Genomic DNA, 57671 nt, shown 5'->3' with positions numbered 1-57671 from the left:
TGTAAAGAGATCGATGCGACCTGTACTTTCACCAACCAGGCATTTGATAGCCTGATCCCCAGCCTTAAATTCCGTCGTTTTGACGCGGTGATGGCGGGTATGGACATCACGCCAGAGCGTGAAAAGCAGGTGCTGTTCTCTAAGCCTTACTACGACAACTCTGCCATTTTCATTGCGCAGAAAGGCAAACTGGCTGATGTCAGCGCGTTGAAAGGCAAGCGTGTCGGCGTGCAGAACGGCACTACGCATCAGAAATACCTGTCTGACAAACACAGCGACATCACCGTTGTGCCTTATGACAGCTATCAGAATGCGGTGTTGGATCTGAAAAATGGCCGCATCGATGCGGTATTCGGTGACACGGCGGTGGTAAACGAGTGGCTGAAGCAGAATGCCAATCTCGCCCCACTGGGTGAAAAAGTCACGGATAAAGATTACTTCGGTACCGGTTTGGGTATCGCGGTCCGTCAGGGCAATACCGATCTGCAGGGCAAGTTCAACACCGCACTGGAGAAGATCAAAGCTGACGGCACCTACAAAACCATCTACAACAAATGGTTCCAGCAGTAATTCCTGATGAATGAAATGATCCCACTCGCAAGCGCCGCCGGCATGACCGTCGGCCTTGCTGTTTGTGCACTGATCGCCGGCCTTGTGCTGGCGATGATTTTTGCTGGCTGGGAAACCGTGCGCTGGAAGCCGCTGGCATGGGTTGGTACCGTGCTGGTGACGCTGATTCGCGGCTTGCCTGAAATTCTGGTGGTGCTGTTTATCTATTTCGGCGCGTCGCAGCTATTGCTGACGCTCTCTGACGGCTTCCACATCAACTTCGGCCTGTTCAGCATTCCGGTGCAGGTACAGATTGAAAACTTCGATGTCAGCCCATTCCTGTGCGGCGTAATTGCCTTAGCGATGCTCTATTCCGCCTATGCTTCACAAACACTGCGCGGCGCGTTGAAAGCGGTGCCGGTCGGTCAGTGGGAATCCGGTCAGGCATTAGGCATGAAGAAATCGGTGATTTTCTTCCGCCTGATCATGCCGCAGATGTGGCGTCATGCCCTGCCGGGTCTTGGCAACCAGTGGCTGGTGCTGCTGAAGGATACCGCGCTGGTGTCGTTGATTAGCGTGAATGATTTGATGCAGCAGACCAAAAGCATTGCTACGCGCACGCAGGAACCGTTCACCTGGTATCTGGTGGCGGCGGCTATTTACCTGATAATTACGCTGTTCAGTCAGGCGGTGCTGCGCCGTATTGAATCGCGCACCACGCGTTTCGAGCGAGGGGCCTGACGCATGCTGGAATACTTACCCGAACTGCTCAAAGGGCTGCACACCAGTCTGACCTTGACGGTGGCATCACTGATTGCCGCACTGGTATTGGCGCTACTGTGTACCATCGTGCTCTCCCTGAAAGTCCCGGTGCTGAACTGGCTGGTGAAAGGCTATATCACGGTGTTCACCGGCACGCCGCTGCTGGTGCAAATCTTCCTGATTTATTATGGCCCCGGCCAGTTTCCCAGCATTCAGAACGTGCCGTGGTTATGGCATCTGCTGTCGCAGCCCTGGCTATGTGCGCTGCTCGCGCTGTCGCTTAACAGCGCGGCTTACACCACGCAGTTGTTCTACGGTGCAGTACGCGCCATTCCGTCCGGGCAATGGCAGTCTTGCGCCGCTCTGGGCATGAACCGTAAAGATACCCTGCGCATTTTGCTGCCGTATGCATTTAAACGCGCCCTCTCCTCTTACTCCAATGAAGTCGTATTGGTATTTAAGAGCACCTCGCTGGCGTACACCATTACGCTGATGGAGGTTATGGGGCATGGGCAGATGCTGTATGGACGCACTTACGATGTCACGGTGTATGCGGCGGCTGGCCTGATTTATCTGGTGGTGAACGGTTTACTGACGCTGATGATGCGCCTGATCGAGAAACGGGCACTGGCGTTTGAACAACGGAATTAATTTCAAACGGCGCGCTTCGGTGCGCCTCATTCAAATTTTTAATCATATTTATTGCATATAAATTCATTTACTGGCATCGTGTAACCCGTTCCATCTCTGGCATGGTTTACAGGAGTTATATAATGAAAAAATGGATTGTTGCAGCTGCGCTTGCAACACTGGCAATGAATGCTTATGCGGCGGAAAAAATCCGCTTCGCCTCTTCTGCGACCTATCCCCCGTTTGAATCCCTCGACCACGACAACCAAATCGTTGGCTTCGATATCGATCTGGCGAAAGCGTTATGCCAGCAAATGAAAGCGGATTGCACCTTCAACAATAACGCGTTTGACAGCCTTATCCCCTCGCTGAAATTCCGTCGTTATGATGCGGTCATCTCTGGCATGGATATCACCGCCGAGCGCAGCAAACAGGTCGATTTCACTCAGCCATACTACGCTAACTCCGCGATTGTGATTGCGCACAAAGGTCAGTTCAGTGACTTCAGCCAGCTAAAAGGGAAGCGCGTTGGCGTGGAAAATGGCACCACGCATCAGAAATACCTGCTGGAGAAGCATCCAGAGGTGATCGCCGTAGCCTATGACAGCTACCAGAACGCGATTCTCGATCTGAAAAATGGTCGCCTGAACGGCGTGTTTGGCGATAGCGCGGTCGTGAATCAGTGGCTGAAGGCCAACGACGATCTTAGCGCGGTGGGCGAGCACATCACCGATACCGAATACTTTGGCACCGGATTGGGCATTGCGGTTCGTAAGGGCAATGCAACGCTGCTGAAAGAGATGAATGACGCGCTGGTGGCCCTGAAAGCCGATGGCACCTGGCAGCAAATCAATCAGAAGTGGTTCCCGGAATAAGCATTATGGAGCGGCGTGGCGTGCAACCTGACAGGTTCTGCATGTCCTCAGTTCAGGCGGCGGCTACGCGGCTCCACCCTTCTTAATCAGTAACGTCAGCACTTCAAAGTGTGCAGTGTGCGGGAACATATCAAACAGCTGGACGCGGCTCACCGCATAATCCGCCAGACGCGCAATGTCCTGCGCCATCGTGCTGGGATTACAGCTCGAATAGAGAATGTAGTCCGGCGCCATCTCACTAAGATAAGCACACAGCTCAGCACCAATACCGCGACGTGGCGGATTAACCAATACCAGTTGTGGCACCTGCTCACGCGAGGTGGCGAACTGAGTAGAATCCAGCGCGGCGAAACTTACCTTATCAAGCCCTAACTGTTTTGCAGACTGCTGTGCACAAGCAATCGCTTCCGCACTGATCTCAATACCGGTCAGCTGCATCTCAGGCGTGGCGCAGTGCAAGCCGAAGCCACCCACACCGCAGAACAGATCCCACATACTGGTCACCGGCAGCTCTGCTACCCAATCACGCGCGGTGGCATACAAATCAGCGGCGACCTGCGGGTTGGTCTGAAAGAAACTTTGCGGACGAATGTAAAGTGGCACCTGATTGAAACGCTCGGCCAGCGCCTGATCCGGCGTCAAAGCAATCTCTTCATCCCCTTCCAGAATCGCCATATGCACCGGTTGGATATTGGTGGAAATCACTGTCAGCTGCGGCAACTGCTGCTGCAACCACGGTAAGGCTGCACGCAGTTGCTCCAGCTTGCTGGTGGAACGCAGCACAAAGCGCAGCATCATGCCGCCTTGCGAACTCTCGGTGAGTAACAGGAATTTCAGCTCGCCGCGTTTTCGCGCCACGTTGTAGGGTGTCAATCCAGCGCGGGCAATAAAGGGTTTCAGCACCTCGAATACTGGCGCGAAGCTGGCGGGATACAGCGGGCAATCGCACAGATCAATCGGTTCGCCATCACGTGCCAGCATGCCGAAAATCGGCCGCTCAACGCTGCCGCTCACCACCATTTTGGCTTTATTGCGAAACCCTTGTTGCGCAGACGTCACTGGCGATAAATATTCAGCCACGGGCATCTGTGCCAGCAACTGCTCAAGCAATGATTGCTTATCACTGAGCTGTTGCGGATAGGGTTTTTCCAGCCACTGACATGAACGACAGCGACCGGCATCATAAAGCGCGCAATGCATGGTGAGGCCTGTATTGAAAATCGGGAGAAAAATCGGGGGCAGATTGTATCACCGGGCGCGGAAAAAAGCGCGACTGCTGGCCGGTACAAACAGCAGCAGTAACACCAGCACATCCGGCACTTTCTGCAGCAACGTGTGGTGAATAATTTCCGCGTTGGTCTCTCCGGGAATACTGAAGATCTCGGGGTAGATCCAACCCACTGACGCCATCAGCATATAAGCCAGCACAATCACTTGCGTGACGACATAACCCCAGCGACCGCGATTGTTGCCACGCATCAGGGTAAACGCGCAGCGCAGTTCAAAACAGAAAAATCAGCTGGCTGGCGATAAAAATCAGGGTGGAGTCCCAGGCTTGCGCACTACGATGGACAAAATTGGCGATTTCATCGTACCCCAGCTCATTGGCCAGCATCAGCACGCTGAGACAGCGGGTGGCAATGATAGCAATACCTGCCACCGTTACCGCTGCGGGCGTTGAAGATAACATTGAGGGTTTAAAGGTTTCCGACATCGACCAGGCTCCATAAGAAAAGGCTGGCAACGCCAGCCTTGCTTATAGTGGCAAATGTTACGAGTTTCAGCCACGTTTAGCTTTCTGAATATCGCGTAAACGTTGCTTTTCTTCGTGCGCCATAAAGCGCCAGGCGATAAATCCAACCAATCCGACCACAAACAGAATCAATGAGGCTAACGCATTGATCTCTGGATTGACGCCGCGTCGCACGGTGGCAAAGATCGCCATCGGCAGCGTAGTCGCTCCTGGACCGGTAACGAAGCTGGAAATCACCAGATCGTCCAGCGACAGCGTAAAGGCCAGCAGCCAGCCGGTCACAATCGCTGGCGCGATCATTGGCACGGTAATCACGAAGAACACTTTTAACGGTGTCGCGCCAAGATCCATCGCCGCTTCTTCAATTGAGCGATCCAGCTCGCGCAAGCGGGAGTTGATCACCACCGCCACATACGCGGTACAGAAAGTCACGTGCGCCAGCCAGATGGTGAGCATGCCACGATCGCTCGGCCAGCCAAAGGTGTTACCCATCGCCACAAACAGCAGCAGCAGTGACAACCCGGTGATCACATCCGGCATCACCAGCGGTGCGGTGAGCATAAACGCAAAACCGCTGTGCCCACGGAAACGGCCAAAGCGCACGATGATCACCGCCGCCATCGTGCCGAGCACCACCGCCATGGTGGCGGAGAGCGCGGCGATGGTCAGGCTGAGACCAACGGCATCCAGCATCGCATCGTCCTGGAACAGCACTTTGTACCAGTGGAACGAGAAGCTCTCCCACACGGTCACCAGTTGCGAGCTGTTAAAGGAGTAAACCACCAGCAGCAGCATCGGCGCGTACAAGAACATAAAGCATGCGACCAAAATCGCCGTACGCCACGGAGAGCGAATGGTCGGTAACTGATTCATTCCTGCTCTCCCAAATCGCGGTTTTGATGCTTGTGGAACCAGATGATCGGCAGAATCAAAATCAACAGGATGATCACCGCCAGCGCTGAGGCTACCGGCCAGTCACGGTTATTGAAGAACTCTTGCCACAGGATACGGCCAATCATGATGCTGTCCGGGCCTCCCAACAATTCAGGGATCACGTATTCCCCCACCGCCGGGATAAACACCAGCATCGAACCAGCAATAATGCCGCCTTTGGTCAGTGGCACAATCACATTAAAGAAGGTTTTCAGCGGACGCGCGCCCAGATCCAGCGACGCTTCCACCAGCGAGTAATCGATGCGGGTTAACGCGGTATAGATTGGCAACACCATAAACGGCAGATAGCAATAAACAATACCGATATACACCGCGGTATTGGTGTAAAGGATCACCAGAGGATGGTCGATGACACCCAGCCACATCAGGAAGCGGTTGAGAATGCCGTTGTTGTTCAGCAAGCCCATCCACGCATAGACGCGCACCAGGAACGATGTCCACGATGGCAGAATCACCAGCAACAGCAGAATGGTGCGCATCGAAGGCTTACTGTGTGCCACTGCCCACGCCAGCGGATAACCTATCAGCAAACAGATTACCGTGGAGATCCCCGCCACTTTCAACGAAGTGAGATAGGCTTCGGCATACAACGGATCGTCAGTGAGCGTGATGTAGTTATCGAGATTCAGCACCAGATTGAGCTGGTCATCGGCCCAGGTAACCAAATCGGTGTATGGCGGAATGGCGCGCGCAATATCGGCGAAACTGATCTTCAGCACGATCAGGAACGGCAGCAAAAACAGCAGGATCAGCCACAGATACGGCAAGGCGATCACCAGCTTGCGGCCATGCAGCATTTTCATGCGCGTGCCCCAGCGCTGCAACGGTGTACCCACCACTTCAGGTTCGCTGCGTTGAGAAATCTGGCTCATTACGCCTCCTTAAACCGTCAGAACCACACAGCTATCGGCTTCCCAACACAGGCGAACTTCATCACCCCATGTTGGCGCACCTTTGCGATAGCGATGGGCATTCTGCAATTGCGCACTGATCATCTGACCGCTGCGCAGGCGAACGTGATAAATCGACAGGTCACCGAGATAAGCGATATGCACCACTTCACCCACGGCAAAGTTGCAGCCATCTGCCGGGACGTCTTCGCACAGCATCACTTTCTCAGGACGCAGTGCAACGTGCACCGGCACGTTATCGATAATGGACACATCGGTCTGCACTTTTAGCGGATGCACCAGGCCCGGCGCATCAATCACCACGCCATCTTCCGCACGCTCACGCAACAGGCCATCAAACACGTTGACCGAGCCAATAAATTCGGCGCTGTAACGGCTGGTGGGATGCTCGTAAATCTCTTCTGGCTCACCAATCTGCACGAACTTGCCACGGTTCATGATGGCAATACGGCCGGCCATGGTCATGGCTTCTTCCTGGTCGTGCGTCACCATCACGCAGGTCGCGCCGACGCGCTCCAGAATATCCACCACTTCATGCTGCATGCGGTCGCGCAGTTTCTTATCCAGCGCGCCCATCGGTTCATCCAGCAGCAGCAGTTTAGGGCGTTTCGCCAGGCTACGCGCCAGCGCCACTCGCTGACGCTGGCCGCCAGAAAGCTGATGCGGCTTACGCTTAGCAAACTCTTGCATGTGCACCAGCGTCAGCATCTCAGCCACGCGGCTGCTGATTTCGCCTTTCGGCAATTTATCCTGCTTCAGTCCAAAGGCGATGTTCTGTTCCACCGTCATGTGCGGGAACAGCGCGTAAGACTGGAACATCATATTGATCGGGCGCTGATATGGCGGAACGTGCGACAGGTCTTGCCCATCCAGCACAATCTGCCCGCTGGTCGGTGGCTCAAAGCCCGCCAGCATGCGCAGCAAGGTCGATTTACCGCAGCCGGATGCACCGAGCAGGGCAAAAATCTCGCCTTTATAAATGGTCAGGCTGACATCATCCACGGCGTGCTGGCCGTCAAAAGATTTGGTCAGGTTGCGAATTTCCAGCAGCGGCGTTAACGCCTTAGCCGTTTTATTTGGGGGGCGGGGAATCGCGTCGTTCACTAACATTTCTCCGGCGCTAAGCGGGGTAGCGCGGCACAACCAGCCGCTGAAATGGCACAACAGAGGCCATCACCGCGCCTCTGTTGTCGTTACAGGTCATCAATTCGTTTAGAACGAATTACTTACCACTTTTTACTTTAGTCCATGCACGGGTACGCGCACGATCCAGTTTCGGATCCTGGACTTTAAGCACAAACAGTTTCGCCATCGCGTCCGGCGTTGGGAAGATGCCCGGATTGTTGCGCACATCGGCATTAATCAATGGCAGTGAAGCCTTGTTGCCGTTGGCATAGTTCATTTTGTTGGAGACATCCGCGATTACTTTTGGATCCATGATGTAGTTCAGCCACTGGTAGGCGGCATCAAGATTTTTCGCATCTTTAGGAATCGCCATCATATCGAAGAAGGCCAAAGCACCCTCTTTCGGCACGCTGTAGCCCAGATGCACGCCGTTGTTGGCTTTCTCAGCACGATCTTTCGCCTGCAGGATATCGCCAGACCAGCCGATCGCCACGCAGATGTTGCCATTCGCCAGGTCGTTAATGTACTGAGACGAATGGAAGTAACGGATGTTTGGACGCAGCTTCAGCAACAGGTCAGTGGCGGCGCCGGTGTAATCTTTGGCATCAGAACTGTTCGGATCTTTGCCGAGGTAGTTCAGCACGGTGGCGAAAATCTCTTCCGGCGCATCGAGGAAGGAAACACCACAGCTTTTCAGTTTTTCCAGGTTTTCTGGTTTCAATACCAGATCCCAGCTGTTCACTGGCGCATCAGTGCCTAACGCCGCTTTTACTTTTTCAACGTTATAGCCGATACCGGTGGTGCCCCACAGATACGGAATCGCGAATTTGTTACCCGGATCGTGTTGCGCGACTTTCGCCATCAAATCAGGATCGAGGTTTTTGTAGTTTGGCAGCTTGCTCTTATCCAGCTCCTGGAACACGCCAGATTGCAACTGACGCGCGAGGAAGCTGGACGATGGCACCAAAACGTCGTAACCGGTTGAACCGGCCATTAGCTTGCCTTCCAGCACTTCGTTGGAATCGAAGACGTCGTAAACCACTTTGATGCCGGTTTGCTTTTCAAAATTAGGCACGGTATCGGCCGAAATATAATCGGACCAGTTATATACGTGCAGCGTTTTATCCTCTGCCTGAGCGCCTGCGGCCGCAGCCATCAGCACACCAGCAACCACACCTGGCAACCATTTTTTACGTTGGTTGATCATGTTTTACTTCCTCCTGAGGGGGTCATCACAACGCTGCATACACGCGATCCGGTCGTTGCGTTTTTTCTGTTTAATCACAGACACACAATGAATCAATATTCAGCGGGAGTTTAATAGCAAAAACCTATAGTTGTGCTGAGGTTGCACGTCTCAAGCAGCCCCGCAAGAATAGCCCCCCAGCTTCACGCGTGCCAGATCCCAGCGTAAAAAACGCCTTTTTGCGATAAGTTATGCATGTTTCTGCTATGGGCTTTGGCACTAGTGGCATAAAGCACGACTAATATCTGGCAATAAAGGGCAAAATGCAGAATAAAAAGTGGTGGGGCGAAAATGAAAACTGCCGCAAAAAGCGGCAGTTAGCGAGGCGGGTAACTCAGTGCAGCATGGCGTGACTGCTGGAACTCGGCTGTCGTTCCTCTTCTTCTTCGCCCACCATCAAAAGATTGTTGGCAAAGGCTTCCATGATCACCATGGAAACGCCCTCTTCACTTTGCTTCATAAAGTGCGAGAACTGGCCGAAGGTTAAGCCGGCAGTGGTACTGATCGACTGGCAAACAATCAGCTTGGGCAGATTGTCATCCTGAATATCGATAAAGGCTTTCACCGTGAGCGAACTGGCATTGATTTGCGACAGATCGCCCACCAGGGGGATCAGCGCAGTGGGTTTCACTTCAGCCAGGGCCGAGAAGAGGATGACGTTGTCCACCAGGTCGATTTTTGCATCAAACACCCCGTCAAAATTCTGCATGTGCGGCAGGTGCAGTGCCTGACAGGCATCGCATTCGAACCAGGTGATATTTTGTTGATCCAGCCAGCGACGCAGGATGTCGATGTCAGGAACGACCAGTGAATCCATCGTTATGTCCTGTGGGGTGAAGAAATAAGCGCCTTAGCTTACGGAAAAAGTGCATCTGATGCCACGAAAACCGCGTAAAAGCGCGCTCAGCCCCCGGTTTTAAGACGATAGCCGGGGCAAGCGTGCGCTTCTACCCACTTAATCATCATTGAAGCAATGTCCAGACCGGTGGTGCCCTCAATGCCCTCAAGGCCTGGCGAGGCATTGACCTCCATGACCAGCGGACCGCGATTGGCGCGTAAAATATCTACACCGGCCACTTCCAGCCCGAGCGTGGATGCCGCCTTCACCGCGATTTCACGCTCCTGCTCAGTGATACTGACCACGCGCGCGGTGCCGCCGCGATGCAGATTGGAACGAAAATCGCCCTCTTTGGCAATGCGTTCGATGGAGGCCACCACTTCATTGCCAATCACCAGGCAGCGAATGTCGCGTCCCTGCGCTTCTTTGATAAATTCCTGCACCAGAATATGGGCGTTGAGTCCGCGAAAAGCATCGATCACGCTTTCTGCTGCCTGGCGCGTTTCCGCCAGCACCACCCCAATCCCCTGCGTGCCCTCCACCAGCTTCACCACCAGCGGTGCACCACCCACCATGGCAATCACATCCTGAGTGTCATCAGGCGAGGAGGCAAAACCGGTGATCGGCATATCAATGCCTTCCCGCGCCAGCAGCTGCAACGAACGCAGCTTGTCGCGCGCCCGGGTGATGGCCACTGATTCATTCAAGGGATAGCTGCCCAGCATTTCAAACTGACGCAGCACCGCCGTGCCATAAAAGGTGGTGGCGGTGCCGATGCGCGGCAGCACCGCATCAAAATGGCCCAGAGCTTCGCCACGATAATGCACGGCGGGGGAATCGGAATTGATATTCATGTAGCAGGAGAGCGGATCGATCATCTGCACCTGATGACCACGCTCTTCCGCGGCGTCACGCAGACGTTTACACGAATACAACGTTCCATCGCGGGTGAGAATGGCCATTTTCATTGCAGAGTTCCTTGTGCTTAGCGCGTCGCCCAGCCTTGTTGATGCAGATAATCCAGCATAAACGGACGCGTTTCTTTAATGATCAGGCGTTGAATCAGTTCGCTCCAGTTTTCCGAACGCTGGTTGCTGTCACGCTGCTGATAATAGGCGGTGATTTGGTTGTCATACTCGGCCAGCACGCGCTTATCAACCGGCTGATAACGGTTTTCATGCACCAGCATCGTCTGCGGCATACGCGGTTTCACGTCTGGCGCGGCAGCCGGATGGCCGATACAGAAGCCAAACAGCGGCAACACAAACTGGGGCAGCTCCAGTAATTCGGTGACCTGCGCAATGCTATTGCGGATACCGCCGATAAACACTCCGCCCAGTCCCAGTGATTCCGCCGCAACCATAGCATTTTGCGCCATCAGTGCGGTATCGACACAGCCCAGCAGCAGTTGCTCCGCACGTCCAAGATGGGCATCAGGACAGATTTGCTGATGGCGATTAAAGTCGGCGCAAAATACCCAAAATTCGGCGGCGGCGCTGACCCACGGTTGTCCACCGGTAAGCTGCACCAGCTGTTCACGTTTTTCCTGGTCGGTGATACGAATAATGGAGGAGCACTGCAGAAAGCTGGAGGTCGAAGCCGCTTGCGCTGCAGCAATAATCGCGCTGCGCTGAGCATCATCAATGCCCTGCTCAGTAAAGGCGCGAATGGAACGGTGGCTGCACAGTAAATCTATCGTCGGCGTCATAATCCTCTCCGGTTACTTCTTTTTATGGGTGTGATTGAACAACTGTGGCGCCATCGCTTTCGCGGTGCGCCACATCATCAGCCATGCGGCAGGCAGCATTAGCGCGATGCCAAGGAAAAACAGCAGCGTTGCTAGCGACTTTTTCGCCATAAAATCCGGCGCCGTCATCCAGTCGTTCACCAGCAGCAGGGCGCCAATCACCGTGAGTACGCCCAGCACTTCCAGCAGCAAAATCGGTTTAGGCAAAGTGGCCAGATTACGCATGCAATGTTTCCTCAGTTTTTCAATCTGTTCAGCTGTCTTTATATAGCAAGCCTATAGACAGTGTGCATTAGAGTAACAGGCATTTTCTTCTTTAATTAAGCAGGATGGGCGGGCATGATGTTAGCCATTATTCACGCTGTAATGTGAAACTGGTCACAAAACAGCAGCGGAAGGAGAGAAGCAATGATTGCAGTAATTTTTGGCCGTTCAAGCTGCCCATACTGCGTACGTGCGAAAGAGTTAGCCACCAAGCTGACCAGCGAGCGCGATGATTTCAACTATCAGTACGTCGATATCCAGGCGACCGGCATCACTAAGGCCGATCTGGAAGCGCGTGCCGGCAAACCGGTGACTACCGTGCCGCAGATTTTCCTCGACGATCAGCATATCGGTGGTTACACCGAGTTTGCTGCCTGGACCAAAGAAAATCTGGGTGTAGAAGCATAATGAAACGGGCCTGCGGGCCCGTTTTTGCCGGCGTTATTCCGCACGCATTGCCAGCATAATCCGCAACAGGCGGATCACCAGCGCCCCGCACCCTGCCCAAAACAGCGCACTTAGGCTCCAGGCTACGATCAGCAGCCAGCTGTGCATCTGCGTCACCGTTAGCCACATCCACGCCATACCCAGCAGCGTCCCGGTCAGGGCCACCCAAAGCGTGCCGATCAGCGGGCTATCCGGCTGCAGAAATGCCATGAGCATGCCTGGCAATAAAAACAGCAATAATTCAGGCTGTCCACGGACGGCTTGTTCCGCGGCGACCGCCCAAAAATGATGTGCAAAAATAAACACCAGCGTATAAAGCATGACGCCCAGCACCGATGCTGGCCAGCGATTATTGCGCTGCAACATAACCATCCTCAACTTACACGTTAACAATATTGAAACGTTTACAGCCCTGATGCGCACAAGTGGAAATAAAAAGAAACAGCAGCTGGCAGAAGGATTGAAAACTGCTGATAGCTGAGGAAGTTATTTATGATTAGAATGACGCCGTTTTAATAATGGTCTGCACCTTCCTGGCGGCAAGGACGCTTGCGGCTGCCACAAGATAGCGAAAAAAGGCCCTTTCATCAACTTGTTACAGGTAAAGAAGAAGTTAAACCGTGAACATTAACGTCGCAGAATTGTTAAGCGGAAATGACGTTCTGTTATTATTTGTCGTCTTAGCCTTAGGGCTTTGCTTGGGTAAATTACGTCTCGGATCCGTCCAACTCGGTAATTCTATTGGTGTCCTCGTTGTTTCATTGATTTTAGGTCAGCAGCATTTTGCGATAAATACCGACGCATTAAGTCTCGGCTTTATGTTGTTTATTTTTTGTGTGGGTGTCGAAGCAGGACCTAACTTTTTCTCGATCTTTTTCCGCGACGGTAAAAACTACTTCCTTCTTGCCATTGTCATGGTGGTCAGCGCCCTGTTAGTGGCGTTGGGACTTGGCAAAGCCTTCGGCTGGGATATTGGCCTCACGGCGGGCATGCTGGCCGGTTCCATGACCTCCACACCGGTGCTGGTCGGCGCGGGTGACACGCTGCGGCAAAGTATCAGTGACAGCCATCAGCTCAACATGATGCAGGATAACCTCAGCCTGGGTTATGCCCTTACCTACTTGATTGGTCTGGTCAGCCTGATCTTTGGCGCTCGCTATCTGCCTCGCCTGCAACATCAGGATCTACCAACCTGCGCGCAGCAAATTGCGCGGGAGCGCGGTCTGGATGCCGACAGCCAGCGCAAAGTGTTCTTGCCGGTGATCCGCGCCTATCGCGTCGGCCCGGAATTGGTGGAATGGAGTGACGGTAAAACCTGCGCGAGCTGGGTATTCACCGTCAGACCGGCTGCTACATTGAACGCCTACGCCGTAACGGTATTCTCGCCAGCCCGGATGGGGATGCGATGCTGCAACTCGGCGATGAAATTTCGCTGGTGGGCTATCCCGACGCGCATGCACGCCTCGATGCCAGCTTTCGTAACGGCAAAGAGGTGTTCGACCGCGATTTGCTCGACATGCGCATCGTCACCGAAGAGATTGTGGTGAAGAACCACAACGCGGTGAATAAGCGCCTGAGCCATCTAAAACTCACCGATCACGGTTGCTTCCTTAATCGGGTGATTCGCAGCCAGATTGAGATGCCGATTGATGACAGCATCATGCTGAACAAAGGCGATGTGTTGCAGGTGAGTGGTGAAGCGCGCCGCGTGAAAAGCCTGGCGGATCGCATCGGCTTTATCGCGATTCACAGTCAGATGACCGATCTGCTGGCCTTCTGCGCCTTCTTTATCATCGGGTTGATGATCGGCATGATCACCTTCCAGTTCAGCAACTTCAGCTTTGGCATCGGTAACGCCGCCGGTTTGCTGTTCGCGGGTATCATGCTGGGCTTCCTGCGCGCGAACCATCCGACCTTCGGCTACATCCCGCAGGGTGCACTGACCATGGTGAAAGAGTTCGGTTTGATGGTGTTTATGGCGGGTGTCGGCCTGAGCGCTGGCAGCGGTCTGCAGCACGGCCTTGGCAGCGCGGGTGCCTTGATGTTGCTCAGCGGCCTGCTGGTGAGTTTGATTCCGGTGGTGATTTGCTATCTGTTTGGCGCCTACGTGCTGCGCATGAACCGTGCGCTGCTGTTTGGTGCCATCATGGGCGCGCGCACTTGTGCACCGGCTATGGAGATCATCAGCGATACTGCCCGCAGTAGCATTCCGGCACTGGGCTATGCAGGAACTTATGCGATCGCTAACGTTTTGCTGACGCTCGCCGGCACGCTTATTGTGATAATTTGGCCGCTTTTGCCTTTTTAAAAATATTTTACCGCGTTCAGAACTTTCTAATTGGGGCGCAGTCTGAATAAGTGCCACTGCTTTTCTTTGAAATCCCCAAATTGTGGAGCCCGCCGGTCACTGACTTGCGGGTTTTTTTATGCCTGAAATGCCCGCCGCTTAAGGTTCTCCTAAGCGTAAATTGCGACCCTGCGATTCTGGTTTCGCTATTTTTAAACATTCATGCAACTTTCATCAAAGTTAAACACTCCAACAACCCGCGATAAGATTAAGAGCCCGACTATTTATTGTTTGTCGCGACGCTTTTACGCTATCAACTTTATTTTACTGGCAATTTCGGCACTGGTGTTCCTGTGGTGGTCACGCCACGAAGGCCTCGATATCGCTATCAGCCAGCGGTGGTTTGACCCACAGACGCAGACATTCCCATTGCAGCACAATCGTTGGCTGGACCTGATCAATCATCGCCTGTTTAAGGATGTGATCATTGCGGGTGCGGTGTTGATGTTGTTGCGTGGTGCGCAGCAGCGAGATGGCCGCCGCGTGCTGGTGGCCCTGCTGTTTGGCCTTGGGCCGCTGGTGGTGGGCATTCTCAAGGCGCATAGCGCGCACTCCTGCCCGTGGGATTTGGCGATGTTTGGCGGCAAGGCCGCCAGCTTTGTACTGCTGGATCCCACGCCTGCGCTGAGCGGTCCGGGGCAGTGCTTCCCAGGCGGTCACGCGTCGAGCGGCTTTGCGTTGATGGCGCTGTTCTTCCTGTGGTGGCCCGAGCGTCCACGCCGCGCCGTCTTAGCACTGTTGTTCGGTATCGCTGTGGGCTTGCTGATGGGATACGGACAGGTGATGCGCGGTGCCCACTTCTTCTCTCACAATCTGTGGTCAGGATGGTGGGTGTGGCTGAGCCAGGTGCTGATTTTTGCCGGTGTTTCTTTTTGGGTAGACAAGATGAGGAAAATTAAACGTGATGGAAGCGCTCAACCATAGTCTCTTTTTATGGATGAACGCCACGGCGGATTCACCGCAGTGGTTGATTAACCTGGCAACCTTTATTGCTAAAGATGTGATTGCCATTGTCCCGTTGCTGATTGTGGCATTGTGGCTGTGGGGCCCGCGCGAGCAGGTGCAGTCGCAACGTGCGTTGGTATTGAAACCGGTATGGCGCTGATTTATGCGCTGACTATCTCCTGGTGCGTGGGCCAACTGCTGCCTCATCCGCGCCCGTTTGCTATTGGCTTTGGCCATCAATTCCTGGCGCACGCCGCCGATGACTCTTATCCCAGCGATCATGGCACCACTATTTTCACCTTTGCACTGGCGTTTATCTGCTGGCATCGCTTGTGGTCTGGCGTGATCTTGCTGGCGGTGGGCAGTGCCATCGCCTGGTCACGGGTTTATCTTGGCGTGCATTGGCCAATGGATATGCTGGGTGGATTTTGGTGGGGATGCTGGGCTGTCTGGCTTCACATATGGCGTGGCAGCTGTATGGCGAACGCATGCTGGCTTTCACCCATCAGGTTTATCGCGCGTTATTCGCCATGCCGATTAAGAAAGGCTGGATTCGCGGGTAATCGGGATGGCGGCTTTACCGGCCGCCATCCTATTCATTAGTTAAACCACTTCCCGAACCAGCCATTGAATTTCATCATGATGAAATCCCAGATACGGCCAATAAATCCGCCTTCCGGCACCGCTTCCATCACCACCAGCGGACGCTGATCCACGGTTTTGCCATCCAGCTGGAAATCAATGGTTCCCACCACCTGATTCTTCTCCAGAGGTGCTTCCAGCTGCGGGGAATTCAGGGTGAAGCTGGCTTTGAGATTTTTCATCTGCCCTTTCGGAACGGTGATCGCCGCATCTTTCGCTACCCCGAGATTGACCTGACTCTGCTCACCAAACCACACACGCTGCTGAGCAAAGGGTTTATCGCTTTTTATCGGTGTCACGGTTTCGTAAAAGCGGAAACCCCAGGTGAGCAGCTTCTCACTTTCACGAAAACGAATCGCATCGGTTTGCGTGCCGAGTACTACCGAAATCAGACGCATATCTCCGTCGACCGCGGACGCCACCAGGTTATTACCCGCGCCTGAGGTATGCCCGGTTTTAATTCCGTCCACCTTCAGGTTGCTGCTCCACAGCAGGCGGTTTCGGTTCATCTGTTTGATGTGATTAAAGGTGAACTCTTTCTCGCTGTTTAACGCATACTCTTCAGGCACATCGCTAATCAGACGCTGGCCGATGATCGCCATATCGCGTGCAGTGCTGTATTGCCCTTCGGCATCCAGACCGTGCACGGTCATAAAGTGGGTGTTTTGTAATCCAAACGCTTTAACGTAGTTGTTCATCAGACCGATGAACGAGTCCTGGCTACCGGCGACATAATCGGCCAGCGCGATGCAGGCATCATTGCCTGACTGAATCACCACGCCCTTATTGAGTTCAGAAACCGGAATGCGATCGCCGGGTTTGAGGAACATCAGCGATGAGCCACGCAGTTTTGGGTTGCCGGTTGCCCACGCATCCTGGCCAATGGTGACCATATCATCGTTATGGATCTTGCCGGATTTTAACGCCTGACCAACGACATAGCTGGTCATCATTTTGGTGAGACTGGCAGGATCCAACCGCTGGTCGGCATTGGACTCGGCCAATACTTTCCCGCTGTTGTAGTCCATTAAAACCCAGGCCTTGGCCTCAATTTGAGGTGCCGCAGGCGCCTGTTCAGCCTGAGTGGTGACGGGAAGGAAAAGCACTAATAATGAAGTGGCAGCCAGCGGCCGCAATGCAGAATTGACGGAATTTTTTCTCATGAGCGTGACCAGATTGTCCTTGTTAAATCATGGTTTTCTAGCAGGTAAGACATGTCTTATTAAAAGCTACACGCTTACCACCTGCGAACAAAACCGTCCAACCGTAAAGTTTTATAGAGTTTATTAGAGTAACCCTGGCACCAACCCCGGCGCGCTGCCACTTTTGCGGTTAAGCCGTAGTGGAAAAAGTGAGTGAAATTCCGATTTTTCGCAGAATGGTTAAGCCAGTCACAAAATTCCGTTAACCTGATGCCAATCAGCCCGAGGAGAACCACGATGGACTTAGCCGTTTTCGATCTGGACGAAACCCTGATTTGTGAAGATAGTACCAGCCTGTGGCTGCGCTGGCTGGTCTCACAGGGATTTGCCCCCGAAGCACTCATCTCTCAGGAACAGGCGCTCATGGCGAAATACCATGCCGGCACTCTGTCGATTGAAGAGTATATGAACACCACGCTTTCCCCTCTAGCCGGCATGGCGACCCTGACGGTTGAGGGTTGGGTGCGGCGTTTTATCCATCGCGATATTTTGCCACGCGTCTTCCCCGCTGCACGGGAGCGCATTAACTGGCATCAGCAGCGCGGCGACACCGTGATGATCATTACCGCCAGCGGCGATCATCTGGCAGTGCCGATAGCGCAGCGTCTGGGCGTGAACGGCGCACTGGCGATTGGCGTGGAAGTGGTAGATGAGCGCTACAGCGGCCAGATTTACGGCACTGCAACCTATCGTGAAGGGAAAGTCACCCGCCTGAGCGACTGGAAAGCTTTGCAACAGGATCAACGTTTTGAGCGGACCTGGGCTTACAGCGATTCCATGAACGATATGCCGTTGCTGACGCACGCCGATCACGCCTGGGTGATCAACCCTAATGCGCTGCTGCTGGAGCAAGCACAGCAGCGCGGTTGGGAAGTGTGCAACTGGGTTCGTTAAGTTAACCGCGTGAGGCGCTGGCGGGTTCCGCCAGCCCTACTTTCAGCAGCTTGCCGTTGGCTTCATCGGTGAGGACATACAGATAACCATCCGGCCCCTGACGCACATCACGAATGCGTTCACCGCGATCCTCCAGCAATCGCTGCTCTTCAACCACTTTCTCACCGTTCACCCGCAGGCGAATCAGACTTTTTTCCTTCAGCGCGCCGATAAACAGCGAATTTTTCCACTGTGGGAAACGTGCGCTGTTGTAAAACGCCATCCCGCTGATGGCCGGTGACACTTTCCACCAGAACTGCGGTTGTTCCGTGCCGGCAACGTGCGTGCCCTGCGCTTCCGGCACTTTCTGACCGCTGTAATCGATGCCGTAGGTGGCCAACGGCCAGCCGTAATTTTTGCCTTTCTGCGGAATATTCACTTCATCGCCGCCGCGCGGGCCGTGTTCACTCTCCCACATCTGCTGCGTCCACGGATTGAAAGCTAATCCCTGCGGATTGCGCATGCCGTAGGACCAGATTTCTGCACGCGCATCTTTGCGCTGCACAAAAGGATTATCCGCCGGGATAGCGCCGTTCTGCGTTAAACGCACGATTTTTCCAGATAGCTTGTCGAGTTGTTGGGCGCTAAGACTGGAAAAGTTGTCGCCAAACGCAATGTAGAGAAACCCCTGTGCATCAAACGCCAGCCGGGTGCCGATATTCGCGCCGCTGGAGAGCTTCGGTGTTTGCTCCAGCACCACCTTGAAGTCGCTCAACTGACGGTTATCGTCGCTGAGACGGCCATAACCGACCACACCGCCCGCTCGCCCCTCAGCATCTGCCGTGGTGTAGCTGAGCCACACGCGACGGCTCTGGGTGAAATCCGGTGCCAAAACCACATCCAGTAAGCCACCCTGGCGATTCGCCCACACTTTCGGCACGCCGCTGATGGGCTGCGATAGCCCTTTGCCTGGCTGCCAACTGCGCAATTGCCCGGAGCGTTCCGTGATTAACAATGTCTGATTGTCAGGCAGAAAAGCCACCGACCAGGGATGGTCGAGTTTGTCCTGCAATACCTCAACCTGGACATCGGCAGCCAGGGTCGAATGGGCATAACTTAATGCGCCAAGCAACAGCGCGACAGGCAGTAAACGCATGGGGGAATCTCCTTTATCACGGTCTGCCGTTAAGGGTAGTCAGCCCGTAAGAAAGGATGTGCAGGATTTACAAAACATTAAGCCCGACCTGAAGCCGGGCGACAGGACTAAGGAGCGGAAAAGGCCACCACATCACGCACCATTTCATCGATGCCTGAGCGCACATCGTTGAGGGTGATTGGCGTCGTGTTGTTAGGCAGTGATTTACCAAAGGCCTTACGTACGACTTTGATCATTGGCTTACCGGTCTGGGCATCGACCGCTTCCACTTCAAGGAACAGCGCGCTGTTCTGGGTGCGGTGGCCGGTTGCTGCCATGGTGCTGGCGACGACCGCCGCAATCGGCACCACTTCATAGAACTGCATCCCTTCGTTTTCCGCCGTTACCGCAGTAATTGCGCTCTTCACGCGCAACGTACGCGCACCCGGTTTTGCGACTACCGGCTTACGCTCTGCAACAGCCCGTTTTAGCTGACTATCGGTGTATTGACGAATTTGATCCAGGGTCTGCTGGCTGATGCGTTCAGTCGGACGCGCGGCAGGATAGTAAACCACCGGTTCAAACACCACGTTGGTGTAGTTCGCGCTGTGATAATCCGGTGAGATCCAGCGCAATGTCGGCTTACCACTCGGTGATTGTTCAGACTTTAACTGACTGTAGTCGCCCAGAAATCCTGAAAACTGTTGTTTATCGGCAACATGAGAGGTACATCCAACCGCCAGCATGGCGAGCGTTAATGCAGGAATATAAAGACGAAATCGCATGAGAAGGCCCTTATAGGAAGTAGTGGCTTCTCAAGTGTAGAGGGCATGCTGCGCTTTGGCGGGATTTATTCTCAGGGTGTGATGAAAAAACCACCTGCATAGCAGGTGGTTAGCCGTATTACTCGAAGTGCGTTTCCGGGTTTTCTGAAAGCGAAATAAAGGAATCACCGCCTTTGGTCAGGGCAATAATTCCGCCGCTCTCAATATCATAAACCCACCCATGCAGGCGCACTTTGCCTTTACGCAGCGCCACCGCAACTGAAGGGTGTGTTTTGATATTGTGCAGTTGGGCAATGACGTTCTCTTTCACCATCTCTCTGAGACGGGTTTCCACCGCTTCGTAGTTGCGCTCTTCCACCACGGCTTTCGCTGCATTGGCGTAGTGCAACCAGTGATCGACCGCAGGCATGCTTTCCAGATCGGCATTGGAGGCAATCGCATTCATGGCACCACAGTTTGAGTGACCGCAAATGATGATTTCAGTGACGCCCAGAGCGACAACCGCGTATTCGATGGTTGCGGAGACACCGCCCGGTTCTGGACCAAACGGCGGTACAATATTACCGGCGTTACGGATCACGAACAGCTGGCCAGGCTCGGATTGGGTCACCAGTTCCGGCACCAGACGGCTGTCTGAGCAGGAGATAAACAGCGCTTTGGGATTCTGGTTTGACGCCAGACTTTTGAAAAGATCCTTCCTTTCAGGGAACACATTCTGTTGGAAATTCAGAAAACCTTTGACGATCTCTTGCATATGTCTGCTCTCACATTATCCGCATCTGCGCTAGCGGCGAGGATCAACCGTCAGCACGCGTTCAAATTCTTCAGTGCGGTGAATAACTTATAATCACCAACCGAACATTTAAGCAAAACGGGCTGGATTACACAACTCGGATCACCGTTAACGGTTCGCAGTCGCCAGCCTTATCGGCGACGATTTGAACGGATAACGGCTCCATTAAGCATAGCGGGAAACGCCCATTGCGCGGTTAAGGAGATTCTCACATCACCTATACATTTTCCCTCGCAACCTCTGTACAATCCCCCGCCTATCCACACTAATTATGATGAATTATTATCCTTATGAGCCATGTCAAAAATCCGCCGCGCGTAGGCTTCGTCTCACTCGGCTGTCCAAAAAACCTCGTTGACTCTGAACGCATCCTGACGGAACTGCGTACTGAAGGCTACGAAGTGGTGCCACGCTATGATGATGCGGAGATCGTCATCGTTAACACCTGTGGATTTATTGATAGCGCCGTACAGGAATCCCTGGAAGCGATCGGTGAAGCGCTGAACGAGAACGGCAAAGTGATCGTCACCGGTTGCCTCGGTGCCAAAGTGGATCAGATCCGCGAAGTGCATCCAAAGGTATTGGAGATCACCGGCCCGCACAGCTACGAGCAAGTGCTGTCGCACGTGCACACCTATGTGCCAAAGCCGGAGCACAACCCGTTCCTGAGCCTGGTGCCAGAGCAAGGCGTGAAACTGACGCCGCGCCATTACGCTTACCTGAAAATTTCTGAAGGCTGCAACCATCGCTGCACCTTCTGCATTATCCCGTCCATGCGTGGCGATCTTGATAGCCGTCCGATTGGTTCGGTGCTTGATGAAGCCAAACGCCTGGTGGAAGCCGGCGTGAAAGAGCTGCTGGTGATCTCACAGGACACCTCGGCTTACGGCGTTGACGTGAAACACCGCACCGGTTTCTGGAATGGATCCCCGGTGAAAACCAGCATGGTGAGCCTGTGCGAACAGCTGGCGAAACTCGGCGTGTGGGTGCGTCTGCACTATGTCTACCCTTACCCGCACGTGGATGATGTCATCCCGCTGATGGCCGAAGGCAAAATCCTGCCGTACCTCGATATCCCACTGCAGCACGCCAGCCCGCGCATTCTGAAGCTGATGAAGCGTCCTGGTGCGGTTGAACGTACGCTGGAGCGCATCAAACGCTGGCGTGAAATTTGTCCGGAACTGACGCTGCGTTCGACCTTTATCGTCGGTTTCCCGGGTGAAACCGAAGAAGATTTCCAGTTGCTGCTCGACTTCCTGAAAGAAGCGCGTCTGGATCGCGTCGGTTGCTTCCAGTACAGCCCGGTTGAAGGCGCGACCGCCAACCAACTGCCGGATCAGGTGCCAGACGACGTGAAGCAGGAGCGTTTCGATCGCTTCATGCAGCTACAGCAGAAAATCTCCAGTGAACGTCTGCAGGAGAAAATCGGCCGTGAAGTGCTGGTACTCATCGATGAAGTGGATGAAGAAGGCGCGGTTGGCCGCAGCATGGCCGATGCACCTGAGATCGACGGCGCGGTGTATCTGAATGGCGATCGTCAGGTGAAAGTCGGTGATGTGGTGCGTGTCAAAGTTGAACACGCCGATGAATACGATTTATGGGGTACGCGCGTTTAACCGTGCTGCTGCTGGTGCGCACGTTTGCGCGCCAGATAATCGGTGTCCGCTCTCAGCCGATCCCAGCATGATTTGAATATGGCCGCCGCAGCGGCCTTTTCTTTTTCTGTGGTACGCGGCAACTCGTTGCCGTCCGCATCATATTTACGCCCGCCTTTGTGATTGCTATAGCGACGTGCGCGGGTATATCCCATCTGAATAAACTTTCGCGCCATATCCATGCCGACGAAGTCGTCTTGTGCGCGGTAGTCCTCAAACAATTTCATAATCTGAACGGAAGATTCCTGAGCTAACTCCACGGTACGAAAGCGCCAGAACGGCAGAATTTCGCTCTTGTAAGGCTCCACCATTAATACCCCCTGCTCACCGCGTCCTACCTGATAAAGGTCTGGCCGCTGTCGGAAATCGATATTCTTAAAGTCTTGTTCGTAATCAAAGGGTTTCACTGCATTTCTCCTGCACGACATTATCACTTACTGCAATTATTTTTTGCGGCTCTTAAGCAAAATGCTTTTACACCGATAACTTCTCTACTAGCCTACTTTGCTCAGGGAAAATCATGTTAACGAAAATGAAAATTGTGACTGCCATCATATTGATGCTATTGGTATTCACCGCTATGCAGGCCATATCAGGCTCACTGTTTTTATCTTCCCTGATCGCGGGTCAGCATAATTTCACCGCCAGTAACCAGCTATCGCATCAACAACGTGAGTTCTCCGATAGCTGGCAAACGCTGGTGAAAACGCGCGTTATCATCAACCGCGTGGCGATTCGCATCCTGAAAAATCAGACCGATGATGCTTCACGCGCTGCCATCAACAAGCTGCTGGTTTCCGCAGGCGCCTCGCTTGATGAAGCGAAACAGCACTTTGACCGCTACAAAAGTGTCCCGCGTATTGCGGGGCAAAGTGCGGCAGCCGCCGAGCTTATCGAGAGCAAATTCGCGAACTATTACAAACTGCTGAATCAATCCGCGACCTTCCTGCAAGCCAACAACTACGCCGCTTATGGCGAGTTGGATGCACAACAGGCGCAGGACGATTTGGAAGCGGCCTACAAGCAGTGGCGCGGCGACAACGTTCAGCTAATCAATTCCCGCGCTGCAGATAACGATAGCACTTATAAGCATATGCTGATTATGGTCGCTGCGATGGCAGTGATTGTGGTGCTGTTGCTGCTGGTGGTTTGGCTGCTGGTTCGCCGCATCCTGTTGGCGCCGATGAAGCAAGTACAGCAGCAGATGGAACGCTTCGCCGATGGCGACCTCTCGGCCAGTTTGAAGATTGAAGGGCACAGCGAAATGGCCGCCATTGCCGCGAGCCTCAATCATATGCAACAGGCATTACTCGGCACTATCAACAATGTGCGCGACAGTGCGGATGCCATTTTCGGCAGTGCCAGCGCTATCGCTAACGGTAATAACGATCTCTCCTCCCGTACCGAACAACAGGCCGCCTCGCTGGAAGAGACTGCCGCCAGCATGGAAGAGTTGACCGCGACGGTAAAACAAAATGCCGATAACGCGCGTCAGGCGACACAGTTGGCGAAAACTGCCTCGGAAACCGCTGACAAAGGCGGCAACGTGGTGGATGGCGTAGTGAAAACCATGCGCGATATCGCCGACAGTTCGAAGAAAATCGCCGACATCACCAGCGTGATCGATGGCATTGCTTTCCAGACCAATATTCTGGCGCTGAATGCTGCCGTGGAGGCCGCACGCGCCGGAGAACAAGGTCGTGGCTTTGCGGTGGTCGCGGGTGAAGTACGTAATCTGGCGCAGCGCAGTGCGCAGGCGGCGAAAGAGATTAAGCTGCTGATTGAGGGCTCCGCACAGCGGGTTAATTTAGGTTCACAACAGGTGAGCAGCGCCGGCGATACCATGCAGGAGATCGTCAGTGCGGTGACGCGCGTGACCGATATCATGGGCGAAATTGCGTCGGCCTCTGACGAGCAGAGTCGCGGCATCGATCAGATTGGTGTGGCGGTGAACGAGATGGATCGCGTGACGCAGCAGAACGCCACGCTGGTGCAGGAATCGGCTAACGCCTCGGCTTCGCTGGAGCAGCAGGCCAGCAGCCTGTCATCAGCGGTAGCGCGATTTAAAACCGGGACGCGGGCAGTGATGGCACCGGTGACAAACACGGTGAAAGCCCCTGTCGCACCACCACCACGTGCCTTGTCCGCTGCCGGTGCGCCTAGCAACGACAACTGGGAAACTTTCTGAGGTAACAGAAAACCCGGGACGCTGTAAATGGCGAAATGCGTGTTGTTAAAAAGGGCACGATAGTTGAGGCCAGAGTAGCTCTGCAGCTGCAAGGGCTATCCGCAGCGCTGAGGCTTTTACGTTGGGCCAGGAGCCCGTCGCATGGATGCGACGGGCAGTTCGGGTTGGCCTGGATGGCCTTACCCGAACGGTCCGCCCGGCACGACGTGGAAGCCGAAGGCACCGCGTCAGCGGCGCGAGGACTGCCCTTGCAGCTGCAGAGGTGCTCTGGCCCGCACTCCGGCATTCAATTCCAAACGAAAAAAGCTGCCACTTTTAACCGTGACAGCCTTTGCGAAAATGACCTCAGCTGATGAGCACTGCACCATAAATGGCGTGCGAAAGAGATCAGGTCTTTAACTTCGGATCCAACGCATCTCGCAGACCATCGCCCAACAGATTAAACGCCAGTACCGTCAGGAAAATCGCCAGACTGGGGAAGATCGCCACATGTGGCGCAATCACCATATCGGCACGCGCTTCATTGAGCATTGCGCCCCACTCCGGCGTGGGCGGCTGCGCCCCCATCCCGAGGAAAGACAAACTCGCTGCCGTGATGATTGACGTCCCGATACGCATGGTGAAATACACCACAATCGATGACACCGTACCGGGCAGAATGTGACGCATAATAATCGTCCAGTCGGATGCGCCGATACTGCGGGCAGATTCAATAAAGGTTTGGTGTTTTAGCACCAACGTATTACCCCGGACCAGACGAGCAAACGCCGGAACGCTGAAAATCGCCACCGCCACAATCACGTTGCTCATGCCGCTGCCCATGATCGCCACCACCGCAATCGCCAGCAGAATGCCGGGGAAAGCAAACAGCACGTCACAGATACGCATGGTGATCCGATCCCACCAGCCTTCGTAATACCCGGCCAGCAAACCCAGCAACGTGCCAATCAGCGCACCGATTGCCACCGAGAAGAACCCGGCAATCAGTGAGATGCGCGTACCCACTAGCACGCGACTGAAAATGTCACGCCCCAGCGAATCCACGCCAAACCAATGCATCATTGACGGCCCGTCATTCAGCCGGTCGTAATCAAAATAGTTTTCTGCATCAAACGGGGCAATAAATGGGGCAACAAACGCCACCACAATCAACAGCAGCACAAATAAGCCTGCCACCATCGCCACGTGCTGATGGCGAAAGCGGCGCCAGAATTCGCGCCACGGCGTACGTACCCGGGTTTCCGTCATCATCGGCATGGTTTTCAATGCCGCTGCGCGTCGCCAGTTCTTCAATTGCGACTCCTTATCTGTAACGGATGGCCGGGTTGATCGCCGCATACAGCATATCGACAATCAAATTAATCAAAATAAACTCCAGCGAAAACAGCAACACCTCGGCCTGAATCACCGGATAATCACGCATCTCCACCGAATCCACCAACAAGCGGCCTAAACCGGGCCAGTTGAACACCACTTCCACCACAATCGAGCCACCCAGCAGGAAACCAAACTGCAGGCCCATCATGGTCACCACCGGGATCATCGCGTTACGCAGGCCGTGTTTGACCACCACCAGCGACTCACGTACCCCTTTGGCGCGCGCGGTGCGCATATAATCTTCCTGCATCACCTCGACAAACGAGGCGCGGGTAAAGCGTGCCATCACCGCCGCCACGGCTGCACCCAAGGTTATGGACGGCAAAATATAGTGTTTCCAGCTGTCGGCACCGACGGTCGGCAGCCAACCCAGCTCAACAGAAAACACCTGCATCAGCAGCATGCCTAAGGCGAAAGCGGGAAAAGAGATACCGGATACGGCCAGCGTCATGCCAATACGATCGGGCCAGCGGTTGCGCCAGACGGCGGATGTAATGCCGATGGTCATACCGAAAATCACCGCCCACACCATGCTGGTCAGCGTCAGCCACAGCGTCGGGAAGAAGCGCGCGGCAATCTCTTCCGAGACCGGACGTTTCGACACCATCGACTGGCCGAAATCTCCCTGCAAGGCATGGATAATATAGTGCCAGAACTGCTGGATCAGCGGCTGATCGAGACCCAACTCCTGACGCACCAGCGCCACCACGGAGGCATCCGCTTCCGGGCCAGCAATCAGGCGCGCCGGATCGCCCGGCAACAGGTGAACAAACAGGAACACCAGCACCGCGACAATCAGCAGCGTGGGGATCAGCCCCAATAATCGTTTGAGAAAATAGTTGAGCATGCAAAATCCTGAGCAGCAGCGGCCAGCCTCGCAAGGCTGGCCGCGCCTGTTACTTCAGATCCGCCTCATCAAAATTGAATGAGGTGTCGGGCATGACATAAAAACCGGTGAGGTTTTTATTGTTCGCGGAGAGCAACTGCTCAACCACCAGCGGGATCCACGGATGATCGTTCCAGATACGATCCTGAGCGTCTTTGTACAGTTTGGCTTTCTGCTCACGATCGGTGGTCTTCAATGCATCACCCAGATCTTTATCCACCTGCGGATTGCTGTAGAACGCCGTGTTAAAGATGGCTGGCGGCCAGGAGGTGGTGGCAAACAGTGGCGTCAGTGCCCAGTCTGCTTCACCGGTCGAAGCCGACCAGCCAGTGTAGAACATGCGGACACCGCTCTCTTTCTGCCCTTTGCTCTCGACTTCTGCGGCACGCTGGCCGGCATCCATCGCGGTGACTTTAACCTTCACGCCGACCTGCGCCAGCTGCTGCTGAGTGAACTGCAACACTTTCTGCGCGGTGCTGTGGTTGTGAGATGACCACAACGTGGTTTCGAAACCTTTCGGGAAGCCGGCTTCTTTCAACAGCTCACGCGCTTTGGCCGGATCGTATTTAATCGCCGGGTATTTCTGCGCAAAATCGATAGCCGGTGGCACGATGCCGGTGGCTGGCGTGGCGTAACCAGCAAACGCCACTTTGACCAGCGCCTCACGGTTGATGGCATATTCCAGCGCTTCACGCACTTTCGGGTTATCAAACGGCTTTTGCGTCACGTTGAGGCTGATATAACGCTGCATGATCGATGGCGTGGTGACCACATCGAGCTTGCTGTTGCCCTGCAGCAGTTTGGCCTGCTCAAACGGCACCGGGAAAGCAAAGGTCGCTTCGCCAGTCTGCAACATCGCCGCACGGGTGTTGTTGTCTACCACCGGGCGGAAAGTGATGCTATCCAGCTTCGGATACCCTTTTTTCCAGTAGCCATCCCACTTCTTCACTTTGACGAAGTCGGTCTGATTCCAGGTGACAAACTCATACGGGCCGGTACCGACCGGATGGAAACCAATGTCCTTGCCGTATTTCTTCAGCGCGGTGGGTGAAATCATTACGGCCGCCGGGTGCGCCAGATTGTTGATGAAGGCCGAGAACGGCTGCTTCAGCGTAATCTTCACTGTGGTCGGATCCACCGCTTCGGTGCTGGCGACATACTTAAACAGGTTATAACGCTTGAGGTGATTGTCTGGATTGCTGGCACGATCGATGTTGGCCTTCACCGCTTCCGCGTTGAAATCGGTGCCATCCTGGAACTTCACGCCTGAGCGCAGTTTGATGGTGTAGGTTAAGCCATCGCTGCTCGCCTGATAGCTTTCAGCCAACACGTTTTGCAGCTTCATGTCTTTATCGAAGCCGAACAGTCCCTGATAGAACGCTTTGGCCACCGACTGCGACAATGTGTCATTGGCGTCGTACGGGTCCATAGTGGTAAAGGTTGACGCCACAGCAATCACCGCGTCCTTCGCTGCCCACGCTGGCATTGCCAACGCTGAACTCAACAACCCGGCAGTGATAACCCCTTTTCGCATAATATGGTGCATTATTATCGTTCTCCTGTAATCCCTGTCATGCGCGACATCCGTGGATGACGCGGTTGCTTGCTGCTCAGGCACCGCTAATGGCGTGACGGGCAACGAAATGCCCCGGCGCCACTTCCAGTAACGGCGCCACTTCTGGCTCATCACCCAATGGGCGAATCGGGCTGGGGATCTCATCCACCATTAACGCCCGTTCGCGATGACGGTGCGCCGGATCGGCGACTGGCACCGCGGCCATCAGTTTTTGGTATAGGGATGGCGCGGCTGCTCAAATACCGCCTGGCGCGGCCCCATTTCCACAATCTGTCCGAGATACATTACGGCCACGCGATGGCTGATGCGTTCTACCACCGCCATATCGTGAGAAATAAATAAGAAGGCGATGCCAAATTCGCGCTGCAGGTCGAGCATCAGATTGATGATTTGCGCCTGAATCGACACATCCAGCGCCGAGACTGACTCATCGGCAATCACCACTTTAGGGTTCAATGCTAGTGCGCGGGCGATGCAGATGCGCTGGCGTTGGCCGCCTGAAAACTCGTGTGGATAGCGCTGCGCATGCTCCGGCAGTAAACCGACGCGCTCCAGCAGCCAGGCTACACGCTTCTCCGCCTGTCGCCGATCCATGGTTTTGTGCACCAGCAGTGGTTCCATAATCGAGAAACCCACCGTCAGGCGCGGATCGAGGGAGGCGTAAGGATCCTGAAAAATGAACTGAATATCGCGACGCAGCGACGCCAGCGCATTGCCCTGCAACGCATCAATACGCTGGCCATTGAAGGTAATGGTGCCGCCCTGGCTGGCGACTAAGCGCAGCAACGAACGGCCAGTAGTGGATTTTCCGCAGCCGGATTCGCCCACCAGCGCCAGCGTCTCGCCAGCGTGCAGATCAAAGCTGACCTTCTCCACCGCATGCACGCGGCGCTTCACGCGATTGAGTAAACCCCCACGGATATCAAAGCGCGTGACCAGGTCGCGCACCTGCAAGATCGGTGGCTCATCACTGCGCACTGTATCCTGGGGTGTGGCAATCTCTTCTCGGCCATTGGTGTGCAGCAAGGGGAATTTAGCCGGCAGCGGCTGGCCGCTCATCGCACCCAACTTCGGCACCGCCGCCAGCAAGGCGCGGGTGTAAGGTTGCTGCGGCGCATCAAACAGTTGCTGCACCGGCGCGCGTTCAACCACATCGCCGCGATACATCACCTGCACGCGATCGGCCATCTCCGCCACCACGCCCATATCGTGAGTGATAAAAATCACCCCCATCTGCATCTCTTTTTGCAGTACGCGAATCAGCTGCAGAATTTGCGCCTGAATGGTGACGTCCAGCGCGGTGGTGGGCTCATCGGCAATCAGCAACGCCGGTTTGCACGATAGCGCCATGGCAATCATCACGCGTTGACGCATGCCGCCAGACAACTGGTGTGGATAACGCGACAACACGTTGTGAGCTTCGGGAATGCGCACCAAATCCAGCATACGCTGCGCTTCGGCCTGCGCCTGCTGATGGCTTTTGCCCTGATGTAATCGGATGGATTCGGCGATCTGCTCGCCCACGGTAAACACCGGGTTAAGCGAAGTCATCGGCTCCTGGAAAATCATCGCCATATCGGCGCCGCGCACTTTGCGCATCTGGCTGGCGGAGGCACGCATCACGTCCAGCACCTCGCCGTTACGCCGACGCAGCTGAATTTCACCGCTGACGTCGCCGCCCGCCTGCTGAATCAAACGCATCAACGCCAGCGACGTCACTGATTTCCCTGAACCGGATTCGCCAACCAGCGCCAGGGTTTCTCCCCGATGCAAATCCAGTGACAGGTTGCGCACCGCTTCTGTGATGCGTCCTTCGTGCTCGAAACGCACGTTGAGATCGCGCACCGCCAGAACTTGCTCCGGTGCAAACTGCTGATGCTGCTCCGTCATGCCTGCTCCTTAGCTATCGCGGTAAATCGCTACCTCAACTTCGCCACCGACATAAGCGAATCCCCGGTACATCCCTTCACTGTTAAATGGCAATACCACGTTGCCATGGCTATCGATGGCGATCAGTCCACCGCTGCCCTCCAGCTCCTGCACTTTGTCGTGAATGACGTTAGCCGTGGCCTGTTGCAAGCTACGACCGCCATACTCCATCTGTGCAGAAACGTCATAAGCGGCCAGCGTGCGGATAAACACTTCACCCGTGCCGGTGCATGACACGGCAACGGTCGCATTGTTAGCGTAGCAGCCCGCGCCGACTAACGGGGAATCTCCCACGCGTCCCACCTGCTTGTTGGTCATTCCACCGGTTGAGGTGGCGGCAGCCAGATTACCCTGAAGATCGAGCGCCACCGCGCCCACCGTGCCGAATTTGCGATCGGGGTCGAGCGGATCGTCACTGTGACTTTGCGCCGCGCCATCATGATCCAGCACCATCTGCTGACTGCTCAGCGCACGCTGTAACTGCTCCCAGCGTTCGGGCGTGGAGAAATAATCCGCCGCAACCCGCTCCAGCCCCTGTTCAGCGGCAAAGGCTTCTGCGCCCGCGCCGATAAACAGCACGTGCGGGCTATTTTCCATCACTTTACGCGCCGCCAGGATCGGGTTACGAATGTGGCTGACGCCCGCGACCGCACCGACATCAAGGGTGCGGCCATCCATAATGCTGGCATCCAATTCGTGGGTGCCTGATGGGTAAACACCGCGCCTTTGCCTGCGTTAAACAGTGGGCACTCTTCCAGCAGCCGCACCGCTTCAGTGACCGCATCCAGCGCGCTGCCGCCTGCCGCAAGGATTTGCTGGCCAGCGGTAACGATTGCGTTCAGTTGCTGACGATAGTGCTGCTCTTTTTCGGCGCTCATGGCGGCACGCGTGATTGCGCCCGCACCGCCGTGAATTGCGATAACTGCTTTAGCCATAACCGGTACCCTGTCAGGAAATCAGAACCAAAAACACTGATTTAGAATGGTTTTCATCTTTTTTTGGCAATTTTCGACTATAGAAAGCCACTCCCGGCTTGTAAAGCAGAAAGTGTATCTCCGGTCATAACCTTTTAATGTGGATTATGCTTTTTAGTCGCATGTGACTCGGCAGACAAATGCCACCATAATAGGCAGCATCTGAAATTCATCACGCAGAGACAGACATGGAACCTTTCACCGCAGGATTAATCTCCCTTGAAGACGCGCAGCAAAAAATGCTGCAACAACTCACGCCCATCAGCGATTGCCTCAGCGTCTCGCTGTTTGAAGCAGCGGGACGCATCACGGCGAAACCAGTCACTTCCCCGTTGGATGTGCCACCGTTTGATAACTCGGCAATGGACGGTTATGCCGTACGCCTGAGCGATATCTCACCGGAACGCGTATTTCCCGTTGCGGGCAAAGCCTTTGCCGGTGCACCGTTCAACGGCGAATGGCCGGCCGGCAGCGTGATTCGCATTATGACCGGTGCGCCGATTCCTGCGGGCTGTGACGCGGTGGTGATGCAGGAACAAACCGAACAGCGCGATGGCGGCATCGTCATCACCGCCGCCGTGGCCGCCGGGCAAAATATCCGCCGTATCGGTGAAGACATTCAGGCCGGTAAACAGGTGCTGGATGCCGGCGTGCGTCTCGGTGCCGCCGAGTTGCCGCTGCTGGCTTCACTGGGTATTGCCGAAGTCAGCGTGCTGCGCAAACTGCGCGTAGCGATTTTTTCCACCGGCGATGAACTGCAGGCGGTTGGCCAACCTTTGGCAGACGGACAAATCTACGACACCAATCGCTTCACCGTATCGCTGATGCTCAACAAACTGGGCTGCGAAGTAATCGATCTCGGTGTGATTGCAGACGACCCCGAGGCGCTGCGTAAAGCGTTCAACGAGGCCGATCGTCAGGCAGATGTGGTGATCAGCACCGGCGGCGTATCCGTCGGCGAAGCGGATTTCACCAAAGCGATGCTGGAAGAGTTAGGCGCGATTACCTTCTGGAAGCTGGCGATGAAGCCGGGCAAACCTTTCGCCTTTGGCCGTCTGGCCAACAGCTGGTTCTGCGGTTTGCCAGGCAATCCGGTTTCTGCCGCCGTGACCTTCTATCAGCTGGTGCAGCCATTACTCGCCACCCTCACCGGCCAGACCACGCGCATTATGCCGCTGCGCCAACGCGCTCGCGCTACCCAGCGCTTGAAGAAATCGCCCGGTCGCCTCGATTTCCAGCGTGGCATTCTCAGCCGCGCGGAAGACGGTGTGCTGGAAGTGCGCAGCACCGGCGCCCAGGGTTCGCACGTGTTTAGCTCTTTCGCCCTGGCCGACTGCTTTATTGTGCTGGATCGCGACCGTGCGGATGTGGAGCCCGGCGAATGGGTTGAGATAGAAGTATTCAATAGCCTGCTGGAGGGCTAATGAGCGTCGAACTGAGCGATGAGGAGATGCTGCGCTATAACCGTCAGATCGTGCTGCGGGGTTTTGATTTCGACGGTCAGGAGAAGCTCAAAGCCTCACGCGTGTTGATCGTTGGTCTCGGCGGGCTCGGTTGTGCCGCAGCACCCTATCTGGCTTCGGCTGGCGTGGGTCATCTTACTTTGCTGGATTTCGACACCGTCAGCCTCAGCAATTTACAGCGCCAGATTCTGCACAGCGATGCCACCATTGGCCTGGCCAAAGTGGAATCTGCGCGTCAGCAGCTGGCGGCGATTAACCCACATTGCCAGCTCGAAGCGATTGATGCACAGCTGGATGATGACCAACTCAGCGCCCTGATCGCACGCCATGATGCGGTGCTGGACTGCACGGATAACGTCAGTGCGCGTGAACAGATCAATCGTTTGTGTTTCCTGCACAAAGTGCCGCTGATTTCCGGCGCAGCCATTCGTATGGAAGGTCAGCTCAGCGTATTTACCTGGCAGCCGGGCGAACCCTGTTATCGCTGCATTAGCCGCTTGTTTGGCGATCAGACATTAAGCTGCGTGGAAGCAGGCGTGTTGGCGCCGTTAGTGGGCGTGATTGGCGCGATGCAATCTTTAGAGGCAATAAAAGTGCTGACCGCATTGGGGCAACCGGCCAGGGCACGCTTGTTGATCTACGATGCGATGAGTGCGGAATTCCGCAACATGAAAGTGATGCAGGACAGGCATTGCGAGGTGTGCGGCCAGAAATAAGTTGGATGCTGAAGGCCACGAGTCGGGTCAGTCAAGGTCAGCCCGATCGCAAGGTCACTAAGGATTCAGCAACCGCGTTTGCATGGATGGGTGTATGTGGATTTGGTTGTTTTCGCTGAAGGTCGGGTGCTGGGTCAGATAAGGTCCGCCCGATCGCAAAGGAAACCGGCATCCATGCCGATCGGCTGGGCCATCCGTGGCCCAGACGCTTTGCTCTTCGGGCGAACCTTATCTTCCCTATAACCCAGGGTGTTGCTGTATAAACCGCATAAGCCGTGCAGACTGAATTAACCGACATAGAGCACAAATATTGATAAAGGCAGGAATGGTGGGTCCGGAGTAAAGCGTACGCCGCAGGGATGCGGCGGCCGAGGCTACAGGGATGTATTCACGCCGTCTTTACGAAGCGACCCACCATTTATGCCGGAAGGTGCAAGACTCTCAGGCAAGAATGGCAAACCAGTGTAAAGCGCCTATTGGATGGATGTACGTAGGTTTGACTGTTTTCGCTGAAGGTCAGGAGCCGGGTCAGATAAGGTCCGCCCGATCGCAAAGGAAACCGGCATCCATGCCGATCGGCTGGGCCATCCGTGGCCCAGACGCTTTGCTCTTCAGGCGAACCTTATCTTCCCTTTAAACTTTGGTGTTGCTGTTTAAAAAGCGAATCGTCCGCGCGGGCTGAATTAACCTAAAGAGAGCACAAATATTGATAAAGGCAGGAATGGTGGGTCCGGAGTAAAGCGTTCGCCGCAGGGATGCGGCGGCCGAGGCTACAGGGATGTATTCACGCCGTCTTTACGGAGTGGCCCACCATTTGTGCCTGAAGGTGCAGGACTCGCAGGCAGGAATGGCGAACCGAGTACAACACTCCGCTACAGGGGCTTGCCCATAAGGATGTATTCACACCCTCTTTACGGAGTGGCCACCATTTGTGCCTGAGGATGCAGGACTCTCAGGCAGGAATGGCAAACCAGAGTAAAGCGCCCACAACAGAGATGCGGTGGGCGAGGCTAAAATAAAGCTATTTTAAACAATACCCTGACTACGCAGATAATCTTCGTAGTTGCCGGTGAAGTCGACGATGCGGTCGCCCTTCATCTCCATCACGCGAGTGGCCAGCGAGCTTACAAACTCACGGTCATGTGAGACGAAAATCAAGGTGCCTTCGTAGGCTTCGAGCGCCAGGTTAAGCGACTCAATCGATTCCATATCAAGGTGGTTAGTAGGTTCATCCATCACCAGGATGTTTGGCTTCTGCATCATCAGCTTGCCAAACAGCATGCGGCCTTTCTCACCACCGGACAGTACTTTGGCTGGTTTCTTAATCTCATCGTGACCGAACAGCAGACGGCCCAGAATGCTACGCACCGCTTGCTCGTCATCACCTTCTTGCTTCCACTGGCTCATCCAGTCGAACACGCTCAGGTCATCGGCGAAATCTTCAGCATGATCCTGCGCGTAATAACCAATCAGCGCATTCTCGGACCATTTAACCGTACCGCTGTCTGGCGTCAGTTCGCCCACCAGCGTTTTCAGTAAGGTCGTTTTACCGATACCGTTGGCGCCCAAAATCGCGACTTTTTCCCCGACTTCAACCATCAGGCTAAGTTTGCTAAACAGCGGACCGTTATCAAACCCTTTCGTCATGGCTTCCACTTCCAGCGCATTTCGGAACAATTTCTTGTCCTGATCAAAACGCATATAAGGGTTCTGACGACTTGAAGCTTTGACTTCATCCAGTTTGATTTTATCAATCTGTTTCGCGCGCGAAGTGGCCTGACGCGATTTAGAGGCGTTGGCGCTAAAGCGGCTAACAAAAGATTGCAGATCGGAAATTTGCGCTTTCTTTTTGGCGTTATCAGATAATAAACGTTCACGCGCCTGGGTTGCCGCGGTCATATATTCGTCATAATTACCCGGATACACGCGCAGTTCGCCGTAATCCAGATCCGCCATGTGCGTACACACCATATTCAGGAAGTGGCGGTCATGCGAAATGATGATCATGGTACTGTTACGTTCGTTCAGTACCTGTTCCAGCCAACGAATGGTATCAATATCCAGGTTGTTCGTCGGTTCATCGAGCAGCAAAATATCCGGGTTAGAGAATAATGCCTGTGCCAGCAGCACACGCAGTTTCCAACCTGGCGCGATTTCACTCATCGGACCGTAATGCTGTTCCACTGGAATGCCAACGCCCAGTAATAATTCACCGGCACGTGACTCGGCGCTGTAACCATCCATTTCACCGTATTCAACTTCAAGGTCGGCAACTTTATAGCCTTCCGCTTCGCTCATTTCTGGCAAAGCATATATACGGTCACGCTCTTCCTTCACCGCCCATAATTCAGCGTGACCCATAATCACCGTATCCAGCACGCTAAATTGCTCAAAGGCAAACTGGTCCTGGCGTAACTTACCGATACGCTCGTTAGGGTCGAGGGAAACATTACCGTTGGTCGGTACCAGGTCGCCGCCCAGTATTTTCATGAAGGTCGATTTACCGCTGCCGTTCGCACCGATTAAACCGTAACGATTACCGCCGCCAAACTTAACGGAGATATTCTCAAACAGCGGCTTACTGCCGAACTGCATAGTGATATTGCTGGAAACTAACACGGCATTGACCTTTGTTACGCGATGGAGGAAAAAACAGCGGGCATTATGCCAGAAACGGGCATCAAGACGCCACCTCTGCGCCTGCTGGCGTTAAGATGAGGTACTGAACGCGTTGTTGCAAAAAGAGAAATAAAAAAGCCGAAGGCGATGTCGTCTCCGGCTCCCACTTACAAGGATTGTGCAGATTATTTGATCAGGAAACTGTCCAGGCTTTTACCTGAGTCCAGCGCTTTCTTAATCGCTGCTGGGGTACGGCCCTGGCCGGTCCATGATTTCTCATCACCATTCTCATCGGTGTAAGAATATTTAGCAGGACGTGGAGCACGCTTGGCACGTTTTTTACCGGTTTCCAGCGCACCCAGTAATTCGTTCGGGTCAATACCGTCAGCCAACAGCATTTCACGGTATTTAGACAGCTTCTCTTCTTTTTCGCGGCTCTGTGCTTCTTCAGCGTGAACTTCGTCACGGCGTTCAGTCACTACCACGGTTAATTTTTCCAGAATTTCTTCCAGGTCGGTCAATGGCAGTTCACGAGCCTGCGCACGTAATGTGCGAATGTTGTTCAGAACTTTAAATGCGTCACTCATCACAATGTCCTTGCTTAAGGGGGTAATTAAACTGTAGTGGCAAGATTACCCAATTCAAATAAAAAAATAAATTAATTTATGCGGGCGGATAATTCTTAATAGATTAATTTATTCTCCCGGCCACAGGTTAAAGCTGACGGGCGGCTTTAATTAACGGTGAATTAACAACAGACAGGTTGTGCTACCTCACTGAACAGGTAGCGATTCCAGCGCTTATTCTCGGGGGATAAACAAGCATTTAGCCACTTTCGCAGCCTTAGTCTTGAGTGAAGCTAACGAAAAAAAGATTAATGATGGGTGCGAAAATCTATTTTCATTGGTGATTATTATATTTTTACAGTTGAGAGAAAAATCGCATTTTTCTTGACTCATTACGATAAAAGCCGGCACATGCACCGGCTCTTTAGAGGATAAACCGTCTCCTTAAGTTAAGAGCTTTTCTATACTGCAAAGGTCAACCGCGGTGATGGCTCTTCATTTGACAACCAGTCGTGCAAATAATGCTCAACAGTAACAATGGTAATTCATGTCAGATTGAGAAGTGAAAAATTGCATTGATGAGAAATTAAAAAACTAATTTCAGATGGCATGAATGACAAATGATGGGCGACCTGCAGGCCGCCCGAGACGAGACGTTACGGCACCGTGGTAGCCGGACCAAACACCGAGTAATCAGGTAAATTGACGTTCTGATAAGGTTCCCAGCCGCCGCCTAGCGCTTTGTACAACGCCACCAGGTCCAAGGCGCTCTGCATCCGCGCTTGGGTCGATTGCGCTTCCGCCTGCGCTAACTGGCGCTGTGCATCCAACACGTCAAGGAAGGTAGATATACCCTGCTTGTAGCTATCGCTGGCGAGATCAAACGCGCGCTGTAGCGCGCCGGTGGTTTCATCCAGTGCGGTCACCTGCTGCTGATCGGCACGATAGCTGACCAGCGCATTCTCGACATCCTGCAGCGCGGTCAGCACCGTCTGGCGATAGTCCAACGCGGCATTTGCCTGCTGCGCGCGCGCAGTTTCACACTGGAGACCAAACGTCCGCCCTGGAAGATAGGAATCGAAAGGGATGGCCCAATGCTATAAAAATGGCTGCTCCAGTCATCAAGATAGCTGGCATCTGTGTTGCGCACGCCAAGCTGGCCCGTGAGCGACAGGCTGGGAAACAGATCCGCCACTGAGACACCAATATTGGCGGTCTGTGCATGCAGGTTGGCTTCCGCCTGACGAATATCCGGACGCCGCCGCGCCAGTGTAGAAGGAATCCCCACCGCCACCATTTTCGGCAGCGTGGGTAATGCTTTGTTGTTCATCAACTCGTTATCCAGCGCGCCCGGCGTTTTGCCCAGCAATACTGCTAAGCCATTCATCGCCTGACGTTCCTGCGACTGATACTGCGGCAGCTGGGCGTTGAGTGATGAAAGCTGAGCACGCGCGTTTCCACATCCGTTAACGGAGCCATCCCATTACGCTGCTGGCTTTGCGTCAGTTCCAAGGTTTGCTGCGCCACCTCGATTTGCTGTTGCAGCGTAGCCAGCACCGCTTGTGCGCCACGCAGTTGCAGATAAGCGCGCGCCACCTCCGCTTCCAGCGATACCAACGCATCATTACGTTGCTCAATGGCGGCCTGCTGCTGCGCATCCGCCGCTTCCATTTGACGTCTGACTTTGCCCCACAGATCCAGTTCCCAGCTGGCGTCAAAGCTGCCTTGATACAGCGTGACAGAGTGATCCAGGCCGTTAAGCTGATTCGCGACATCACTATCAACCTGATCGTAGACACCGTTTGATTTCAATATGCCTTTCAATCCCAGCTGCTGGCGCGTCACTTTGGCTGAGCCATTGAGAGAAGGAAATAGTCCACCGCGCGCCTGTGCCAACTGTTCGCGCGCACCCGCGATACGCAGCACCGATTGCTGCAGGGTGAGATTGCCCGCAATGGCGCGCTCAATCAGGCTATCCAACTGCGGATCGTTAAAACTTTTCCACCACAGCGGGTTGGTCGCTGATGCCAGCGGTTTCGACGCCTCCTGAGAAGGCAAATCCCGGTAACTGCCCGGCGTCTGCGCCTGCGGCGGCTGATAATCCGGGCCAACTGCGCAGCCCGCCAACAGCAAAGCCAACGCCACCATGCTTAAGCGCGGAAAAGTGTTCATTTTAGTGTGCTCCTGCACTGCCTTCGCTCTTGATCGGCGAAAGCAACCAACAAAAAGGAATCAACAGCAAGGCCACAATGCTGAGGCCCATAAATACGTCGATGTACGCGAGGATACGCGCCTGCGCAATCATCTCTTTGTACAGCTGACCCGTCGCCAATGTCAGCGGATCGCCCACCGCCGTGGTGAAGTCACGGATCGCTTGCGCCCAGTGTTGCAGCGTGAGATTGAACGGCTCATTCAGCGGCGTCATGTTATGCACCATACTCGCCGACCGCACCTGCATGCGTTCGGTGATCCCCGCCGTCGCCAGTGAAATGCCGATCGATCCGGCCACGTTACGGAACATGGTGAAGAGCGCAGCAGCATCCGCATTGAGTCGCTGCGGCACCGTGATAAAGGCGATGGTGGTCAGCGGCACAAACAGGAAACCCAGCCCGATGGACTGCGCGCTGCGCATCAATACCAGGGTGGTAAAATCAACGTTCGGCGTTAAGGTGGTGGAATAGAAAAACGCGCTGGCAAGACAGGTAAAACCAAAAGCGATGATGTAGCGCGTTTGCACAATGGGCATCAGCTTCAGCACCAGCGGAATGGTCAGCACGATCAATACGGCACCGGGCGACAGCACCAGCCCCGACCAGGTTGCGGTATAGCCAAGATCCTGCTGTGCCAGCTGAGGAAGCACCACTGAGCTGCCGTACAAAATCATCGCCATGCCCGCCATCAGCAAACCGGCGACCCAGAAGTTGCGGTCTTTCATCACCGTGATATCCACCACCGGCTTGCGCGCATACAGCAACCAGTAAATTGCCCCGACAATGCCTATCACCGCGAGCATGCAAAACAGGCGAATAAAGTGCGAGGCGAACCAGTCTTCATCTTCGCCACGGTCGAGGAACACCTGCAAACAGCCGAGGCCAAGGGTAATCAAACTGATGCCGATGTAATCGATCTTGAGCTTGCCCTTCGCCCACTTACGCTCCCACGGCGGATCTTCCAGCAGCTGATAAATCGCCAGCACCGTTAAAATCCCCACCGGGATATTAATAAAGAACACCCAGCGCCAGCTGTAGTTATCGGTGATCCAGCCACCGAGCGTCGGGCCAATCACCGGCGCGACAATAATCGCAATCGAAGAAAGACCAAAGGCTTTGCCGCGATCTTCCGCTTTGAAATAGTCGAGCAGAACGGATTGCTGCACCGGCTGCAAACCGCCGCCAAAAAAGCCCTGCAACACGCGGAACAGAATGATTTGCCATAGCTCGGTGGCGATTCCGCACAGGAACGAGCAGATGGTGAACATCACAATACAGATCAGGAAAAACTGCTTGCGTCCGAACAGTCGGCTAAAGAAGGCGGAGATTGGCAACACAATGCCGTTGGCCACCAAATAGGAGGTCAGTACCCAGGTGGATTCGTCATAACTGGAAGAGAGTGAACCGGCGATATGCGGCAGCGCCACGTTCACGATGGTGGTGTCGAGGATCTCCATAAACACCGCCAGCGTGACCGTGATGGCGACCAGCCAGGGATTGCTGGCCGGACGCCAGCTTTCGCTCGCACTCATTCTACGGTGACCTTCGGTTCAACCGACAGGCCCAGTGGCAGCGGATGATTCGGATCCAATCCTTTATCGATGACAATTTTAACCGGCACGCGTTGCACTATCTTCACGTAGTTACCGGTGGCGTTCTCCGCTGGGAAGGTGGAGAAGCGTGAGCCGGAACCCATCTGCACGCTGTCGACATGTCCTTCCAGCTTCATATCGGGCCAGGCATCAATACTGATATCCACTTTGTCGCCCGGATTCATGCGCGCCAGCTGTGACTCTTTAAAGTTGGCGTTAATCCAGATATCCGGTGACACCAGTGAAAACAGTGCCGTACCGGCTTGCACCAGCGTGCCGACCTGCACATTGCGCTTGGTGACGAATCCATCATAGGGGGCGCGCACCTGGGTGTACGAAAGATTGAGTTCAGCGGTGTTGAGCTGCGCCTGCGCCTGTTCAACCTGTTGCTGACGCGCTTCAACATTGGTTTCTTGCTGGCGAATCTGCAACTGAACCTGTGACGCGACTTCCACCTGCGCTTTGGCGCTTTGCAGTTGGGCTTCAGCAGATCGCAGCTGGGCCGCAGCGGTGTCGATATTGCGCTGCGAGGTGGCGCGCGGATCGACGCCGCGCTGACGGCGATAGTCCGCCTGCGCATTCAAAAGATTGGCCTGGGCTTTGGCTTGATCGGCTAATGCCTGATCGCGCTGCGCCGGATATTGCACGCGTGAGAGCGCTAACTGCGCCTGAGCCTGGTGCAGCTGCGCCTGTGCGAGCCCCAGTTGAGCTTTGGCCTGATCGCGCTGCGCGGCGTTATCACGCGGGTCGATCTCCACCAGTAAATCGCCCTGCTTCACGCGCTGGTTATCTCGCACCAGCAGTTTCACCACATATCCCGCCGCTTTGGGTGCGATGGTGACCGCATCGCCTTCCGTAAAGGCGTCGTCAGTGGTTTCGATATTGCGGGTGGTGATCCAGAACCATAAACCCACCACCAGCATGATCACCACCACGATGGCGAGAATGATCAGCGGCTTTTTGCCGGGGCGTTTTCGTTGCGGTTCATTATTGTCTTGCTGGTTATCTGAAGCGTGCTGCGCATCCTGCTGCTCGCGTGCGGGCGGCTGATTTTGGTTATCACTCATAGGTTGTCATCGCTGGCTGTGATCCCGATCCTCGGGCAAAAACGGTCAACTTAACCTTAGATCGTAAACTGACAAATGTCAGTGCAACTTTACATAAGCCAACAATCAACGCATTTTCTGCCACTAAGGGCGATAACGCGCTGAATAATCAGCGCGTGATGTGAGTGCACAGCACATTATTACTGGCTTAACGCAGCCAATGCAGCAGGAACCAGCCACACAGCATTGACCACGCCAGCATCGGCAGTGAGAAGAGGTGAAAACGCCACCAGACTTTACTGTCCTGTGCCATGCGCAAGGCGATCAAATTCGCCAGGGATCCTGGCAGCAAGCCAAATCCGCCGATGTTGACCGCCCAGGCGAGGACATCTGACGGCGGGACTTTCTGTAACAGCAAAATGGTCGCCGGAACATTACTGATCACCTGAGAAAGACCGATCGCCAGCAAATACAAACGTCCTTCGCTTAAGTGATTGATGGCGGCGAAATACGGCTGCAGCAGCGGCAAATGCATCAACAAAAACACATCGATAAACATCCCGACAAACACCAGCAGCAGGCTCCAGTCGATACTGATTAACACGCTGCGCGCCATGATCAGGAAACAGCCCGCCACCAACAAGAGTGCCCATCCGGTCATTTTCAGCTCTAAAGCCACGATAAACACCAGATAGAGCAGCACGCTGATGATAAACAGCGGTTTTTCCCATTGATGCGCTTCGCTTTGCGCATGTTTCTGGATCGCGCGCCCTGAAAAACTCCACCAGGTCAGCGCCATCAGACTGATCATCAACACTGCGGCCAACGGCGCCATTTGCAGAATAAAGCCCGGCACACTCAAGGTGCCGTGACTCCATAACAGAATATTTTGCGGATTGCCCACCGGGGTCAATAACGACCCGGCATTCACCGCCAGTGCTTCAAAAATGATCAGACGAGAGATCGGCAGGCGTGAAAATTTGCGCAGCGTTAAGGTCAACGGCACCAGAATAAACAGCGCTACATCATTGGTGAGGAAGGTGGAGAGCAACGCGGCGGCACACACCATAAACAGCGCCAGCGCTCGCTCATGCTGGAAACGCTGCGCCAGACGCGCGCCGAGCACATCAAAGTAGCCGCTGTTTTCCAGCCCTTTGGTCAACATCAATAGCCCGGTGAGCGTCATGATGGTGTGCCAGTCAACGGCGGCCGGCAATTGCGGCCAACGATACTCCGCCAGCGGCAATAAAATCACACCCAGCAGCAACAACAAATGCAAAATACGATCACGCATTAAGGAACGCAGCACGATGGGCATGATGGCGGAAGGCCTTGTAAGTTAGCGGCTCTCGTAAAATTTCTGGAAAACGGCGAGGGTTTCATCACTGACGTGATGTTCCAGGCCTTCAGAATCTCGGCGGGCAGTTTCCGGGCTGACACCTAAAGCCAGCAGGAAGGTTTCAACAATATGGTGACGCACGCGACTCGCTTCGGCCAGTTTTTCCCCTTCAGCGGTCAAAAACACACCGCGATACGGAACCTGTTCCACCAGACCGGTGGTGCCTAAACGCTTCAACATTTTCGCGACGGTGGGCTGTGAGACGCCCAAACGCGCGGCCATATCGACCTGGCGAGCTTCACCAAATTCACGAATTAAATCAGAGATTAACTCTACGTAGTCATCAATCAGTTCACGTCGATGCGCTTCGCGCACCTGGCGAAATCCTTCGACATGCTCCTCTATCTCTTTAAGCGGCCCCTGGGGCGTGTTGGTGGCGCTCTTTGCACGACGACTCATTCAGCTTCCTCATTATTATCTGCCGCACTTTACCTGCGGTGCGGGCCTGGCTGCGCTCATTGTAAACCAGGCACAAATAAGCACAAATTTTTCCTAAATAGTGTTGGCTAAAGAGTATAGCCAGTGCTATCTTTGTTCGTAATGTAAGCGAATAGCTTATTAAGGAGGCAACGATGAATGAACCTTATCTGCTGTTGCTCCTTTTCCTGCTGTTTATCGCAGGCTTGTGCTTACTGTTACGTCGTCATTCATTCGGGAGGTGAACATGACCACCATGAAAAACTGCCTCGACTGTGGTAAATGCTTCCAGGCCGAGCAAAGCAAACCGATTTTTGAGCTGAAATCGCTGCTGTGTCTGTTTAGCCGCTCACCTTTTGCGCTGCGTCTGATGCTGATTGAAAAGCTCACCGGCAAACAGCTTGTTGAGCGTCCGTGCCCAAATCTTATCTGGCGCGGCTGATTTATCCCTGAATTCCTCGATAGGATCCGTTTCCCCCGCGGATCCTTTGCACGATCTCACATTTTGTTACCTTTTTAGCCCCACACCTTCTATTGTTATTGAACAAATCCCAAACCCCTGCTCTCTCTGTGGCTGAATCGCTTCAGGTATTGACATAACTTTACCTTCAACAACACCTAAACGATTAGGCTGCTAACTTTTAGCTTGCAACCTATTGTGACGTCTGATTAATCTCCTCATAACAAAAATTACATACTTATAACAAAATTAACCCAAGGTGGGTTTTTCCTAAGGAAGATCAGCAATGTCACTTAAAAAGCCTGAAGAGCAACCATCGGGCCGGAGACGATTTTTGCAAAAATCGCTCTCGCTCATTCCCCTCGCCGCCGCAGCCAGTACCGGTGTGGTTTCACTCTCCTCTCCCGCTGTCGACAAGCCGCAAGGCGTGTTATCTGACTATGTTCCGGCCTACTTCAACGATAAAGAGTGGAAATTTTTGCTGGCGGCACTGGATCGCCTGATCCCTGCTGATGCCAATGGGCCTGGCGCTGTCAGCGAAGGCGTGCCGGTATTTATCGATAAACAGATGGAGTTTCCCTACGGCTATGGTCGTCTGTGTACATGCAAGGCCCCTTCGCTGACGCCGCACCGGAAATGGGTTATCAATCCCATCTTGTCCCGCGTGACACCTATCGCCTGGGCATTGCCTTAGCCGATCAACACTGTCAGCAGCAGTATCAGAAAGATTTTTATCAGCTGGAAACCGCGCAGCAGGAAGACGTTCTGCGCGCGCTGGAAGCCGACAAACTGCGCAACGATGCCATTCACGGCAAGCAGTTTTTCGAGCAGCTGCTGGAAAACGCCAAAGAGGGTTACCTCGCCGATCCGATTCACGGCGGCAATCAATCGCTGGCCTCGTGGAAAATGATTGGTTTTCCCGGTGCACGCGCGGACTACCTCGATACCGTGCAACAGCCGAATAAACCCTATCCGTTTGGCCCAGTCAGCATTTCCAGCAAAAGGAGCGTGTAATGGCGGCAGTAAAAAAGCGCCCGTCGATGTGGTCATCGTCGGGTTTGGCTGGACCGGTTCGCTGATGGCGAGGGAATTGGCCAGTTCTGGTTTGAATATCGTGGCATTAGAACGCGGCGAAAATCGCGATACCTATCCTGATTTCTCTTATCCCCGCATCGCCGATGAACTCACTTACGGTATCCGCCTAAAGCTGTTTCAAAACGCTTCGAAAGAAACCGTCACGGTGCGTCATACGACACAGGAGACCGCGCTGCCTTATCGCCGCTTTGGTTCCTTCCTGCCCGGTGATGGCGTAGGCGGTGCCGGTACGCACTGGAATGGTCAGCTATGGCGTCCATTGCAAGCCGACTTGAAGATGCGCAGCACGGTGATTGAAAAATACGGTGCGGACTTCATTCCCAAAGACATGACGGTGCAGGATTACCCGTTCTCTTATGAAGAGATGGAACCCTACTTCGATAAGTTTGAGAAAATCTGCGGCGCGGCCGGTCAGGTCGGTAATCTCAACGGTGAAACCGTGCCGGGCGGCAACCCGTTCGAATCACCGCGTAAAAATGGCTATCCCACCAAACCGCTGGAAACGCTATATGCCGGTCAGCTGTTCTCTAAAGCCGTAACACAACTTGGCTATCATCCGTTCGAATGCCCGGCGGCGAACTGTACCGAAGCCTGGACCAATCCGTATAACGTGCAACTTGGCGTGTGTAACTACTGTGGTTACTGCGAGCGCTTCGGCTGCTTCAACTACTCTAAAGGTTCACCGCAAAGCTGCGTAATCCCCGCCCTGAAGCCGTTCAGCAACTTTGAGTTACGCACTCAGGCGCACGTGATTCGCGTTAATACCGATAGCAGTGGCAAAAAGCCACCGGCGTCACCTATATCGATGCGCAAGGTAACGAAGTTGAGCAACCGGCTGACCTGGTGATCCTCAGCGCCTTCCAGTTGCACAATGTACGCTTACTGCTGCTGTCAAAAATCGGCAAGCCCTACGATCCGCAAACCGGGGACGGCGTGGTAGGCAGAAACTATGCCTACCAGATGACCGGCGGCATCAAGCTTTTTTATGACAATGACAACTGGTTCAACCCGTTTGCGGCGACCGGTGCCACTTCCACCGTTATCGATGATTTCAATGCGGAAAACTTCGATCACAGCAAAGTTGGCTTTGTTGGCGGTGCCACGATTTCGGCCGCTTTCTCAGGCGGTCGCCCCATTCAGCAGATGGGCATTCCCAAAGATGCACCGCGCTGGGGTTCTGGCTGGAAGCAGGCAATCAAAGATAACTACCTGCACAATATGAATGTAGGGTCATCCGGTTCTGTGATGCCGTACAAGCAGTGCTACCTCGATCTTGATCCCACTTATCGTGATATCTACGGCCAGCCGTTGCTGCGCATGACCTTTGACTGGCAGCAGAACGAACTGAAGATGACCAACTTCATCAAAGACAAGGCAGAAGAGATCGTCAAAGTCATGAATCCTAAGCACTACGAACTCGGATTCAAAACGCTCAACAGCCATTACGATGTCCGCCCCTATCAGTCAACGCACACCACCGGTGGAGCGGTGATGGGCGACGATCCGCGCACCAGCGTGGTGAACAAGTTCCTGCAAAGTTGGGATGTGCCGAATGTGTTTGTGACCGGTGCCTGCTGCTTCCCACAAAACCTGGCCTACAACCCGACAGGGATTGTCTGTGCCACGGCATTGTTCGCGGCGGATGCGATTCGCAACCGCTATCTTACAAATCCTGGTCCGCTGGTTCAGGCCTGATAAGGAGCGTCATTGTGAAATTTTCCGCACTCTTTCTCGCTCTCAGCAGCGCGCTGATCAGCCATGCCTCCTGGGCCGCCACCGACGCCTCGGTGAAGCAAGGCGAATATCTGGCCAAAGCCGGCGATTGCGCCGCATGCCATACCGCCGCCGGAGGACAGCCTTTTGCCGGCGGTCTCAAAATGAGCACACCGATTGGCGCCATTTACTCCACCAACATCACGCCGGATAAAACTCACGGCATTGGTGACTACAGTTATGAGGACTTTTCCAAAGCGGTACGCGGCGGCGTCGCTAAAGATGGCAGTTCGCTTTATCCGGCCATGCCTTATCCGTCGTATGCCAACATCACCGACAGCGATATGCACGCGTTGTATGACTATTTTATGCAAGGTGTGAAGCCGGTGAGTCAGGAGAATCATGACAGTGATATTCCCTGGCCGCTGAGCATGCGCTGGCCGCTGGCCTTCTGGCGCTGGACCTTTGCCGACAGCGGCGCCTACGCACCTACTGCCGGTCAGTCTCAACAGTGGCAGCGCGGTGCCTACCTGGTACAAGGACTCGGCCACTGCGGCTCTTGCCATACACCGCGCGGCATTGGGTTCCAGGAAAAGGCCATGGATCAGGATGGCAAAGGCTATCTGACCGGCGGCACGCTGGAAGGCTGGCATGCGCCGGATCTGACCGCCAGCCCGTCAGCAGGATTGGGAAGCTGGTCTGAGCAGGATATCGCCATCTTCCTGAAAACCGGTGCGAATAAGCAAGGCGCTGCCTTTGGTTCGATGACGGATGTCATCACGCACAGTACCCAGTATCTCAGCGATGAAGATCTTAATGCTGTTGCGGTGTATCTGAAGTCATTACCGGCTGCGGATAACACCGCTGCACCACAGGCCAGCGACGCGACCGCGCAAGCACTGTTCAAAGGCGATGTCAGCCAGCCGGGTGCGCAGGTGTACGTGGATAACTGCGCCGCCTGCCACCGTACGGATGGCAAAGGCTATGCCAGTACTTTCCCGGCGCTGGTGCACAACCCGGCTTTGTTGAGTGAAGACCCGTCATCAGTAATCAGTGTGATTCTGAAAGGCGGCCAACGGGCGATTACGCAACAGGCACCGACCGGTTTCACCATGCCGGATTTTGCCTGGCGTCTGGATGATCAGCAGGTCGCTGATGTCGCTAACTTCATTCGCAACAGATGGGGCAATAAGGCGGCACCGGTAACCGCCGATCAAGTCAAAAAGATCCGCGCCACGCTTCCGCCGCAAAAATAAGCATAAAAAAACGGCCCGTAAAGGGCCGTTTCTTGTGCAACTCTGGTCTAAGTAAAAAACTTAGAAGCTGTAGCCTACGCCAGCAATCCAGGTGCCCACGTCTACGCTACGGATGCGGCTCTGCTCGTAACCCACGTCAACAGCAACGTTTTCGATTGGGTTGAACTGCATGCCAGCACCGTAAGAGAAGCCGTAATCGCTGGTGTCAGTTTTGTACTGTGCAGCAGCGTCAGTTGCCTGGTATTTGCCGTAGCCAACACCCACAACACCGTAGATGCTTGCCCAGTCGTTCAGACGGTAAGCAGGACCACCGGTGATGCCGTAGTACTGACCTTTGTTGTAAACGCCAGCGTCAGTACGGTCTTTCTCGGTATAAGTGAAAGAACCGATCCAACCCAGTGGGTTGGTGCCATCTTCGTAACGGTATTTCAGGTTGAAGCCGTTTGCTTTGTTAGCAACGCCCTGATAATCGCTCTGCGCATAACCAGCAGTAACGGTGCTCTGTGCCATGGCTGAACCTGCAGAAACTGCGAGTAAACAAGCCAGTGCTGAAAGACATGCAATTTTTTTCATAAACCACCTCAAATGTGAATATACTTCTCTCCTGACAACGCTAAAAATATAACAAAAAACAGCAAGAAACTCTGCCCGCATTTTGTTGTCTAACAGATTGTTTGGTGTAACAGAAAGTTAATGAAGTTTCCTATGTCATTCATTTTACTTATAAAAACCATCATATTTCTGCAACATTAATTTGTGCTATTCAACCCGTCTTTAAGGATATTCCTAAACTAACCTGACGTTTCTTTACTGAAATGGCCCTGAAAACGCTTATTTCTCCCTCTGATGCCGCGTTTATTTTCCCTGTTTCACACCTCCTTATTTCCTTGAGATTCCTTTACACTGGCGTTTTGTTGCTGTGTTGTTAATCACGAAAGGAATAGATCACAGGATGTCTGCGCCCCTGACAAACCCTAAATTGGCTCCGGTATTGTTGCCGATTGCCGTACTGCTTCTTGCAATGCTCTCGCTGCAGGGCGGCGCTTCATTGGCGAAATCCCTGTTTCCTTCTGTTGGTGCGCCGGGCATTACCGCATTGCGTTTGGGGCTCGGCACTTTAATCCTTTGTGTCATTTTCAAACCCTGGCGTCTGCATTTCAGCCGCGCACAGCGCAAACCGCTATTAATGTACGGTCTGGCGCTGGGCTGTAAGAACTATCTCTTCTATTTATCTATTCGCACCGTGCCGCTCGGCGTGGCGGTGGGTCTGGAGTTTCTTGGCCCCTTAACGCTGGCATTGGCCGGGGCGCGCCGTCCGCTCGATTTTCTCTGGGTGCTGCTGGCAGTGACCGGTTTGTGGTTCCTGCTGCCGATAGGTGATGGCATCAGCCATATCGATCCGCTGGGTGCGCTGTTAGCGGTGGGCGCGGGTGCCTGCTGGGCGGTCTATATATTGGCGGGACAACGTGCCGGTGCCGAACATGGTCCAGCAACGGTTGCAATGGGATCGTTGATTGCATCAGTCATCTTCGTGCCACTCGGATTAACCTTTGCAGCGCCAGGTATCTGGCACTGGGAAATTCTGCCATTGGCCCTGATCATCGCCCTGCTCTCTAGTGCAATCCCTTACTCGCTGGAGATGATCGCATTAACGCGCCTGCCTGCCCGTATCTTTGGGACGCTGATGAGTCTGGAACCGGCCATGGCAGCGCTTTCAGGTATGTTATTCCTTGGGGAGTTGCTGACCTTAAAGCAGTGGATTGCGCTGCTGGCGATTATCGCCGCTTCTGCTGGATCGACACTCACAATGAAACAAAAGCGTGCCAAAATAAGCGAAGTGGATATTAATAATCCGCAATAAATAACGTCTCATTCAGCCTGTTACCCCACAGGCTGAATATATAAGCATTCTCATTCTCTTTTTAACTCACCGCTTATCCGTAATTGTTATTATTTTGCAACATCATCGAAAAATAATTAACACCAACTCTAATTAATTGTTTTAAAACCATAAAAAACAATCTGGTTAAATCCCGCACAACATTAAGGTTTATCTATTCCTGTCATCGGTTTAAACAATCCGGCACAGCGTAAAACTGCTGCTATACTTATTCCCGTGCTTGATTAGGACAACCATCAATTAGAGGACATTAATGATGAGTACCGCAAAACTGGTTAAAACTAAATCGTCTGATCTCATTTACACCCGTAATGATGTTGCTGATAGCGATAAGAAAGCGACCATCGAGGTGCTCAACCGTCTGGTAGTGGAGTTTATTGACCTGTCACTGATCACCAAGCAGGCGCATTGGAACATGCGTGGTGCAAACTTTATCGGTGTACATGAAATGCTGGATGGCTTCCGTACTGCCATCACCGATCATCAGGACACTATTGCAGAGCGTGTTGTACAGCTTGGTGGCGTTGCGCTGGGCACCACCCAAATCGTTAACGATAAGACGCCGTTGAAAAGCTATCCGCTCAACATCCATACCGTGCAGGATCATTTAAAAGCGCTTGCCGATCGTTATGCGATTGTCGCGAACGATACGCGTAAGGCTATTAGCGAAGTGAGCGATGAAGACACTGCAGATATTTTCACTGCGGCATCGCGTGATTTGGATAAATTCCTGTGGTTTATCGAATCAAACATTGAATAATGAATGTCATAGCGAAGGCGGGTTATCCCGCCTTTTTTTATGTTTGTAACATTTTGGTGCTTTTTTTGACGTCGTTAACAAATTCTTAATCCTGCCTTTCCCTTGCCAAGCCCATGGTGCACACTGTGCCTGCACCACAACAGCACGACGCACTATTTTGGTGATCCATATTAGTGCAAACTTTTCTATTACAGCAAAATCGCTTCAGCCAGGCCCTGCATCCTGCTGATTTCGACCAAAATGAAAAGTTGGCATAATTTTTTCATATGAATAGCCGTACATCAGGCCACCAGGCCTGAAGGGTAATAAGGAAAATAATGATGAAGTCTTTGATTAAAGTCTCCGTGGCCGCGCTGGCGCTGGCCTTCTCGCTTTCTTCCACTGCAGCAGATAAGAAACTGGTTGTTGCGACCGACACCGCATTCGTTCCTTTTGAATTCAAACAGGGCAATGAATACGTTGGTTTTGATATCGACCTGTGGGCCGCTATCGCCAAAGAACTGAAGCTGGATTACACCCTGAAGCCAATGGATTTCAGCGGCATCATCCCAGCACTGCAAACCAAAAACGTTGACGTAGCACTGGCCGGTATCACCATTACTGACGAGCGCAAAAAGCCATCGACTTCTCTGACGGCTACTACAAAAGTGGTTTGTTGGTGATGGTGCGTGAGAACGAAAACAACGTTAAAGGTATCGACGACCTGAACGGCAAAACCGTTGCCGTGAAGAGCGGTACTGGCTCAGTTGATTACGCAAAAGCACACATCAAATTCAAAGACCTGCGTCAGTTCCCGAATATCGATAATGCTTACATGGAGTTAGGCACCAACCGTGCTGACGCCGTGCTGCACGACACACCAAACATTCTGTACTTCATTCACACCGCCGGTAAAGGTCGCTTTAAAGCGGTTGGCGAGTCAATCGAAGCTCAGCAGTATGGTATCGCCCTGCCAAAAGGCAGCGATGACCTGCGTAACCAGATCAATGGCGCGCTGAAAACCCTGCGCGACAACGGCACTTACAACACAATTTATAAAAAATGGTTCGGCAGCGAACCAAAATAATTCCGGCCTAAGCCGATTTTTCCAGCAGGGAGCTTAATCTCCCTGCTTTTTACATTTCCATTGCAACAGATTTTGGAGTTACACCATGGAGTTTGACTGGAGCGTCATTTGGCCAGCCCTGCCGATTTTGATCGAAGGCGCCAAAATGACCCTGATAATTTCCGTACTCGGCCTGGTTGGCGGGTTATTCATTGGCTTAGTCGCCGGTTTCGCCCGCGCCTACGGCGGATGGATTACGAATAACCTCGCGCTGGTGTTCATTGAACTGATTCGTGGTACGCCAATCGTGGTGCAGGTGATGTTTATTTACTTCGCCTTGCCGATGGCCTTCCCGGACCTGCGTATCGATCCGTTTACTGCCGCCGTGGTCACCATCATGATTAACTCCGGTGCCTATATCGCGGAAATCACGCGTGGTGCCGTGCTGTCGATCAACAAAGGCTTCCGTGAAGCAGGCCTGGCGCTGGGTCTTTCCCGCCGTGAAACCCTGCGTTACGTCATCATGCCGCTGGCACTGCGTCGTATGCTGCCACCGCTCGGTAACCAGTGGATCGTGAGTATCAAAGATACCTCGCTGTTTATCGTGATCGGCGTGGCGGAACTGACCCGTCAGGGCCAGGAAATCATCGCCGGAAACTTCCGCGCGCTGGAGATCTGGAGTGCCGTTGCCATTATTTATCTGGTTATTACGTTGGTGTTGAGCTTTGTACTGCGCCGTATTGAGAAGAAGGTGAAAATCCTGTGATTGAATTTAAAAACGTCTCTAAAAACTTCGGCCAGACCCAGGTTCTGCATGACATTAATTTGAAGATTAACCAGGGTGAAGTCGTGGTGATTATCGGGCCATCTGGCTCAGGTAAATCCACCCTGCTGCGCTGCATCAACAAACTGGAAGAGATCACCACCGGTGACCTGATTGTTGACGGCATGAAAGTTAACGATCCTAAAGTCGATGAACGTCTGATTCGCCAGGAAGCCGGCATGGTATTCCAGCAGTTCCATCTGTTCCCACAGATGAGTGCGCTGGATAACGTGGCTTTCGGCCCGATTCGTGTGCGCGGTGCGAAAAAAGACGCGGCACAGAAACTGGCACGTGAACTATTGGGTAAAGTGGGCCTCGCCGAGCGCGCACACCACTTCCCAGCCGAACTGTCAGGTGGCCAGCAGCAGCGCGTCGCGATTGCTCGTGCGCTGGCGGTGAAGCCGAAAATGATGCTGTTCGATGAGCCAACCTCTGCCCTCGACCCAGAACTGCGCCATGAAGTGCTTAAGGTAATGCAAGATCTGGCCGAAGAAGGCATGACGATGGTGATCGTGACGCACGAAGTGGGCTTCGCTCAGAAAGTGGCTTCGCGTCTGATCTTCATTGATAAAGGCACCATTGCTGAAGATGGCAATCCTGATGAGTTGATCACCAACCCACCGAGCGATCGCCTGCGTGAGTTCCTGCAGCACGTGTCATAAATGACGAGGCGGCTGTAAAGCCGCCTCTTCTTCCGTAAAGAATTTTCCTTTCAGAATCTTCACCTTCCATCACTGACTATACTTTTTCTCTTGTGCCGTTGTGCGTTGCTCAAGGAGAAGGTCATGTCGTTTGCCCGCCCATCATGGTGCCTTACCATATGGATGCTGCTTTGTCTGTTCCTCGTTCCCACCGCAGACGCGGTCAATCTGCCGCAGGCCGCCGTTGCTGCCCAACAAACTTCAACTCCTGCTGCCAGCACCACCGCTGAAGGTGAGCCGACGCTGGAGGATAAGAAAGCCGCTTACGCCGCGTTGGCCAACATTCTGGAAAACAACGATTCGCGCCAGGAGCTCATTGAGCAGCTACGTCAGGCCGCCGCCAGTAAAGCGGTGAATGAGCAGCCCGTGCTGGCACCACCGCAGGCCGATCAGGAAGATCCCACGGTACTGGAGAGCGTCACCAACGTCACACGCGAATATGGCGGTGCGGTGGCATCGCAGTTTGTCAGGCTGCACGACAACATCGTTAACGCACCGCACAAGTCGTTTAATCAGCAAACCTTCTTCAACGCCCTGAAGTATTTCGCCGGGCTTGCCGCGGCCGTTTTTGCGTTCTACTGGTTTACGCGACTGTTGATGTATCCCGTGTGGCAGCGCATGGGCCGCTGGGGTCGCAATCATAATCTGGAGCGCAGCAAGTGGCTGCATCTGCCGGCAACCATTGTTGTGGCGTTCCTGCTCGACTTGGTGCTACTGGCGCTGACGCTGTTTGTCGGCCAGATCATCAGTGACAACTATCACAATAACAATCGCACCATTGCCTATCAGCAGGGACTGTTCCTCAATGCTTTTGCGTTGATTGAATTCTTTAAGGCGGTACTGCGCCTGATATTCTGCCCACGCTTTCCGTCACTGCGCTTCTTTCATCTTTCCGATGCGCGTGCCGCTTACTGGAGCACGCGTCTTAGCTGGCTCAGCGGCATTATCGGCTACGGCTTACTGGTGGTGGTGCCGATTGTCGGTAATCAGGTCAATATGCAGGTCGCCGCGCTGGTGAATGTGCTGATCATGTGCATCATGACCGGTTGGGCGCTGTGGCTGATTTTCCGCAACCGACGCAATATCCACGACGAGTTATCGCGTTTGGCCGATCGCAGCATGAGCTTCTTTGCCTTCTTTATCCGCGCTTTCGGCATGGTGTGGCACTGGCTGGCGAGCGCCTACTTTATCGCGCTGTTCCTGTTCTCGATCTTCAATCCCGGCGACAGCCTGAAGTTTATGATGTCGGCCACGGTGCGCAGCATGGCGATTATCGTTATCGCCGCACTGATTTCCGGCATGCTGACGCGCTGGATTGGCAAGACGCTGACGCTGTCGCCGGATCTGCGCCGTAACTATCCCGAGCTGCAAAAGCGTGTCAATGATTGGGTCAAAGCGCTGTTGAAACTGGCGCGGGTGATTACCGTGTTCGCCACGCTATTACTGCTGCTCAACGCCTGGAATCTGTTTGATCTCTGGCACTGGCTCACGCTGGGCGCCGGACAGAAAATGGTGGATGTGCTGATTCGAATCGTGATGATTCTGCTGCTGTCGGCGATTGGCTGGACGCTGCTGGCCAGTCTTATCGAAAGTCGTCTGGCCTCAGACTCGCACGGCAGGCCGATGCCCAGCGCACGTACGCGCACCTTGCTGACGCTGTTCCGTAACGCGCTGGCGGTGGTGATCAGCACCATCACCATTATGATTTTGCTGTCAGAAGTGGGGGTTAACATTGCGCCGCTGCTGGCGGGTGCCGGTGCGCTGGGGCTTGCGGTGTCGTTCGGTTCGCAAACGCTGGTGAAGGATATTATTACCGGTATCTTTATTCAGTTTGAGAACGGCATGAATACCGGCGATCTGGTGACGATTGGCCCGATTACCGGCACGGTTGAGCGCATGTCGATTCGTTCAGTCGGCGTGCGTCAGGATACTGGCGCGTATCACATTATCCCCTGGTCTTCGATTACCACCTTCGCCAACTTTGTGCGCGGCATTGGCTCGTTTGTCGCCAACTATGATGTTGACCGCAGTGAAGAGACCGAACGTGTGAATGCGACCTTGCAGGCGGCGGTGAAAGAGTTACTGGAGAACCCGGATATTCGCGGCATGGTGATTGGCGAACCGAGTTTTTCCGGGCTGGTAGGTTTGACTAACCAATCGTTTACCGTGCGCGTATCGTTCACCACCCAACCGCTAAAGCAGTGGACAGTGCGCTTTGCGCTGGATGATAAGGTGAAAAGGCATTTTGATGCCGCAGGTATTAGAGCGCCGCATCAAACGGTGGAAGTGATGCAGACCGGCAGCGATGTGGCCTCAGCGGCCACCTTACCCGCGCTGCCGCCGCCCAGTCCATCTTAATTCACGTAGGGTGTCGCCCTTTGGATGCCGGCTCAATGCCAGCATCCAAAGGGGCGCGCGCCTGCGTTCGCAACACTCGAGGATACGGCGTTCTGGCCGCGCGGATTATCGCGCGAGGCGTTTGGTGCGCGCGGCTGGCGGCAGGAACGTCCAGGCGATAAAGCGGCTCTGCTTCTGTCCCTGAGCCATCTCGATGATACGCACTTCATAGGCATCGAGGTCGCGTAACTGATCGCGCAGCGCCGGCAGGTTTTCTTTGCGTGAGACCAGGGAGGTGAACCAGACAATGCGATCTGCGTAAGCCACGCTTTCGTCGATCATCTTGCCAACGAATTGACGTTCGCCACCTTCACACCACAGCTCGTTGTGTTGGCCGCCGAAGTTCAACGGTGCATTTTTACCCAAGCCCAGATTGCGGGTTTTGCGCTGGCCGACCATCGCCGCTTCCTGCGCTGACGCATGGAACGGAGGATTACACAGCACGGCGTGATAGCGTTCGGTTTTATGCACCACACCCGCAAAAATGGCTGATATGTCTTTCTGACGACGCAGGCGCACACTGCGCTGCAAGCCAGGATTGCTGGCCACAATGTGGTTAGCGGCCGTGATGGCTTCCGCGGTGATCTCGGTGCCGGTGAAGCGCCAGCCGTATTCTGCATTGCCGATCAACGGGTAGATCAAGTTTGCGCCACAACCGATGTCCATAATATCGACATCGTGCGGAATCTTGCCTCCGTTGTCACTGGCCAACAGATCCGCCAGCGCGTGCACATAATCAGCGCGGCCTGGCACCGGCGGCGTGAGGTAACCTTTTGGCAGTTGCCAGTTCAGGTTGTAGAACAGCTTGATCAACGCCTGATTCAGCAGCATTACCGCTTCAGGATCGGCGAAATCCACCGACAGTTCGCCGTAGCCGTTGGGACGCACTTTTACCGCCAGCGGCGGATGGGCAGCGGTCAGAGCAGCAAAATCATAATGGCCTTGATGGCGATTACGTGGATGGAATGGCGAAGTGGCAGCTGGCTTGTTCATAGATTCTCCGGAAAGTAGCGCGGGCGTAAGATACGCTGGATGGCGGCATCGCACAATCCGCTTACACAATTATTGCCGTTACGCCTGAGGCTAAGTCGTTAAGATAGAGCATTGTTCATCATCAGGAGCAGAAATGACACGCCAGAGATACTCTTACCAGCCGCGCGCTGGGCATGGTTTACCACACGATCCGCTGAACGCCATTGTCGGGCCTCGCCCAATCGGCTGGGTCAGTTCGCTGAGCGCCAGCGGCCAGCGCAATCTGGCCCCTTATAGCTTCTTCAACTGCTTTAACTATCATCCGCCGATTATTGGTTTTGCCAGCAGCGGCTGGAAGGACAGCGTGCGTAATATCAGTGAGAGCAAAGAGTTTGTCTGGAATCTGGCCACGCGCCCGTTAGCCGAGGCAATGAACGAGAGTTCTGCTTCCGTTCCGCCCGAGCAGGACGAGTTTGCGCTGGCAGGATTGACGCCGATAGCCGCCTCACACGTGAATGTCAGTATGGTGGCAGAAAGCCCGGTGAACTTTGAGTGCCGTCTGACACAATTAATTCGGTTGCAGGATGTGCAAGGCACCGAGTTAGAGAGCTGGCTGGTGCTGGGTGAAGTGGTCGCGATTCATATTGATGAGGCGTTGCTGGAGAATGGCATCTACCAGACGGCTAAGGCGCAGCCCATCCTGCGAGCCGGTGGCCCGTCGGCCTATTACGGCATCAGTGAGGATCTGCGGTTTGATTTGGTGCGTCCGGATGCGCGCCGCGGTTAATGCGATGTAGGTTGGCGGTTATAAGCGGAAGCTGATTAGTTAGTGGAGGCTGATTCGTAACAAAAACCGAGTTAACGCTGGCTGGGGGCGCAGGGGGTCTGGCGTCCTCGCGCCGCTGACGCGGTGCCCTCCTGCGCCCCCAGCCAGCTCATAAACTTCAATACGCGTTGTCAAAAACAGCACAAGCGTCAGTGGCCGTAGCACCTCTGATGCTGCAAGGGCTATCCGCAGCGCTGAGGCTTTTACGTTGGGCCAGGAGATCCACGCAGGGATGCGTGGATCAGTTCGGGGCCGACCAGGGATGGTCGATCCCCGAACGTTCCGTA

At 54.1% G+C, this 57671-nt stretch carries 47 protein-coding genes and 8 pseudogenes (1 of these 55 running past the window's edge); 25 read left to right on the top strand and 30 right to left on the bottom strand.

The window, feature by feature from the left end; all coding sequences use genetic code 11:
* The 4 genes from artJ (HA45_RS08550) to artJ (HA45_RS08535) form a co-directional block, all read left to right on the top strand.
* Positions 1–570, top strand: the 3' portion of a protein-coding gene (gene artJ, locus HA45_RS08550) for an arginine ABC transporter substrate-binding protein (protein WP_100702558.1). 162 nt of this gene lie to the left of the window's left edge; the window shows 570 of its 732 coding nt (coding positions 163–732); the start codon falls outside the window, past its left edge; its stop codon occupies positions 568–570.
* Positions 571–576: 6 nt separating this feature from the next.
* Positions 577–1290 (top strand): arginine ABC transporter permease ArtQ, encoded by a 714-nt coding sequence (gene artQ, locus HA45_RS08545; RefSeq protein ID WP_100702557.1) that lies wholly within the window; start codon positions 577–579, stop codon positions 1288–1290.
* 3 nt (positions 1291–1293) lie between these two features.
* Entirely contained in the window at positions 1294–1962 is a 669-nt protein-coding gene (gene artM, locus HA45_RS08540; protein WP_100702556.1) for an arginine ABC transporter permease ArtM, read from the top strand.
* Positions 1963–2084: 122 nt separating this feature from the next.
* Positions 2085–2816, top strand: a complete 732-nt coding sequence (artJ, locus tag HA45_RS08535) for an arginine ABC transporter substrate-binding protein (RefSeq protein ID WP_100702555.1) — start codon at positions 2085–2087, stop codon at positions 2814–2816.
* 63 nt (positions 2817–2879) lie between these two features.
* Here the strand turns inward: artJ (HA45_RS08535) and rlmC are convergent, their stop codons facing one another.
* The 10 genes and pseudogenes from rlmC to HA45_RS08485 all read right to left on the bottom strand — a co-directional run bounded on the left by rlmC (position 2880) and on the right by HA45_RS08485 (position 11615).
* Positions 2880–4016, bottom strand: a complete 1137-nt coding sequence (rlmC, locus tag HA45_RS08530) for a 23S rRNA (uracil(747)-C(5))-methyltransferase RlmC (protein WP_100702554.1) — start codon at positions 4014–4016, stop codon at positions 2880–2882.
* A gap of 48 nt (positions 4017–4064) precedes the next feature.
* Positions 4065–4530 (bottom strand): annotated as a pseudogene (locus tag HA45_RS08525) (YbjO family protein).
* Between the two features lie 66 nt (positions 4531–4596).
* Positions 4597–5442, bottom strand: coding sequence for a putrescine ABC transporter permease PotI (potI, locus tag HA45_RS08520; RefSeq protein WP_100702552.1), 846 nt, complete (start codon positions 5440–5442; stop codon positions 4597–4599).
* On the bottom strand, positions 5439–6395 hold the full coding sequence (gene potH / locus HA45_RS08515; protein WP_100702551.1) for a putrescine ABC transporter permease PotH: 957 nt from the start codon (positions 6393–6395) through the stop codon (positions 5439–5441). The genes potI and potH overlap by 4 nt, the downstream gene beginning before the upstream one ends.
* Positions 6396–6404: 9 nt before the next feature.
* On the bottom strand, positions 6405–7538 hold the full coding sequence (potG, locus tag HA45_RS08510) for a putrescine ABC transporter ATP-binding subunit PotG (protein WP_157811640.1): 1134 nt from the start codon (positions 7536–7538) through the stop codon (positions 6405–6407).
* A 118-nt stretch (positions 7539–7656) separates the two neighbouring features.
* The gene (gene potF / locus HA45_RS08505; RefSeq protein WP_100702549.1) at positions 7657–8766 is read right to left on the bottom strand and encodes a spermidine/putrescine ABC transporter substrate-binding protein PotF; all 1110 of its coding nucleotides are present in this window, start codon (positions 8764–8766) and stop codon (positions 7657–7659) included.
* Between the two features lie 373 nt (positions 8767–9139).
* Positions 9140–9622, bottom strand: coding sequence for a YbjN domain-containing protein (locus HA45_RS08500; protein ID WP_034820718.1), 483 nt, complete (start codon positions 9620–9622; stop codon positions 9140–9142).
* 86 nt (positions 9623–9708) lie between these two features.
* Entirely contained in the window at positions 9709–10611 is a 903-nt protein-coding gene (rimK, locus tag HA45_RS08495; RefSeq protein WP_100702548.1) for a 30S ribosomal protein S6--L-glutamate ligase, read from the bottom strand.
* Between the two features lie 17 nt (positions 10612–10628).
* On the bottom strand, positions 10629–11351 hold the full coding sequence (nfsA, locus tag HA45_RS08490; RefSeq protein WP_100702547.1) for an oxygen-insensitive NADPH nitroreductase: 723 nt from the start codon (positions 11349–11351) through the stop codon (positions 10629–10631).
* 12 nt (positions 11352–11363) lie between these two features.
* Entirely contained in the window at positions 11364–11615 is a 252-nt protein-coding gene (locus HA45_RS08485) for a DUF1418 family protein (RefSeq protein ID WP_100702546.1), read from the bottom strand.
* Positions 11616–11798: 183 nt separating this feature from the next.
* On the opposite strand from HA45_RS08485, the gene HA45_RS08480 reads away from it, so the two are divergent.
* A complete protein-coding gene (locus tag HA45_RS08480; RefSeq protein ID WP_034820748.1) occupies positions 11799–12062 on the top strand; it encodes a GrxA family glutaredoxin in 264 nt (87 codons plus the stop codon).
* Between the two features lie 33 nt (positions 12063–12095).
* Here HA45_RS08480 and ybjM read toward each other — a convergent pair whose 3' ends face one another.
* Positions 12096–12467, bottom strand: a complete 372-nt coding sequence (gene ybjM / locus HA45_RS08475) for an inner membrane protein YbjM (protein ID WP_100702545.1) — start codon at positions 12465–12467, stop codon at positions 12096–12098.
* Positions 12468–12721: 254 nt separating this feature from the next.
* Here ybjM and HA45_RS08470 point away from each other — a divergent pair.
* From HA45_RS08470 to ybjG, 3 genes and pseudogenes are all read left to right on the top strand, one after another.
* A pseudogene (locus HA45_RS08470) lies at positions 12722–14409 on the top strand (aspartate:alanine antiporter).
* Positions 14410–14610: 201 nt separating this feature from the next.
* Positions 14611–15372: a phosphatase PAP2 family protein gene (locus tag HA45_RS08465; protein WP_100702543.1), complete on the top strand. Its 762-nt coding sequence runs from the start codon at positions 14611–14613 to the stop codon at positions 15370–15372.
* Positions 15353–15956 (top strand): annotated as a pseudogene (gene ybjG, locus HA45_RS08460) (undecaprenyl-diphosphate phosphatase). The gene HA45_RS08465 and the pseudogene ybjG overlap by 20 nt, the downstream one beginning before the upstream one ends.
* A gap of 36 nt (positions 15957–15992) precedes the next feature.
* Here the strand turns inward: ybjG and HA45_RS08455 are convergent.
* Positions 15993–17198: a serine hydrolase gene (locus tag HA45_RS08455; RefSeq protein ID WP_100702541.1), complete on the bottom strand. Its 1206-nt coding sequence runs from the start codon at positions 17196–17198 to the stop codon at positions 15993–15995.
* A gap of 276 nt (positions 17199–17474) precedes the next feature.
* On the opposite strand from HA45_RS08455, the gene HA45_RS08450 reads away from it, so the two are divergent.
* Entirely contained in the window at positions 17475–18131 is a 657-nt protein-coding gene (locus tag HA45_RS08450; RefSeq protein WP_100702540.1) for an HAD family hydrolase, read from the top strand.
* 1 nt (position 18132) lies between these two features.
* On the opposite strand, the gene HA45_RS08445 is transcribed toward HA45_RS08450, so the two are convergent.
* The 3 genes from HA45_RS08445 to HA45_RS08435 form a co-directional block, all read right to left on the bottom strand.
* The gene (locus HA45_RS08445; RefSeq protein WP_100702539.1) at positions 18133–19266 is read right to left on the bottom strand and encodes a PQQ-dependent sugar dehydrogenase; all 1134 of its coding nucleotides are present in this window, start codon (positions 19264–19266) and stop codon (positions 18133–18135) included.
* Between the two features lie 107 nt (positions 19267–19373).
* Entirely contained in the window at positions 19374–20030 is a 657-nt protein-coding gene (locus HA45_RS08440; protein ID WP_100702538.1) for a DUF3313 domain-containing protein, read from the bottom strand.
* 118 nt (positions 20031–20148) lie between these two features.
* On the bottom strand, positions 20149–20784 hold the full coding sequence (locus HA45_RS08435) for a carbonic anhydrase (protein ID WP_100702537.1): 636 nt from the start codon (positions 20782–20784) through the stop codon (positions 20149–20151).
* Positions 20785–21113: 329 nt separating this feature from the next.
* Here HA45_RS08435 and rimO point away from each other — a divergent pair, with 329 nt between their 5' ends.
* Positions 21114–22439, top strand: a complete 1326-nt coding sequence (gene rimO, locus HA45_RS08430) for a 30S ribosomal protein S12 methylthiotransferase RimO (protein WP_100702536.1) — start codon at positions 21114–21116, stop codon at positions 22437–22439.
* On the opposite strand, the gene HA45_RS08425 is transcribed toward rimO, so the two are convergent.
* Positions 22436–22885: a DUF4385 domain-containing protein gene (locus HA45_RS08425; protein ID WP_100702535.1), complete on the bottom strand. Its 450-nt coding sequence runs from the start codon at positions 22883–22885 to the stop codon at positions 22436–22438. The two genes, rimO and HA45_RS08425, sit on opposite strands and share 4 nt — an antisense overlap.
* A 113-nt stretch (positions 22886–22998) precedes the next feature.
* Between HA45_RS08425 and HA45_RS08420 the strand changes: the two genes are divergently transcribed.
* On the top strand, positions 22999–24666 hold the full coding sequence (locus HA45_RS08420) for a methyl-accepting chemotaxis protein (RefSeq protein ID WP_100702534.1): 1668 nt from the start codon (positions 22999–23001) through the stop codon (positions 24664–24666).
* 387 nt (positions 24667–25053) lie between these two features.
* Here HA45_RS08420 and gsiD read toward each other — a convergent pair whose 3' ends face one another.
* The 5 genes and pseudogenes from gsiD to HA45_RS08395 all read right to left on the bottom strand — a co-directional run bounded on the left by gsiD (position 25054) and on the right by HA45_RS08395 (position 31369).
* On the bottom strand, positions 25054–25959 hold the full coding sequence (gsiD, locus tag HA45_RS08415; protein ID WP_100702532.1) for a glutathione ABC transporter permease GsiD: 906 nt from the start codon (positions 25957–25959) through the stop codon (positions 25054–25056).
* 10 nt (positions 25960–25969) lie between these two features.
* Positions 25970–26890: a glutathione ABC transporter permease GsiC gene (gene gsiC / locus HA45_RS08410; protein ID WP_100702531.1), complete on the bottom strand. Its 921-nt coding sequence runs from the start codon at positions 26888–26890 to the stop codon at positions 25970–25972.
* 49 nt (positions 26891–26939) lie between these two features.
* Complete coding sequence (gene gsiB / locus HA45_RS08405; protein ID WP_100702530.1) at positions 26940–28475, bottom strand: glutathione ABC transporter substrate-binding protein GsiB; 1536 nt, start codon at positions 28473–28475, stop codon at positions 26940–26942.
* A gap of 64 nt (positions 28476–28539) precedes the next feature.
* A pseudogene (gene gsiA / locus HA45_RS08400) lies at positions 28540–30395 on the bottom strand (glutathione ABC transporter ATP-binding protein GsiA).
* A gap of 9 nt (positions 30396–30404) precedes the next feature.
* A pseudogene (locus HA45_RS08395) lies at positions 30405–31369 on the bottom strand (isoaspartyl peptidase/L-asparaginase family protein).
* A gap of 227 nt (positions 31370–31596) precedes the next feature.
* Here HA45_RS08395 and moeA point away from each other — a divergent pair.
* On the top strand, positions 31597–32832 hold the full coding sequence (moeA, locus tag HA45_RS08390; protein ID WP_100702527.1) for a molybdopterin molybdotransferase MoeA: 1236 nt from the start codon (positions 31597–31599) through the stop codon (positions 32830–32832).
* Complete coding sequence (gene moeB / locus HA45_RS08385; RefSeq protein ID WP_100702526.1) at positions 32832–33587, top strand: molybdopterin-synthase adenylyltransferase MoeB; 756 nt, start codon at positions 32832–32834, stop codon at positions 33585–33587. Before moeA ends, moeB begins: the two co-directional genes overlap by 1 nt.
* A 1026-nt stretch (positions 33588–34613) precedes the next feature.
* Here moeB and HA45_RS08380 read toward each other — a convergent pair.
* From HA45_RS08380 to mntR, 7 genes and pseudogenes are all read right to left on the bottom strand, one after another.
* Positions 34614–36206: an ABC-F family ATPase gene (locus tag HA45_RS08380; protein WP_100702525.1), complete on the bottom strand. Its 1593-nt coding sequence runs from the start codon at positions 36204–36206 to the stop codon at positions 34614–34616.
* A 185-nt stretch (positions 36207–36391) separates the two neighbouring features.
* Positions 36392–36793 carry an H-NS family histone-like protein gene (locus HA45_RS08375; protein WP_100702524.1) on the bottom strand — a complete coding sequence of 134 codons (402 nt, stop codon included), beginning with the start codon at positions 36791–36793 and terminating at the stop codon, positions 36392–36394.
* Positions 36794–37428: 635 nt separating this feature from the next.
* Positions 37429–38944, bottom strand: a pseudogene (locus HA45_RS08370) (efflux transporter outer membrane subunit).
* A 1-nt stretch (position 38945) separates the two neighbouring features.
* Positions 38946–40514 carry a DHA2 family efflux MFS transporter permease subunit gene (locus HA45_RS08365; protein ID WP_100702522.1) on the bottom strand — a complete coding sequence of 523 codons (1569 nt, stop codon included), beginning with the start codon at positions 40512–40514 and terminating at the stop codon, positions 38946–38948.
* A complete protein-coding gene (locus tag HA45_RS08360; RefSeq protein WP_100702521.1) occupies positions 40511–41641 on the bottom strand; it encodes an HlyD family secretion protein in 1131 nt (376 codons plus the stop codon). Before HA45_RS08360 ends, HA45_RS08365 begins: the two co-directional genes overlap by 4 nt.
* A 187-nt stretch (positions 41642–41828) precedes the next feature.
* Positions 41829–42938, bottom strand: coding sequence for an SLC13 family permease (locus HA45_RS08355; RefSeq protein WP_100702520.1), 1110 nt, complete (start codon positions 42936–42938; stop codon positions 41829–41831).
* A 21-nt stretch (positions 42939–42959) separates the two neighbouring features.
* Positions 42960–43418 carry a manganese-binding transcriptional regulator MntR gene (gene mntR, locus HA45_RS08350; RefSeq protein WP_100702519.1) on the bottom strand — a complete coding sequence of 153 codons (459 nt, stop codon included), beginning with the start codon at positions 43416–43418 and terminating at the stop codon, positions 42960–42962.
* 265 nt (positions 43419–43683) lie between these two features.
* On the opposite strand from mntR, the gene HA45_RS08345 reads away from it, so the two are divergent.
* From HA45_RS08345 to HA45_RS08330, 5 genes and pseudogenes are all read left to right on the top strand, one after another.
* On the top strand, positions 43684–43878 hold the full coding sequence (locus tag HA45_RS08345) for a hypothetical protein (RefSeq protein ID WP_100702518.1): 195 nt from the start codon (positions 43684–43686) through the stop codon (positions 43876–43878).
* Positions 43879–44230: 352 nt separating this feature from the next.
* Positions 44231–44590, top strand: a complete 360-nt coding sequence (locus HA45_RS28980; protein ID WP_366557330.1) for a gluconate 2-dehydrogenase subunit 3 family protein — start codon at positions 44231–44233, stop codon at positions 44588–44590.
* Entirely contained in the window at positions 44500–44910 is a 411-nt protein-coding gene (locus HA45_RS28975; protein ID WP_366557328.1) for a gluconate 2-dehydrogenase subunit 3 family protein, read from the top strand. The genes HA45_RS28980 and HA45_RS28975 overlap by 91 nt, the downstream gene beginning before the upstream one ends.
* Before the next feature lie 64 nt (positions 44911–44974).
* A pseudogene (locus HA45_RS08335) lies at positions 44975–46686 on the top strand (GMC family oxidoreductase).
* 11 nt (positions 46687–46697) lie between these two features.
* Positions 46698–47960: a c-type cytochrome gene (locus HA45_RS08330; RefSeq protein ID WP_420849063.1), complete on the top strand. Its 1263-nt coding sequence runs from the start codon at positions 46698–46700 to the stop codon at positions 47958–47960.
* Between the two features lie 60 nt (positions 47961–48020).
* On the opposite strand, the gene ompX is transcribed toward HA45_RS08330, so the two are convergent.
* Complete coding sequence (gene ompX / locus HA45_RS08325; RefSeq protein ID WP_100702515.1) at positions 48021–48533, bottom strand: outer membrane protein OmpX; 513 nt, start codon at positions 48531–48533, stop codon at positions 48021–48023.
* 379 nt (positions 48534–48912) lie between these two features.
* On the opposite strand from ompX, the gene rhtA reads away from it, so the two are divergent.
* The 6 genes and pseudogenes from rhtA to ybiO all read left to right on the top strand — a co-directional run bounded on the left by rhtA (position 48913) and on the right by ybiO (position 55547).
* A complete protein-coding gene (rhtA, locus tag HA45_RS08320) occupies positions 48913–49821 on the top strand; it encodes a threonine/homoserine exporter RhtA (protein ID WP_100702514.1) in 909 nt (302 codons plus the stop codon).
* Positions 49822–50116: 295 nt separating this feature from the next.
* The gene (gene dps, locus HA45_RS08315) at positions 50117–50620 is read left to right on the top strand and encodes a DNA starvation/stationary phase protection protein Dps (protein WP_038647945.1); all 504 of its coding nucleotides are present in this window, start codon (positions 50117–50119) and stop codon (positions 50618–50620) included.
* 320 nt (positions 50621–50940) lie between these two features.
* Positions 50941–51686, top strand: a pseudogene (glnH, locus tag HA45_RS08310) (glutamine ABC transporter substrate-binding protein GlnH).
* An 85-nt stretch (positions 51687–51771) separates the two neighbouring features.
* Complete coding sequence (gene glnP / locus HA45_RS08305) at positions 51772–52431, top strand: glutamine ABC transporter permease GlnP (protein ID WP_100702512.1); 660 nt, start codon at positions 51772–51774, stop codon at positions 52429–52431.
* On the top strand, positions 52428–53150 hold the full coding sequence (gene glnQ, locus HA45_RS08300) for a glutamine ABC transporter ATP-binding protein GlnQ (protein WP_039336039.1): 723 nt from the start codon (positions 52428–52430) through the stop codon (positions 53148–53150). Before glnP ends, glnQ begins: the two co-directional genes overlap by 4 nt.
* Positions 53151–53273: 123 nt before the next feature.
* A complete protein-coding gene (gene ybiO, locus HA45_RS08295; protein ID WP_100702511.1) occupies positions 53274–55547 on the top strand; it encodes a mechanosensitive channel protein in 2274 nt (757 codons plus the stop codon).
* Between the two features lie 105 nt (positions 55548–55652).
* Here the strand turns inward: ybiO and rlmF are convergent, their stop codons facing one another.
* Positions 55653–56579 (bottom strand): 23S rRNA (adenine(1618)-N(6))-methyltransferase RlmF, encoded by a 927-nt coding sequence (rlmF, locus tag HA45_RS08290; protein WP_100702510.1) that lies wholly within the window; start codon positions 56577–56579, stop codon positions 55653–55655.
* Positions 56580–56712: 133 nt separating this feature from the next.
* Between rlmF and HA45_RS08285 the strand changes: the two genes are divergently transcribed.
* On the top strand, positions 56713–57345 hold the full coding sequence (locus tag HA45_RS08285) for a flavin reductase family protein (RefSeq protein ID WP_100702509.1): 633 nt from the start codon (positions 56713–56715) through the stop codon (positions 57343–57345).
* The last annotated feature ends 326 nt before the right edge of the window (positions 57346–57671 follow it).

The sequence above is a fragment of the Pantoea rodasii genome (assembly GCF_002095465.1).
In the GTDB taxonomy this organism is placed as follows: Bacteria; Pseudomonadota; Gammaproteobacteria; order Enterobacterales; family Enterobacteriaceae; genus Pantoea; species Pantoea rodasii.
The sequence above is the reverse complement of the archived record's forward strand: the minus strand, read 5'-3'. Positions and strand labels throughout refer to the sequence as shown.

Excerpts from the sequence above, each read along its gene's own strand:
- mntR (WP_100702519.1), bottom strand. The coding sequence starts at position 43,418 with ATGAGTCGTCGTGCAAAGAGCGCCACCAACACGCCCCAGGGGCCGCTT.
- gsiB (WP_100702530.1), bottom strand. The coding sequence starts at position 28,475 with ATGCACCATATTATGCGAAAAGGGGTTATCACTGCCGGGTTGTTGAGT.
- rlmC (WP_100702554.1), bottom strand. The coding sequence starts at position 4,016 with ATGCATTGCGCGCTTTATGATGCCGGTCGCTGTCGTTCATGTCAGTGG.
- HA45_RS08345 (WP_100702518.1), top strand. The coding sequence starts at position 43,684 with ATGACCACCATGAAAAACTGCCTCGACTGTGGTAAATGCTTCCAGGCC.
- HA45_RS08420 (WP_100702534.1), top strand. The coding sequence starts at position 22,999 with ATGTTAACGAAAATGAAAATTGTGACTGCCATCATATTGATGCTATTG.
- potH (WP_100702551.1), bottom strand. The coding sequence starts at position 6,395 with ATGAGCCAGATTTCTCAACGCAGCGAACCTGAAGTGGTGGGTACACCG.
- HA45_RS08445 (WP_100702539.1), bottom strand. The coding sequence starts at position 19,266 with ATGCGTTTACTGCCTGTCGCGCTGTTGCTTGGCGCATTAAGTTATGCC.
- potI (WP_100702552.1), bottom strand. The coding sequence starts at position 5,442 with ATGAATCAGTTACCGACCATTCGCTCTCCGTGGCGTACGGCGATTTTG.
- rimK (WP_100702548.1), bottom strand. The coding sequence starts at position 10,611 with ATGAAAATGGCCATTCTCACCCGCGATGGAACGTTGTATTCGTGTAAA.
- ybiO (WP_100702511.1), top strand. The coding sequence starts at position 53,274 with ATGTCGTTTGCCCGCCCATCATGGTGCCTTACCATATGGATGCTGCTT.
- HA45_RS08480 (WP_034820748.1), top strand. The coding sequence starts at position 11,799 with ATGATTGCAGTAATTTTTGGCCGTTCAAGCTGCCCATACTGCGTACGT.
- gsiC (WP_100702531.1), bottom strand. The coding sequence starts at position 26,890 with ATGCTCAACTATTTTCTCAAACGATTATTGGGGCTGATCCCCACGCTG.
- rlmF (WP_100702510.1), bottom strand. The coding sequence starts at position 56,579 with ATGAACAAGCCAGCTGCCACTTCGCCATTCCATCCACGTAATCGCCAT.
- HA45_RS08500 (WP_034820718.1), bottom strand. The coding sequence starts at position 9,622 with ATGGATTCACTGGTCGTTCCTGACATCGACATCCTGCGTCGCTGGCTG.
- ompX (WP_100702515.1), bottom strand. The coding sequence starts at position 48,533 with ATGAAAAAAATTGCATGTCTTTCAGCACTGGCTTGTTTACTCGCAGTT.
- dps (WP_038647945.1), top strand. The coding sequence starts at position 50,117 with ATGAGTACCGCAAAACTGGTTAAAACTAAATCGTCTGATCTCATTTAC.
- HA45_RS08455 (WP_100702541.1), bottom strand. The coding sequence starts at position 17,198 with ATGAGAAAAAATTCCGTCAATTCTGCATTGCGGCCGCTGGCTGCCACT.
- HA45_RS08365 (WP_100702522.1), bottom strand. The coding sequence starts at position 40,514 with ATGAGTGCGAGCGAAAGCTGGCGTCCGGCCAGCAATCCCTGGCTGGTC.
- artM (WP_100702556.1), top strand. The coding sequence starts at position 1,294 with ATGCTGGAATACTTACCCGAACTGCTCAAAGGGCTGCACACCAGTCTG.
- rimO (WP_100702536.1), top strand. The coding sequence starts at position 21,114 with ATGAGCCATGTCAAAAATCCGCCGCGCGTAGGCTTCGTCTCACTCGGC.
- potF (WP_100702549.1), bottom strand. The coding sequence starts at position 8,766 with ATGATCAACCAACGTAAAAAATGGTTGCCAGGTGTGGTTGCTGGTGTG.
- HA45_RS08375 (WP_100702524.1), bottom strand. The coding sequence starts at position 36,793 with ATGAGTGACGCATTTAAAGTTCTGAACAACATTCGCACATTACGTGCG.
- ybjM (WP_100702545.1), bottom strand. The coding sequence starts at position 12,467 with ATGTTGCAGCGCAATAATCGCTGGCCAGCATCGGTGCTGGGCGTCATG.
- HA45_RS28975 (WP_366557328.1), top strand. The coding sequence starts at position 44,500 with ATGCAAGGCCCCTTCGCTGACGCCGCACCGGAAATGGGTTATCAATCC.
- glnP (WP_100702512.1), top strand. The coding sequence starts at position 51,772 with ATGGAGTTTGACTGGAGCGTCATTTGGCCAGCCCTGCCGATTTTGATC.
- nfsA (WP_100702547.1), bottom strand. The coding sequence starts at position 11,351 with ATGACGCCGACGATAGATTTACTGTGCAGCCACCGTTCCATTCGCGCC.
- HA45_RS08450 (WP_100702540.1), top strand. The coding sequence starts at position 17,475 with ATGGACTTAGCCGTTTTCGATCTGGACGAAACCCTGATTTGTGAAGAT.
- moeB (WP_100702526.1), top strand. The coding sequence starts at position 32,832 with ATGAGCGTCGAACTGAGCGATGAGGAGATGCTGCGCTATAACCGTCAG.
- HA45_RS08465 (WP_100702543.1), top strand. The coding sequence starts at position 14,611 with ATGCAACTTTCATCAAAGTTAAACACTCCAACAACCCGCGATAAGATT.
- rhtA (WP_100702514.1), top strand. The coding sequence starts at position 48,913 with ATGTCTGCGCCCCTGACAAACCCTAAATTGGCTCCGGTATTGTTGCCG.
- HA45_RS08435 (WP_100702537.1), bottom strand. The coding sequence starts at position 20,784 with ATGCAAGAGATCGTCAAAGGTTTTCTGAATTTCCAACAGAATGTGTTC.
- HA45_RS08440 (WP_100702538.1), bottom strand. The coding sequence starts at position 20,030 with ATGCGATTTCGTCTTTATATTCCTGCATTAACGCTCGCCATGCTGGCG.
- moeA (WP_100702527.1), top strand. The coding sequence starts at position 31,597 with ATGGAACCTTTCACCGCAGGATTAATCTCCCTTGAAGACGCGCAGCAA.
- HA45_RS08285 (WP_100702509.1), top strand. The coding sequence starts at position 56,713 with ATGACACGCCAGAGATACTCTTACCAGCCGCGCGCTGGGCATGGTTTA.
- artQ (WP_100702557.1), top strand. The coding sequence starts at position 577 with ATGAATGAAATGATCCCACTCGCAAGCGCCGCCGGCATGACCGTCGGC.
- artJ (WP_100702555.1), top strand. The coding sequence starts at position 2,085 with ATGAAAAAATGGATTGTTGCAGCTGCGCTTGCAACACTGGCAATGAAT.
- HA45_RS08360 (WP_100702521.1), bottom strand. The coding sequence starts at position 41,641 with ATGAGTGATAACCAAAATCAGCCGCCCGCACGCGAGCAGCAGGATGCG.
- HA45_RS08485 (WP_100702546.1), bottom strand. The coding sequence starts at position 11,615 with ATGCGTAATCTGGCCACTTTGCCTAAACCGATTTTGCTGCTGGAAGTG.
- HA45_RS08355 (WP_100702520.1), bottom strand. The coding sequence starts at position 42,938 with ATGCCCATCGTGCTGCGTTCCTTAATGCGTGATCGTATTTTGCATTTG.